The organism is Plantibacter sp. MDV22-iso1 (assembly GCF_058408345.1).
This window is the reverse complement of record NZ_JBZVDY010000002.1, coordinates 1-54,055: the sequence shown is the minus strand read 5'-3', so window position 1 is coordinate 54,055 and position 54,055 is coordinate 1. Positions and strand designations below refer to the sequence as shown.

Annotated in this window: 56 protein-coding genes (1 of these 56 cut by a window edge); 26 read left to right on the top strand and 30 right to left on the bottom strand. The window is 70.4% G+C overall.

Going from position 1 to position 54,055, the window contains the following annotated elements:
- Positions 1–1,226, bottom strand: partial view of an extracellular solute-binding protein gene (locus tag AC4PMY_RS11000; RefSeq protein WP_071259152.1) — the 5' portion only. The gene continues 157 nt to the left of window position 1, outside the view; the window shows 1,226 of its 1,383 coding nt (coding positions 1–1,226); the start codon lies at positions 1,224–1,226; the stop codon falls past the left edge of the window.
- A 150-nt stretch (positions 1,227–1,376) separates the two neighbouring features.
- On the opposite strand from AC4PMY_RS11000, the gene AC4PMY_RS10995 reads away from it, so the two are divergent.
- Both AC4PMY_RS10995 and AC4PMY_RS10990 read left to right on the top strand, forming a co-directional pair.
- Entirely contained in the window at positions 1,377–2,417 is a 1,041-nt protein-coding gene (locus AC4PMY_RS10995; RefSeq protein WP_064294696.1) for a LacI family DNA-binding transcriptional regulator, read from the top strand.
- Between the two features lie 37 nt (positions 2,418–2,454).
- Positions 2,455–3,372: a carbohydrate kinase family protein gene (locus AC4PMY_RS10990; RefSeq protein WP_071259155.1), complete on the top strand. Its 918-nt coding sequence runs from the start codon at positions 2,455–2,457 to the stop codon at positions 3,370–3,372.
- A gap of 26 nt (positions 3,373–3,398) precedes the next feature.
- Here AC4PMY_RS10990 and AC4PMY_RS10985 read toward each other — a convergent pair whose 3' ends face one another.
- The gene (locus AC4PMY_RS10985) at positions 3,399–4,031 is read right to left on the bottom strand and encodes a MerR family transcriptional regulator (RefSeq protein WP_491622721.1); all 633 of its coding nucleotides are present in this window, start codon (positions 4,029–4,031) and stop codon (positions 3,399–3,401) included.
- Between the two features lie 69 nt (positions 4,032–4,100).
- Between AC4PMY_RS10985 and AC4PMY_RS10980 the strand changes: the two genes are divergently transcribed.
- Positions 4,101–4,592, top strand: a complete 492-nt coding sequence (locus AC4PMY_RS10980) for a DUF4188 domain-containing protein (RefSeq protein WP_071259160.1) — start codon at positions 4,101–4,103, stop codon at positions 4,590–4,592.
- Between the two features lie 3 nt (positions 4,593–4,595).
- Here AC4PMY_RS10980 and AC4PMY_RS10975 read toward each other — a convergent pair whose 3' ends face one another.
- Together AC4PMY_RS10975 and AC4PMY_RS10970 are read right to left on the bottom strand one after the other, a co-directional pair.
- Positions 4,596–5,219, bottom strand: a complete 624-nt coding sequence (locus AC4PMY_RS10975) for a hypothetical protein (protein WP_071259162.1) — start codon at positions 5,217–5,219, stop codon at positions 4,596–4,598.
- A 46-nt stretch (positions 5,220–5,265) separates the two neighbouring features.
- Positions 5,266–6,534: an ammonium transporter gene (locus tag AC4PMY_RS10970; RefSeq protein ID WP_064294702.1), complete on the bottom strand. Its 1,269-nt coding sequence runs from the start codon at positions 6,532–6,534 to the stop codon at positions 5,266–5,268.
- A gap of 178 nt (positions 6,535–6,712) precedes the next feature.
- Between AC4PMY_RS10970 and AC4PMY_RS10965 the strand changes: the two genes are divergently transcribed.
- Complete coding sequence (locus AC4PMY_RS10965; RefSeq protein ID WP_071259164.1) at positions 6,713–7,024, top strand: GNAT family N-acetyltransferase; 312 nt, start codon at positions 6,713–6,715, stop codon at positions 7,022–7,024.
- Between the two features lie 98 nt (positions 7,025–7,122).
- Here the strand turns inward: AC4PMY_RS10965 and AC4PMY_RS10960 are convergent, their stop codons facing one another.
- Together AC4PMY_RS10960 and AC4PMY_RS10955 are read right to left on the bottom strand one after the other, a co-directional pair.
- Entirely contained in the window at positions 7,123–8,466 is a 1,344-nt protein-coding gene (locus AC4PMY_RS10960; RefSeq protein ID WP_491622720.1) for a BNR-4 repeat-containing protein, read from the bottom strand.
- A gap of 341 nt (positions 8,467–8,807) precedes the next feature.
- The gene (locus AC4PMY_RS10955; RefSeq protein ID WP_491622719.1) at positions 8,808–10,079 is read right to left on the bottom strand and encodes an HNH endonuclease signature motif containing protein; all 1,272 of its coding nucleotides are present in this window, start codon (positions 10,077–10,079) and stop codon (positions 8,808–8,810) included.
- Between the two features lie 241 nt (positions 10,080–10,320).
- Here AC4PMY_RS10955 and AC4PMY_RS10950 point away from each other — a divergent pair, with 241 nt between their 5' ends.
- Positions 10,321–10,911 (top strand): DUF805 domain-containing protein, encoded by a 591-nt coding sequence (locus AC4PMY_RS10950; protein WP_071259173.1) that lies wholly within the window; start codon positions 10,321–10,323, stop codon positions 10,909–10,911.
- 88 nt (positions 10,912–10,999) lie between these two features.
- Here AC4PMY_RS10950 and AC4PMY_RS10945 read toward each other — a convergent pair whose 3' ends face one another.
- Positions 11,000–11,458, bottom strand: a complete 459-nt coding sequence (locus AC4PMY_RS10945; protein WP_071259176.1) for a VOC family protein — start codon at positions 11,456–11,458, stop codon at positions 11,000–11,002.
- A gap of 98 nt (positions 11,459–11,556) precedes the next feature.
- Here AC4PMY_RS10945 and AC4PMY_RS10940 point away from each other — a divergent pair, with 98 nt between their 5' ends.
- Positions 11,557–12,564: a helix-turn-helix transcriptional regulator gene (locus tag AC4PMY_RS10940; RefSeq protein WP_064294707.1), complete on the top strand. Its 1,008-nt coding sequence runs from the start codon at positions 11,557–11,559 to the stop codon at positions 12,562–12,564.
- Here the strand turns inward: AC4PMY_RS10940 and AC4PMY_RS10935 are convergent.
- The 8 genes from AC4PMY_RS10935 to AC4PMY_RS10900 all read right to left on the bottom strand — a co-directional run bounded on the left by AC4PMY_RS10935 (position 12,518) and on the right by AC4PMY_RS10900 (position 22,085).
- Positions 12,518–13,105, bottom strand: coding sequence for a DUF1349 domain-containing protein (locus tag AC4PMY_RS10935; RefSeq protein ID WP_491622718.1), 588 nt, complete (start codon positions 13,103–13,105; stop codon positions 12,518–12,520). The genes AC4PMY_RS10940 and AC4PMY_RS10935 overlap by 47 nt on opposite strands.
- Before the next feature lie 35 nt (positions 13,106–13,140).
- Entirely contained in the window at positions 13,141–14,718 is a 1,578-nt protein-coding gene (locus AC4PMY_RS10930; RefSeq protein WP_491622717.1) for a glycoside hydrolase family 32 protein, read from the bottom strand.
- An 81-nt stretch (positions 14,719–14,799) separates the two neighbouring features.
- Positions 14,800–16,242 (bottom strand): glycoside hydrolase family 32 protein, encoded by a 1,443-nt coding sequence (locus AC4PMY_RS10925; protein ID WP_491622716.1) that lies wholly within the window; start codon positions 16,240–16,242, stop codon positions 14,800–14,802.
- A gap of 10 nt (positions 16,243–16,252) precedes the next feature.
- On the bottom strand, positions 16,253–17,293 hold the full coding sequence (locus AC4PMY_RS10920; RefSeq protein WP_491622715.1) for a LacI family DNA-binding transcriptional regulator: 1,041 nt from the start codon (positions 17,291–17,293) through the stop codon (positions 16,253–16,255).
- Positions 17,290–18,204 (bottom strand): carbohydrate ABC transporter permease, encoded by a 915-nt coding sequence (locus tag AC4PMY_RS10915; protein ID WP_121294010.1) that lies wholly within the window; start codon positions 18,202–18,204, stop codon positions 17,290–17,292. The genes AC4PMY_RS10920 and AC4PMY_RS10915 overlap by 4 nt, the downstream gene beginning before the upstream one ends.
- On the bottom strand, positions 18,201–19,082 hold the full coding sequence (locus tag AC4PMY_RS10910; protein WP_056013507.1) for a carbohydrate ABC transporter permease: 882 nt from the start codon (positions 19,080–19,082) through the stop codon (positions 18,201–18,203). The genes AC4PMY_RS10915 and AC4PMY_RS10910 overlap by 4 nt, the downstream gene beginning before the upstream one ends.
- Positions 19,083–19,152: 70 nt before the next feature.
- Complete coding sequence (locus AC4PMY_RS10905; RefSeq protein WP_254628360.1) at positions 19,153–20,514, bottom strand: ABC transporter substrate-binding protein; 1,362 nt, start codon at positions 20,512–20,514, stop codon at positions 19,153–19,155.
- Positions 20,515–20,594: 80 nt separating this feature from the next.
- Positions 20,595–22,085, bottom strand: a complete 1,491-nt coding sequence (locus tag AC4PMY_RS10900; RefSeq protein WP_491622714.1) for a glycoside hydrolase — start codon at positions 22,083–22,085, stop codon at positions 20,595–20,597.
- Positions 22,086–22,224: 139 nt separating this feature from the next.
- Between AC4PMY_RS10900 and AC4PMY_RS10895 the strand changes: the two genes are divergently transcribed.
- From AC4PMY_RS10895 to AC4PMY_RS10875, 5 genes are all read left to right on the top strand, one after another.
- Complete coding sequence (locus AC4PMY_RS10895; RefSeq protein ID WP_064294714.1) at positions 22,225–22,500, top strand: hypothetical protein; 276 nt, start codon at positions 22,225–22,227, stop codon at positions 22,498–22,500.
- 42 nt (positions 22,501–22,542) lie between these two features.
- Positions 22,543–23,556: a squalene cyclase gene (locus tag AC4PMY_RS10890; protein WP_491622713.1), complete on the top strand. Its 1,014-nt coding sequence runs from the start codon at positions 22,543–22,545 to the stop codon at positions 23,554–23,556.
- Between the two features lie 78 nt (positions 23,557–23,634).
- Positions 23,635–24,618 carry an intradiol ring-cleavage dioxygenase gene (locus AC4PMY_RS10885; RefSeq protein WP_064294716.1) on the top strand — a complete coding sequence of 328 codons (984 nt, stop codon included), beginning with the start codon at positions 23,635–23,637 and terminating at the stop codon, positions 24,616–24,618.
- Between the two features lie 56 nt (positions 24,619–24,674).
- Positions 24,675–24,854, top strand: coding sequence for a twin-arginine translocase TatA/TatE family subunit (locus AC4PMY_RS10880; RefSeq protein ID WP_064294717.1), 180 nt, complete (start codon positions 24,675–24,677; stop codon positions 24,852–24,854).
- Positions 24,855–24,869: 15 nt separating this feature from the next.
- Positions 24,870–25,355: a twin-arginine translocase TatA/TatE family subunit gene (locus AC4PMY_RS10875; RefSeq protein WP_064294718.1), complete on the top strand. Its 486-nt coding sequence runs from the start codon at positions 24,870–24,872 to the stop codon at positions 25,353–25,355.
- Here the strand turns inward: AC4PMY_RS10875 and AC4PMY_RS10870 are convergent.
- Complete coding sequence (locus AC4PMY_RS10870; protein ID WP_491622712.1) at positions 25,336–26,922, bottom strand: MFS transporter; 1,587 nt, start codon at positions 26,920–26,922, stop codon at positions 25,336–25,338. The two genes, AC4PMY_RS10875 and AC4PMY_RS10870, sit on opposite strands and share 20 nt — an antisense overlap.
- A gap of 237 nt (positions 26,923–27,159) precedes the next feature.
- Here AC4PMY_RS10870 and mmuM point away from each other — a divergent pair, with 237 nt between their 5' ends.
- Positions 27,160–28,059, top strand: a complete 900-nt coding sequence (gene mmuM / locus AC4PMY_RS10865; protein ID WP_491622711.1) for a homocysteine S-methyltransferase — start codon at positions 27,160–27,162, stop codon at positions 28,057–28,059.
- On the opposite strand, the gene AC4PMY_RS10860 is transcribed toward mmuM, so the two are convergent.
- The gene (locus AC4PMY_RS10860) at positions 28,056–28,847 is read right to left on the bottom strand and encodes an SDR family oxidoreductase (RefSeq protein WP_314140030.1); all 792 of its coding nucleotides are present in this window, start codon (positions 28,845–28,847) and stop codon (positions 28,056–28,058) included. The two genes, mmuM and AC4PMY_RS10860, sit on opposite strands and share 4 nt — an antisense overlap.
- Positions 28,848–28,901: 54 nt before the next feature.
- Complete coding sequence (locus AC4PMY_RS10855) at positions 28,902–29,489, bottom strand: TetR/AcrR family transcriptional regulator (RefSeq protein WP_064294721.1); 588 nt, start codon at positions 29,487–29,489, stop codon at positions 28,902–28,904.
- Between the two features lie 32 nt (positions 29,490–29,521).
- Here AC4PMY_RS10855 and AC4PMY_RS10850 point away from each other — a divergent pair, with 32 nt between their 5' ends.
- On the top strand, positions 29,522–30,532 hold the full coding sequence (locus tag AC4PMY_RS10850) for a DMT family transporter (protein ID WP_491622710.1): 1,011 nt from the start codon (positions 29,522–29,524) through the stop codon (positions 30,530–30,532).
- On the opposite strand, the gene AC4PMY_RS10845 is transcribed toward AC4PMY_RS10850, so the two are convergent.
- Complete coding sequence (locus AC4PMY_RS10845; protein WP_491622709.1) at positions 30,450–31,067, bottom strand: FMN-binding negative transcriptional regulator; 618 nt, start codon at positions 31,065–31,067, stop codon at positions 30,450–30,452. The genes AC4PMY_RS10850 and AC4PMY_RS10845 overlap by 83 nt on opposite strands.
- Before the next feature lie 7 nt (positions 31,068–31,074).
- Positions 31,075–31,989: a DMT family transporter gene (locus tag AC4PMY_RS10840; protein ID WP_491622708.1), complete on the bottom strand. Its 915-nt coding sequence runs from the start codon at positions 31,987–31,989 to the stop codon at positions 31,075–31,077.
- Here AC4PMY_RS10840 and AC4PMY_RS10835 point away from each other — a divergent pair.
- A complete protein-coding gene (locus AC4PMY_RS10835; protein WP_491622707.1) occupies positions 31,988–33,400 on the top strand; it encodes an aminotransferase-like domain-containing protein in 1,413 nt (470 codons plus the stop codon). The genes AC4PMY_RS10840 and AC4PMY_RS10835 overlap by 2 nt on opposite strands.
- Positions 33,401–33,421: 21 nt before the next feature.
- Here AC4PMY_RS10835 and AC4PMY_RS10830 read toward each other — a convergent pair whose 3' ends face one another.
- Positions 33,422–33,907 (bottom strand): pyridoxamine 5'-phosphate oxidase family protein, encoded by a 486-nt coding sequence (locus AC4PMY_RS10830; protein WP_064294726.1) that lies wholly within the window; start codon positions 33,905–33,907, stop codon positions 33,422–33,424.
- 269 nt (positions 33,908–34,176) lie between these two features.
- Between AC4PMY_RS10830 and AC4PMY_RS10825 the strand changes: the two genes are divergently transcribed.
- From AC4PMY_RS10825 to AC4PMY_RS10810, 4 genes are all read left to right on the top strand, one after another.
- A complete protein-coding gene (locus AC4PMY_RS10825; RefSeq protein WP_491622706.1) occupies positions 34,177–34,485 on the top strand; it encodes a hypothetical protein in 309 nt (102 codons plus the stop codon).
- A gap of 81 nt (positions 34,486–34,566) precedes the next feature.
- A complete protein-coding gene (locus tag AC4PMY_RS10820) occupies positions 34,567–34,899 on the top strand; it encodes a hypothetical protein (RefSeq protein WP_064294728.1) in 333 nt (110 codons plus the stop codon).
- Positions 34,900–34,999: 100 nt separating this feature from the next.
- The gene (locus AC4PMY_RS10815; protein ID WP_491622705.1) at positions 35,000–35,650 is read left to right on the top strand and encodes a DUF2975 domain-containing protein; all 651 of its coding nucleotides are present in this window, start codon (positions 35,000–35,002) and stop codon (positions 35,648–35,650) included.
- Positions 35,650–35,889 carry a helix-turn-helix domain-containing protein gene (locus AC4PMY_RS10810; protein ID WP_491622704.1) on the top strand — a complete coding sequence of 80 codons (240 nt, stop codon included), beginning with the start codon at positions 35,650–35,652 and terminating at the stop codon, positions 35,887–35,889. The genes AC4PMY_RS10815 and AC4PMY_RS10810 overlap by 1 nt, the downstream gene beginning before the upstream one ends.
- Positions 35,890–35,907: 18 nt before the next feature.
- On the opposite strand, the gene AC4PMY_RS10805 is transcribed toward AC4PMY_RS10810, so the two are convergent.
- Genes AC4PMY_RS10805 through AC4PMY_RS10785 form a run of 5 tightly spaced genes read right to left on the bottom strand, consistent with a single transcriptional unit; the run spans position 35,908 to position 41,075 of the window.
- The gene (locus AC4PMY_RS10805) at positions 35,908–36,936 is read right to left on the bottom strand and encodes a FecCD family ABC transporter permease (protein ID WP_071259211.1); all 1,029 of its coding nucleotides are present in this window, start codon (positions 36,934–36,936) and stop codon (positions 35,908–35,910) included.
- Complete coding sequence (locus AC4PMY_RS10800; protein WP_491622703.1) at positions 36,933–37,988, bottom strand: FecCD family ABC transporter permease; 1,056 nt, start codon at positions 37,986–37,988, stop codon at positions 36,933–36,935. Before AC4PMY_RS10800 ends, AC4PMY_RS10805 begins: the two co-directional genes overlap by 4 nt.
- Complete coding sequence (locus AC4PMY_RS10795) at positions 37,985–38,920, bottom strand: ABC transporter substrate-binding protein (protein WP_491622702.1); 936 nt, start codon at positions 38,918–38,920, stop codon at positions 37,985–37,987. The genes AC4PMY_RS10800 and AC4PMY_RS10795 overlap by 4 nt, the downstream gene beginning before the upstream one ends.
- Before the next feature lie 56 nt (positions 38,921–38,976).
- Positions 38,977–39,828: a siderophore-interacting protein gene (locus AC4PMY_RS10790; protein ID WP_491622701.1), complete on the bottom strand. Its 852-nt coding sequence runs from the start codon at positions 39,826–39,828 to the stop codon at positions 38,977–38,979.
- Between the two features lie 50 nt (positions 39,829–39,878).
- Complete coding sequence (locus AC4PMY_RS10785; RefSeq protein WP_491622700.1) at positions 39,879–41,075, bottom strand: MFS transporter; 1,197 nt, start codon at positions 41,073–41,075, stop codon at positions 39,879–39,881.
- Between the two features lie 121 nt (positions 41,076–41,196).
- Between AC4PMY_RS10785 and AC4PMY_RS10780 the strand changes: the two genes are divergently transcribed.
- From AC4PMY_RS10780 to AC4PMY_RS10770, 3 genes are all read left to right on the top strand, one after another.
- Complete coding sequence (locus AC4PMY_RS10780) at positions 41,197–41,562, top strand: MerR family transcriptional regulator (protein ID WP_491622699.1); 366 nt, start codon at positions 41,197–41,199, stop codon at positions 41,560–41,562.
- 40 nt (positions 41,563–41,602) lie between these two features.
- Positions 41,603–42,556 (top strand): alpha/beta hydrolase fold domain-containing protein, encoded by a 954-nt coding sequence (locus AC4PMY_RS10775; RefSeq protein WP_491622698.1) that lies wholly within the window; start codon positions 41,603–41,605, stop codon positions 42,554–42,556.
- A gap of 136 nt (positions 42,557–42,692) precedes the next feature.
- Complete coding sequence (locus AC4PMY_RS10770; protein WP_491622697.1) at positions 42,693–44,465, top strand: glycoside hydrolase family 3 protein; 1,773 nt, start codon at positions 42,693–42,695, stop codon at positions 44,463–44,465.
- A gap of 57 nt (positions 44,466–44,522) precedes the next feature.
- On the opposite strand, the gene AC4PMY_RS10765 is transcribed toward AC4PMY_RS10770, so the two are convergent.
- Together AC4PMY_RS10765 and AC4PMY_RS10760 are read right to left on the bottom strand one after the other, a co-directional pair.
- Positions 44,523–45,545 carry a LacI family DNA-binding transcriptional regulator gene (locus tag AC4PMY_RS10765; protein ID WP_491622696.1) on the bottom strand — a complete coding sequence of 341 codons (1,023 nt, stop codon included), beginning with the start codon at positions 45,543–45,545 and terminating at the stop codon, positions 44,523–44,525.
- A gap of 25 nt (positions 45,546–45,570) precedes the next feature.
- A complete protein-coding gene (locus tag AC4PMY_RS10760) occupies positions 45,571–46,647 on the bottom strand; it encodes a carbohydrate kinase family protein (protein ID WP_491622695.1) in 1,077 nt (358 codons plus the stop codon).
- Between the two features lie 124 nt (positions 46,648–46,771).
- Here AC4PMY_RS10760 and AC4PMY_RS10755 point away from each other — a divergent pair, with 124 nt between their 5' ends.
- The 3 genes from AC4PMY_RS10755 (at position 46,772) to AC4PMY_RS10745 (ending at position 49,453) form a co-directional block, all read left to right on the top strand.
- Positions 46,772–47,614, top strand: coding sequence for a class I fructose-bisphosphate aldolase (locus AC4PMY_RS10755; protein WP_064294740.1), 843 nt, complete (start codon positions 46,772–46,774; stop codon positions 47,612–47,614).
- Entirely contained in the window at positions 47,611–48,789 is a 1,179-nt protein-coding gene (locus tag AC4PMY_RS10750; protein ID WP_491622694.1) for a Gfo/Idh/MocA family protein, read from the top strand. Before AC4PMY_RS10755 ends, AC4PMY_RS10750 begins: the two co-directional genes overlap by 4 nt.
- A gap of 112 nt (positions 48,790–48,901) precedes the next feature.
- On the top strand, positions 48,902–49,453 hold the full coding sequence (locus AC4PMY_RS10745; protein ID WP_491622693.1) for a GIY-YIG nuclease family protein: 552 nt from the start codon (positions 48,902–48,904) through the stop codon (positions 49,451–49,453).
- An 88-nt stretch (positions 49,454–49,541) separates the two neighbouring features.
- Here the strand turns inward: AC4PMY_RS10745 and AC4PMY_RS10740 are convergent, their stop codons facing one another.
- Together AC4PMY_RS10740 and AC4PMY_RS10735 are read right to left on the bottom strand one after the other, a co-directional pair.
- Entirely contained in the window at positions 49,542–50,525 is a 984-nt protein-coding gene (locus AC4PMY_RS10740; RefSeq protein WP_491622692.1) for a LacI family DNA-binding transcriptional regulator, read from the bottom strand.
- Between the two features lie 35 nt (positions 50,526–50,560).
- The gene (locus tag AC4PMY_RS10735; protein WP_064296395.1) at positions 50,561–51,289 is read right to left on the bottom strand and encodes an SDR family oxidoreductase; all 729 of its coding nucleotides are present in this window, start codon (positions 51,287–51,289) and stop codon (positions 50,561–50,563) included.
- A gap of 221 nt (positions 51,290–51,510) precedes the next feature.
- Between AC4PMY_RS10735 and AC4PMY_RS10730 the strand changes: the two genes are divergently transcribed.
- Together AC4PMY_RS10730 and AC4PMY_RS10725 are read left to right on the top strand one after the other, a co-directional pair.
- The gene (locus tag AC4PMY_RS10730) at positions 51,511–52,227 is read left to right on the top strand and encodes a nucleoside/nucleotide kinase family protein (RefSeq protein WP_064296393.1); all 717 of its coding nucleotides are present in this window, start codon (positions 51,511–51,513) and stop codon (positions 52,225–52,227) included.
- Between the two features lie 69 nt (positions 52,228–52,296).
- Positions 52,297–53,790, top strand: coding sequence for a mannitol dehydrogenase family protein (locus tag AC4PMY_RS10725; RefSeq protein WP_064296392.1), 1,494 nt, complete (start codon positions 52,297–52,299; stop codon positions 53,788–53,790).
- Positions 53,791–54,055: the final 265 nt, after the last annotated feature.

Below are 54,055 nucleotides of genomic sequence, written 5' to 3'. Positions count from 1 at the left end.
GGGAACCGGTCGAGGGTGTCGTAGAAGACCTCCCAGTGCTTCGGGCCGATGTCACCGCCGTACAGCTCGGCGTTGAGCGACCTCCGGGGCAGTGACGAGTCGGGCTGGCTGTGTGCGATCGACATGCCCTCGACGGAGATGCAGTACTTCATCCACTCCCACGCCTCGTCCTTCCGTTCGGAGGTCTGCATCATCGCGTAGCCGCCGGCTCCGAACTGGTGGCGCTGGCCGCGCATCTTCGGGAAGTAGGTGACGTCGTACTCGTCGTCGCCCAGGCCGGCGTCGTTGAGGCCCTTGACCCAGAACCCGCCGGCCGGCGTCATGCCGACCGAGCCGCGGGAGAAGAGCGAGACGAGCTCGTTGCCGCCGCCTTGGGCGGGGTTCGCGGCGATGCCCTCGGAGACCATGCGCTGCAGGACCTCGAAGCTCTCGACGGTGCGGTCGCTGAGTGCGTCGGCGTTCTCCCACAGGTATCCGCCACCACGCGGGGTCTCGTCCGGGTAGAACTTCGACCACATCCAGTCGCCGCCGGGTGCCTTCTCCTCAGTGAGGAAGCTCGTGTCGTTGATGTACAACCAGGGCACGACGCCGCCCCAGAGACGGTTGTTCCAGAAGTACGGCAGGAACGAGCCGGGGGCACTGGCCTGCATGGTGCGGCCGACGGTGAAGAAGTCCTCGACCGACCAGTCGTCGCGCGGGCGCTCGAGGCCGGCCCGCTCGAACGCGGAGGTGTTGTAGTACATGTTCGCCGCGTTGAAGTTGTCGGGCAGTTGGAACAGGTTGCCCTTGTACATGAACGACTCGATGAGCGAGGGGTTCACGTCGTCGAAGTACTCCTGCAGCTCGGCGGCGTCGCGCTGCACGTACTCGTCGATCGGGTGGGCGAGTCGCTCGGCGAACAGCTGCGTGCCCTCCGTGGCGACCGACACGATGTCCGGCGGGGTGCCGGCCGCGACCATCGTGAGGATCTTGGCGAAGAAGTTGCCCCAGTCCTGGCCCTGGATCGCGATGATCCGGACGGGGATGTCGGGGTGCAGCTTCTGGAAGCCGTCCACGAGCGACTGCCGGGCAGCGGCGTCCTGGGCGGTGCCGAAGAGGGCGACGGTGAGGGCGTCGTCACCTCGGCCGGGGATGTCTCCGCCGGTGAGGCGCGGCCAGGAGATGGCCGTGCCCGCCAGACCGAGACCGAGCAGGGCGAGTGCCGCCCTGCGACTCAGATCAACCACGTTGTTGCTCCTGCGAAATCGGGGCCGACCGTTCGCAGGGCGCGGACGATGAGCCGTGAATGGAGGTGCTGAACGGATTCAGCAGACGAAACATAACACAGCTCCGCGCGATATGCTGAACTGATTCAGCAAACCGCACGAGGGAGTGTCATGTCCACGCAACGCCGCCGCACGACCCTCGCGGACGTCGCGGAGCGCGCGGGCATGTCCAAGGCCGCGGTGAGCATGATCATGAACGACCGCCCCGGTTCCCGGCTGTCCGCGGACGCCGTCGAACGGGTACGCGCCGCCGCAGCGGAGCTCGACTACCGCCCGAACCCCGCGGCCCAGGTGCTGCGCCGCGGGAAGACCAGGACGATCGGGTTCATCTCCGACGAGGTCACGCTCACCCGGCACGCCTCGGGGCTCATCGGCGGTGCGCTCGAGGTGTCGAAGGCCCACGACCACACGATGCTCATCGCGGAGACCGAGGGGATCGAAGGTGGTCTCGCCCGCGCCTTCGAGACGATGATCGACCACCGGGTCGACGGCATCCTCATCGGCCTCCTCGGCGCCCGCCTCATCGACCTCCCCGCCACCTCGACCGGTGTCCCCGTCGTCGTGCTCAACGGAGCGTCCTCCTCGGGACACGCGAACGTCCTGCCCGACGAACGTGCGGCCGGGTACGCGGTCGCGAAACGGCTCGTCGACGCGGGCCACAGACGGATCGGCGTGGTCGGCGACCTGCCGCAGGACGTCATCAACGATCCGCGACAGACGGCCACGGTGGCACTCCGCTTCGCAGGCATCGCCGCGGCGTTCGCGGAGGCCGGGATCGAACCTGCTCGGGTCGACATCGTCGAGTGGCAGCCGGAACCCGGTTACGAGGCGACGGCCACGCTCCTCGAGCGCCACCCGGATGTCACGGCCATCCTCGCGGCGAACGACGGCGTCGCCTTCGGTGCCTACCAGGTGCTGCTCGAACAGGGACGTCGGATTCCGCAGGACGTCTCCGTCGTCTCCTTCGACGACGAGATCCTCGCCGGCTACCTGCGCCCGGGCCTCACCACCGCACGGCTGCCCTACCAGGAGATCGGCGCGCTCGGAGCCTCGATGCTCCTCGGTCAGCACGCCCTCGGACACGAGCTGGTCACCATGCCGATCATCGAGCGCGACTCGCTCATCGCCGCGGTGTCGACCGACGCCGGTTGACGCCACCCGAACCCAGGACCCAGCAGAGAGAGATGCCATGCACGCAGCCCCCACGACCGACGTCCTCATCGCCGGCGAGACCCTCATCGACATCGTCCGGCGGCTCGACGGGACGCAGGCGGAGAGTCCCGGCGGCAGCCCGGCGAACGTCGGGATCACCCTCGGTCGGCTGGGCCGCGTCCCGGCCCTGGTGACCCATGTGGGCGACGACGAGCGAGGCGCGGCGATCCGCTCCTGGCTCGACGCGTCCGCGGTGACCCTCGTGTCGGCTCCGACCGGCCGGACCTCCACGGCGCAGGCGACCCTCGACGCCGAAGGCGCGGCCACCTACGAGTTCGACCTCTCGCTCGATCTGGAGGCCTCGGGTGCGCCGGACGCCGCCGTCGTCCACACCGGCTCGATCGCCTCGGTCCTCGAGCCGAGTGCCGACCGCCTCCGCGAGTTGGTCGAGGCGCGTCGTCCCTCGGCGCTCATCACCTACGACCCGAACATCCGGCCGTCGCTCATCGACGACGCGGCCCGCGTCCGTCAGGCGGCGCTCGACTGCATCGCGCGCGCACACGTCGTGAAGGCGAGTGACGAGGACGTCGCGTTCCTGCTGCCCGGTGTGGCGCCGGTCGACGCCGCTCGGGAGTGGGTCGCGGCCGGGCCGGGACTCGTGGTCGTGACGATGGGTGGTGACGGGGCGGTCGCGGTCAGAGGCGGCTCCGTGCTCGAGATCGAGACGCCGCGGGTGCAGGTGGCCGACACCGTCGGTGCCGGCGACACGTTCATGGGTGCGCTGATCGACGGACTGCTGACCGCCGGTATCGCAGGGCCCGGGGCCGAGGAGCAACTTCGTGGGGTGTCCGACGAGGTGCTGCAGCAGCTGCTCGACCGCGCCGCGCGGGCTGCGAGCATCACGGTGTCGCGGCCGGGGGCGAACCCGCCCACCTCGGCGGAACTCGACGCCTGAGGCGCTGGGCGCTGGGCGCCTGAGCCTCAGGACGGCTGGGATGCCGGCGCTCCCGTCCCCGCGAACCGCTCCGACGACACCACCTGCTGGGCCGCCCGACGGAGGGCGAGGATGAGCGGTTCGGTGAGCACGGTGCCGAGCACGATGTACTGCACCGCGAGCTCGGGTGAGTCCGCCGGGATGCCGTCGATCTCGGCTTCGGCGATGCTGCGCGCTGCGTCGACGTAGCGGTCGAGGACTGCGGGTGGCACGGTGAAGCCGGCTCGTTCCAGGGTGTCCAAGGCCCCGGCCAGGCCGGCGAGGAGTCCGGGATCGCACTGCGCCTCGATCCCGCCGAGTCGTTCGTAGAGCTCGAGTGCGCGGGTCGTGTCGACCGGACCGCTCGGGCGTGGGGTGACGGCGGTGTGGGCGACGCCGAGGAGGTCGTAGGGCCCCGCCGGCGGTGAGTCGAGCGCGGCGACGACGTTGCGGGTCTCCGCGATGCTCACGCCGGCGGTGAGCAGCGCGCGGATCACGCGGAGCCGGGACACGTGTGCGTCGCCGTAACTCGCCTGGGTCGCCGAGGTGCGCTCGCCCTCGGGGAGGAGTTGCTCGCGCAGGTAGTACTTGATGGTCGCCACCGGCACCTCGGACACCGCCGCGAGTTCCGAGATCCTCATCCTGTCCTCCTCGTCTGGATAGTGCTACTATCCAACTTGGATAGCGTCACTATCGAACAGGAGCAGTCTATGTCACGCGTCGTCGTCGGCCGAATCACCCATCGTCACGAGGGTGAGCTCGTCGTGTTCCACATCGGAATGACCATCAACCAGTGGTGGCGGGTGGACAAGTGGCTCCCGATCTTCGGTGACATGCCGCGCATGCTGCAGGAGCTCGTGTCCGATCCGGAGTCCGGGCTCCTCGGCTCGCACGTCCTGCTCGGTTCCAGTGGCCCGTACCTCGTCCAGTACTGGTCGTCGATCGACAAGCTCTACGCCTACGCGTCGGCTCCGGCCTCCGCCCATCGGCCCGCCTGGTCGCGCTTCAACAAGCGTGCCCGGTCCGCGCCGAAGGCCGTCGGCGTCTGGCACGAGACGTTCCTCGTCGATCGCGCCGAGAGCATCTACGTGTCGACCCCGTCCATGGGGCTCCCGGCGGCGACCGAGGCGGTGCCCGTCGGGTCGCGGCAGCAGCACGCGCGACAGCGGTTCGCCGACGGCCGGACCTCCGGTCAGCGTTAGCGATCAGCGGTAGCGCGGCGGAACGGCGAACGGCGCGGAGACGAGGGCGGCACCCTGTGGGACCTCGCCCTCGCCGCGCCGGATCGGACCGCGCAGGGCGAGGGTGATCCGCAGGCCGTCGGCGGGATCGTGCGCGGCGTCCGGCTGCTCGAAGCTCAGCGTCGGCGGGTCCTCCGAGGTGCTGTAGCTCAGCAGGATCATGGAGCTCGACCCCGAGGCCCGGAGCCGTGGTCTCGAGAGGCGCACCGAGGCTTCGCGGACCGTCAGGACCTCGTCGCGGTGCAGGATGCGTCCGGGGCCGTTCAGCTCGTTCCCGCCCGCGCGGACCGCGACTTGTGGGCCGGCGAAGCCGACGATCGCGTGATTCATGTCGTCGGGAGCGGCGATGAGTCCGGCGGCGTCACGGAGCTCGACGACCTGCAGTCGCCAGCGGATGCGGCGGTCGACGTCGGTGCTCGTCCAGACGTCTCGCACGCTGCCACGGCCACGGTCGAGTGGTTGCCGGACGAGGTCGGCGAACCGGACGAGCCGGGGCGGGCCCGGGTCGGCCGGTGGTCGTGACGCGACGTCGACGAGGACGAGATGAGCGGGGGTGGCAGCCGGTTCGGGTCCAGCTGCTCCGCGCATCTCGTCCTCGTCGGGTCGGGTCGGGCAGGTCGTTCAGGCCGGTGGATCAGGCCTTGGTGTCGACCAGGACGTACCCCTCTTCACCGTGGACCACGGTGTCGATGCCGGCGATCTCGTCCTCGTTCTTCACGCGGAAGCCGATCGTCTTCTCGATCGCGAAGCCGATGATGAAGGCGAGCACGAAGGAGTAGATGAGGACGGCGAACGCGGCGATCGCCTGGACGAGCAGCTGCGAAGCGTCACCACCCATGAAGAGGCCGGTGCCGTTGGCGAAGAAGCCGAGGTACAGGGTTCCGATGAGGCCACCGACGAGGTGGATACCCACGACGTCGAGCGAGTCGTCGAAGCCGAGCTTGAACTTCAGTTCGATGGCGAGGGCGCACACGACACCGGCCACGAGGCCGAGGACGATGGCCCAGATCGGGTGCAGCGAACCACACGCCGGGGTGATCGCGACGAGACCGGCGACGGCACCCGATGCGGCACCGACCGAGGTCGGCTTGCCGTCCTTGATCTTCTCGACGATGAGCCAGGCGAGCAGGGCTGCTGCCGGCGCCGCGATGGTGTTGACGAACACGAGTGCAGCGGTGCCGTCGGCCGCCAGTTCCGAACCGGCGTTGAAGCCGAACCAGCCGAACCAGAGCAGACCGGCGCCGAGGAGCACGAACGGCGGGTTGTGGGGGACGTGGACGCCCTTCTTGAACCCGACGCGGCGGCCGAGGACGAGCGCGAGGGCGAGGGCTGCAGCACCGGCGTTGATGTGGACCGCGGTGCCACCGGCGAAGTCGATGACGCCGACGCCGAAGACGTCCTGCAGGCCGTGCGTGATCCAACCGCCGTAGGCGAAGCTGCCGTCGTCGGCGAGGCCGAAGTTGAACACCCAGCTCGCGACGGGGAAGTAGACGACGGTCGCCCAGATGCCGGCGAAGATCATCCAGGAGCCGAACTTCGCGCGGTCGGCGATGGCGCCGGAGACGAGGGCGACGGTGATGATCGCGAAGGTGGCCTGGAAGGCGACGAAGGCGAGTGGCGGGTAGGCCGCTCCCTCAGGTGTCTCGAGGGCGGCGGTCAGGCCGATGTTCCCCGTGTCGATCGCCCAGGGGGCGACGGTGCCTTCGGAGCCGGGGAACGCGATCGCGTACCCGTAGAGCACCCAGAGGACGCCGATGAGGCCGAGTGCGCCGAAGCTCATCATCATCATGCTGATGACGCTCTTCGCCTTGACCAGGCCGCCGTAGAAGAACGCGAGCCCTGGTGTCATGAGCAGCACGAGTGCCGCTGATATCAGGATGAACGCTGTGTTTCCTTGATCCATTCGAGGTGCCTCTCCGCAGGGACGCGGCTGGAGCGCGTCGGGTGCGCCCAGCGTGACACCGGCGTGTTTCCGATGGCCTGTGCGCGTGTTTCCGGCACGTTGCGGAATCGGCCGCTGCGTAAACAGCACATGACGGATCGCTCGACGTACAGTGGGGAACGAACGGAAGGGAGCCCTGATGTCGACATCGAGCACACCCGAGGACGGCCCGCAGGTCGTCCGCAACGATGACAGCCACGAGTACGAGATCCGGGTGGGGGAGCGCGTCGCCGGGATCGCCGGGTACCGGGAGGAGCCCGGTCGCATCCTCTTCACCCACACCGAGATCGATCCGGACTTCGGCGGACAGGGGCTCGGCAGCGTCCTCGCCGCTGCGGCACTCGACGATGCGGTCGAGCGAGGACTGACGATCGTCCCGTGCTGCCCCTTCATCCAGGCGTATCTCCGGAAGCATCCCGACTTCAGGGGCGAGGTGTCCTGGCCGGAGTGACCGGTCGTCATCCGGCGTGAGGTGGCCGTTCATCCGGACCGAGCTCCGGAAGCATCCGGACTTCAGTGGCGGGGTGTCCTGGCCCGAGCGACCGGTCGTCACTCGGTGCGTGGCAGCCTGAGCAGGACGGCCTCGCACCGGTGGTCCTGCGAGCTCGCCATGTCCCCGCGGAACCAGAGGAGCGAGACCGTCGAGGGGCCACCGGGTGCGACGATCGGACGCAGGTTGTCGACGTCCGAGTCCTCCGTGAGCGGTGTCCACGTCCAGGTCGCTCCGCCGTCGCCGGTGCGACCGTGGAAGATCTCGTGGTGGGCGAGCGGTTGGTCGTTCCGCGGATCGATCGGCGTCGAGACGTAGAGCGAGTCGAGGTCGTCCGGGTCGATGGCGGCGAGTCCGGTGTAGTCCTGTTCGTGCGGGAGGAGGCCGGGGCCGGCGAGGGCGAGCGGGTGCACCTGCCAGGAGCCGCCGGGTGCGAGGCGGGCGAACAGGAACCGGTGGTCCAGGACAGGCCGGAGGCGTTCGGTCGCCTCGTCCGGATGCGCTGGTCCGTCGTCGGCGCGGGCGGAGACGACGGCGGCCACGGTGCCGTCGGGGGCTCGTCGCACGTCGACGGTCCAGCAGTGGGAGAGTCGGTCGCCGGCCCAGGTGCCGCCGTCGGGCATTCGTGAGCCGGCGGCGACGAGGGTGGTGAGCTCGACCTGCGAGGGTGCGTCGCCACGCAACGGATGCGGGTCGACGACGGCGCCGTCGGTCCGGTGGAGCCCGTCGGCGTCGAGGAAGCCGTGGTAGACGCTGTTGTCGTAGTCGCGCGGGTGGTGGTCGGTGGTGATGAGGTCGATGCGACCGGGGGAGGAGACGTAGCGCGTGTAGCCGTTGACGTAACCGACCTTCGGTCGGGTGAGAAGCTTGCCGGCGTAGGTCCAGGTGTCGCCGTCGTCGTCCGACACGAGCGCGCACTGGTCGTCGTTGACAGCGCGGGCGAAGCAGTACAGGCGGCCGTCGAGTTCGTGGAGGTTCGAGTACGTCACGCCGAGTCCACCGGTGTGGGCGCTCCAGTCGAACGTGTGCTCGGGCCCCCAGTGGCGCGGGTCGTGCGGTTCACTGATGCGCCAGCGGGTGAGGTCGTCGGTCTTGTGGCGGGTGTACATCGCGAGCCAGCGCCCGTCGCGCCGCCGCCAGAGAGCCGGGACGTCGTGATCGTCGGACTCGAGGCGTTCGTGCAGGACGACGATGTCGGCGGTGCCGGTGCTGAGGTCGACGACGGTGACCTCGACGTTGCCGCCGCGCTGCTCGCCGTCGACGCCGCCCGTTGACGCGATCGAGCCGACGACGAGGAGGTTCGATGTGGGATCGACGAGCGCGCGCTCGTCCTGGAACCAACACCAGGCGGCGTTGTCGTTGACGACCATCGGCGTGGTGGAGGTGTCGTTTCGGCGCAGCATCGCGACCTTCCGGGTGGGGTTCCGGACGAGGTTACCGGTGCGAGCGTGCGCCCGGCAAGCGCTTTCCGGGCGGCGGTTCGGCTCGGTGTGCGCTCTGGCCGGCAGCGGGACCGGAAGTGCCCCGCGTGGACCGCTTCCGCTCGCCGAGATGTCCCTACCCGACTGCCCTTCGACAGGCTCAGGGACCGAGTGTGTCTGAACACACTTTTTCCGGTCACCGAGCTTGTCGAAGTGCCCGCGAGAAACCCTTCGACAGGCTCAGGGACCGAAACATCCCGGGTGAACCTCCTCCGGTCACTGAGCTTGTCGAAGTGCCCACGAAGGAGCCTTCGTCGGCGGGGTCAGAATGGTGCGGGATCTGGCTCGGTTCGGTGGTGCTTGCCGTCGGGTGTCGTCCATTCGAGGACTCCGCCCGGTTTGTGGTCGAGGTTCCACCCAGGGAGGTGCTTCATCCGGTGGTGATGTCGACACAGGCAGGCGAGATTCGCGACATCCGTGGTGCCGCCGTCTTCCCACGCGATCGAATGATCGAGATCGCACGCTCTGGCGCGTCTGCCGCAGCCTGGTGCGCGACAGCTGCCGTCCCTCAACCGCACCGCGCGTTGCAGGTCGGCCGGAACGCGGTACTGGTTCCGGCCGACGGAGAGAACCGCACCGGTCTCGGGTTGGACCAGGATCCGGGTGAAGCTGGGCGCGTTCACCGCGATACGCGCTGCGGTCTCGGGGTCGATCGGGCCGTAGCCGTCGAGGGTAGCCGGGGCATCGGAGACGCCGGCCATGCTGAGTGCCGGGACGGTGATCTGCACGGTCGGTGTGATGTGTTCCTGGACCTCGATCGGGTGCGGGAGCACCGGGTTCGATGCGACGTCTTCCGGGGTCACACCGGTCAGGGCGAGGGCCGCGAGCGCGTCGGCCTGGAGTTGTCCGCAGGTGCGGGTGTCACCGGCCTTGCGCGATTCGGCGGCGGTCGCTTCGACTCGCTCGATGATGCCCTGCGCGATCGGCGCGGTGGTGAACAGGTGCACCCAGGCCATGCCGTCGGCGGCCGGCTCGAACTCAACCCGACGGTCGGCCTCAGAGCGGACCGCTCGGGCGGTGATCGATTCCGGATGGAGGCGCTCGCGCAGGACGCGGGCGCGTTGCCGGAGGTACGAGACGGTCGCGCCTTCGGCGACCGGCAGCACCTGCTCGAGGAATACCGCCCGGCCAGCGGCAGGGACGTCGCAGAGCTGGTCCGTGATCACCTGTGCATGCCTCGCCGAGATACGGCCCGCCTCGAGCGACGCCAGCACCGCCGGTGCGTCGTTCACGAGGCGCTCGGCGTCGTTGGTCGCACGCTGGATCGTCCGCTCCGGGATCCGGGTCGCCATCGCGAGGGCCGCACACGTCGACCGGCGAGACAGGGCCTGGCGTTCGGCCGGCGGGAAGATCGCCGGGACCGTGGCGTCCGCGAAGGCATCGGCATAGGCGGCGGAGCGGGCGAGGAGGCGCGCCTTGCGTGCGTCGAGGACGGCCTGCTGCCGGTGGAGGTCCGCCCATTCATCCGAGAACTCCGCGAGACGCGCGGCGTATTCGTCGCTTGCGCGGATCGCGCTGAGCGTGGTCTCGGTCATGGGACGAGTCCACCATGGACCACTGACATTCCAGATGACGAGTCGGGTCGGACGTGGAAGGGTCCTCGTGTGCCCTTCGACAGGCTCAGGGACCGGAGGCCGGAGCGGGTGCTCGGGGCTGGCCGAGGATCACCGAAATGCCGCGGAGCATGCCCGAAGTCGGTCGGTCGCGCAAGTTGTTCTGAGGTGGACATGTGTTATGCCAGGGTCTCATTACCGAGTACCTCGATCGAAAGACACCATGAGTTCCAACGCCACCCCTGACTACCCCGCGACGCCGACGTACAAGCAGCCGTACGCGCCCGCTCCGATCCACGGCGCCGCCTCCCCGGATGACCTGACGCTCCCGCTCTACGGAGCGACGTTCCCGCAGGCGGTCAAGCGCTACCTCCGCAAGTACGCGACCTTCACCGGCCGTGCTTCTCGGAGTGAGTACTGGTGGGTCACGCTGTTCGTCTTCCTTGTCACGCTCATCCCGAGCATCCTGTTCTTCACCGGCGTCCTGATCGGCGCGACATCCGCTGCCGCGCAGCGCGAGGCCGTCGTGTTCGACAGCAGTACCGGCTCTCGGACCTACTACACCCAGCCCGGCATCCTCGAGATCCCCGGGGCTGCTCCGCTGATCCTGACGGGCGTCGTCCTCCTGGGCCTCATCTGGCTGGCGACCATCGTCCCGAACCTGGCCCTCGCTTGGCGCCGTCTCCACGACGCCAACTTCCCCGGCCCGTTCTACTTCTTCTCGCTCATCCCGTCGGTCGGCGGCATCATCCTGCTCGTCCTCTTCCTCCTGCCCTCGAAGCCCGAGGGTCAGCGGTTCGACACCGTGCGCTGAGTCGCAACCCGACGACCGGAACGGGCCGGTGCGGACACGATCGTCCGCACCGGCCCGTTCCCTGTCTCGCCGGACGGGCGTGGACGCCTCAGCCGGCCGCCGCCACGTCGAGCACCCACGTGACGCCGAACCGGTCGGTCACCATGCCGAAGCCGGGGCTCCAGGCGGACGCCGCGAGCTCTTCGACGACCGAACCTCCCACAACGAGTCGGTTCCAGAACACCTCGACCTCCGCGAGCGTCTCGCCACGCACCGCGACGAAGCAGGACTGTCCGGTGACGGTCGCCCCGTGCTCACGGCGGGTCGTTCCGGTGCCGATCAGGGACGCCGCCGGAGCTCCGGGGCTGTCGTACGCCATCACCCGGAAGCCGTCCTCGGATTCGACCTGACCGAAGACGACCAGGTCGGCGCCCGGAGCGTCCTTCGGCATCCCGACGTCGCTGTAGCTCGCGATCGTCGTCCGCCCGCCGAAGACGGACTGGTAGAACTCCAGCGCAGCGCGGGCGTCGCCCTGGAAGTTGAGGTGGGTCGTGGTCGTGATGCTCATGTGTGCTCCTCGAGTCGTGCCGGGCTCCTCCCGGTCGAGCACCACTGTCTCAGGCGTCTAGGACAGATCATGTCCTGCACTCGGACTACGCTCGCACCATGGCCTCACCGACCTCCAGACTCCTGCAGTTGCTCTCGCTCCTGCAGGCACGGCGCGACTGGCCGGGTGCCCTGCTCGCCGACCGGCTGGACGTCAGTCACCGCACGATCCGCCGCGACGTCGACCGGCTCCGCGAGATGGGGTATCGCATCGAGGCCACGATGGGGCCGGACGGCGGGTACCACCTCGACGCCGGGAGCGAACTCCCGCCACTGCTCTTCGACGACGAGCAGATCGTCGCGCTCACCATCGCCCTCCAGACCGCAGCCGTCGCGGGATCCGGGTTCGAGGAGCCGGCGCTCCGAGCACTGACGACCGTGAGACAGGTCCTGCCGTCACGGCTGCGGCATCGACTCGACGCCCTCGAGGTCACCTCGGTGCCCCGCTCAGGCGACGGACCGACCCCGCAGGTGGCCGTGCCGATCCTCCTCGCGCTGTCCGCGGCCATCCGCGCGCGGGAGGTGCTCCGGTTCGGGCGATCCGACGACGACCCGGAACCGCCTCGGCGCGTCGAGCCGCACCACCTGGTCACCTCCCAGGGGCACTGGTACCTCGTGGCCTGGGACCTCGACCGCGACGACTGGCGGATCTTCCGCGCCGACCGCATCGTGCCGAGGACGCCGACCGGACCGCGGTTCCGTCCGCGTGAGGTGCCGGGTGGAGACGTGCAGGCGTTCGTGGCGGCGAGGTTCAAGGGATCCGAGCAGACCGACGCCTGGCCCTGTGTCGGCACCGTCGTGCTCCACCTGCCGTTCGAGGCGGTCCGACCGTTCGTCGGCGACGGCATCGCCGAGCCCCTCGGCCCGGACCGCACGCGCTACACCGCCGGCGCATGGTCGTGGGTGGCGCTCGCCGCCTCCCTGAACCGCTTCGACACCGACATCGACGTCGTCGAGCCGCCCGAGCTCGTCGCCGCGTTCGCGCAGCTCGCGGAGCGCAATGCCGCGACCGCACAGACGGTCAGCCGTGGAGCGCGTCGTCCGGCTGACCGAGACGCACCGCGGTGAACCGGACCGTGAGGCCGGCGCGCGTCGGGGCTGCACAGAACAGCCCCGCCTCGACGTCGGTCTCCGGGTCGAGGTGGGCGACGCGGACCAGTCGCCAGTCCTCGTCGTCCACCCGTGCGCGTACGGTCACGGCGTCACCGTCGCGGCTCGCGCGCACGGTGACCGTTCGTCCGAGCCAGTCGGGGACCGGCGCCACCGACCAGTCGGAGGTCCCGTGCGTCACGACCGCACCGAGCTGGGCGACCCCGTCGGACACCTCGACCCCGGCCTTGATCCACGTCGACTCGGAGGCGCGGAGGAACACGCCGGCTTGATCGAACTGCTCGGAGCCGTCGAGGACGAACGACACCTCGATTGCCGCCCGTCGCTGCATCGGCGCGATCAGCGCGTGCTCCGTGTCGTGGACGAAACCGTACGAGGTGTGCCGCCAGGCGTCACTGCCCTCGACGGCGGTGACGTGCAGGGAACCGTCCGGCTCCGTCGTCACCGCCGCAGGGGCCGTCGTCCAATGTCCGTGTTCGACCAGGTTCTGCAGATCCATCCGTCCATCCTGACGTATGGATGCGCGCGCTCGCCTCAGATCGCCGTGCCGAACTCGCGGATCGTGATCGCCGAGGCGATCAGTGGCCCGCCATCGGTGTAGAGCGAGATCCCCGTGTCGCCCTCGGCGAAGTGCACCTGCTGCGAGACGACGGTGTGACCGGCGTTGACGAAGACCTCGACGCTCTGCGTGTCGACGAAGACCCGCAGATGGACCGAGCGTGCAGCCGCGTCGATCGGTGCCGCGGCCCGGGTGTACGGCTGCAGCGAGAAGCCGGCCAGGTCGGACGGTGCGCGGTCGACGTAGAGCTCGCCCCCGGCCTTCCCGATGTTGGTGTGGCGGGAGCCGTCCGCCGAACGACCGACGGAGAGACCGACATTGTTCGCGGTGTCCCAGGTGAGGTCGAGTTCGATCTCGTACGCCCGGCCGCTCCAGGGCAGGACGGCGCTCCCGGTGACCGTCTGGTCCGGGAGGGAGACGGTGGAGGTCGCATACCCGGCCAAAGCGTCCACGGGTGAACTGAGCAGGCTGTACCGACCACCGGACTGCGCCTCGAGTCGCAGCTCCCGGACGACGGAGTTCTGGCCGTTGTAGCCGTCCGAGGCGTCGGTGGGGACGTCGCGGGCCGCGTACTTCCAGTTGTTCATCCACGCGATCGCGAGCCGGCGGTCGTCGGGCGACTCCGCCTTCGGCCAGGTGACGGCGGCATACCAATCCCAGCCCCAGTCCAGCCACTGCGGGGTGAGGTCGTCGGCGGTGAACCGCGTCCCGTCCCACGTGCCCGTCCAGTAGGCGTAGGTCATCGGCAGGCCGATCGAGTAGGCGTCCATGCTGGCGCCCAAGACCCAGTGCCAGCTGCCGTCGCCCGCTCGCATCTGGAACAGGTCCGGGCACTCGATGCCACCGAGGTCGTGGTTCGGGAAGTCGAAGTTGTGCTGCAACTGCCACGTCGTGAGGTCGGGCGAGGTGTAGAAGGCCGCGTAGCGCGCCCGGCCGATGACGCACACCCATTCGTTCCTGGCCGCGTCCCAGTGGACCTTCGGGTCCCGGAACCACTCGGCGTTCTCGATCTCCGCCGGGGTCTGGGCCGCACGTCCGTCGGTGTTCACGATCACCGGGTCGGGGAGCATCGTGAACGTGAAGCCGCCGTCCGTCGACCAGTACAGGTACTGCTCCTGGTACTTCCGGACGCCGTCCGTGGGCTGCGTCGCGAGTGCGATGACCGCACCCGCCCCGAAGCCGGCGGTGTTCGCGGTGTCGACGACGGCGGAACCCGACCACACCGGGAAGTCCGGCTGCAGCGGCATGACGGTCCCGTGGTGGGTGAAGGCGACGCCGTCAGTCGTCGTCGCGTGATCCCAACCGCCCGGACCGTTGTTCTGGCCGGAGTGCAGGTAGTACAGCTGGTATGCGCCGTTCGTGAACACCGGTCGTTGCGGGTCGCAGAGCCACCCCGACGGCGGCGTCATGTGGAACACCGATCTGAGGGAGGCCTGCGCCTGGGCGGTGGTCGCCGCCTGGGCGGCGAGGGGCGTGCCGGTACTCGCGAACAGGGCGAGCGCCCCGAGGCCGGCGCCCTGGAGGACGGTCCGGCGGGAGAGGTCGTGCGTCATTGCTGTTCCTTTCGTCGGTGCCGCGGGCGCGCCGAAGGCACCCGTGGCGGGATGGTGCTGGATCGTGCGGTGGAGGACTGCTCAGGCGAGCGCGTGCACCTGGTCGGTGGCGGGCGCCCGGTCGAGGACGGCGACGGCCACCGAGACGGGACTGGCGCGTTCGCTCGCGAGGCTCAGCGTCGGTCGTCCGCTCCCGAGGATGACGAGGTCGGAGACGGTGGCGAGACCGCCGTCGACGAACAGCTCGAGCAGCGGGCCGTCGAGGCTCAGGAGGAGTCGAGCCGGCCGGTCGCCGACGAGCGGAACGATGCTCGTGGAGGCGAAGTCGGGGTGCACCGTGTCCATGGCACCGCCCGACCGGGTGACGGAGAGTGACGCCGTCGCCGGGTCGTGGACGATGAGGACCGCACCGTCGGTGTCGGCCGTCAGCCGGAGCCGCAACTCACCCGTGACCGACGGATCCCAGCGCAACTCGACCACGCCGTCACCCTCGAGCCCCAGGTCGACGGCGTCCGAGGACACGGCGACGGTCGTCGGGTCGATCGCGGCCAGTCGTTCCCTGACGAAGGCCGGTGGCTCCTGCACGAGTCGCTGCTCGCCGTCGACCGTGGTCAAGGACAGGCGTCTCGGGAGCGACATCGCGCCCCGCCACGGCGAGGCGGGGAGATCGGCGGCGTAGCGCCAGTTGCCCATCCATCCGAGGATCACCGCTTCACCGTCCGGAGCGCGGTCGAACCCGACCGCCGCGTAGAAGTCCCGACCGTGGTCGAGCCGCCGCAGCTCGGCCCGCTCAGGCGTGAACACCGAGCCGTCGAAGTCGCCGACGAGATAGCTCATCGACGACCCGTCCGGGTCCTGCACGTCGCCGATCGGGTTGGTGCTGAGGAGCAGGACCCACCGGACCTCGTCCGGGCGTCCGTCGACCGCGAGCGGGATGAGGTCGGGGCACTCCCACACGACGCCGGTGGGACCGACTGGACCGACGGTGCTGAGGTGCTCCCAGGTGCGGAGGTCGGTGGAGGAGTACACGAGGACCTGGCGCTCCACGGCCTCCACCGTGAGCATGATCCAGCGGAAACCCGCGGCGTCCTCGTACCGGATGATCTTCGGGTCGCGGAAGGCGTGCGAGCCGCGGTCGAGGATCGGGTTCTCCGGGTCGCGCTGCCAGGTGAGCCCGTCGTCGTCACTGGTCGCCCGGGACTGCGCCTGCCGACCGTCGGTGGACACGCTCGTGTAGTACGCCGTGAGGCGCCCGTCGGGACCCGCGGCGACCACGGATCCCGAGTACACCTGCTCCTCGGCGGTGTACCGCAGGGCTACCGGATGCTCGTCCCAGTGCTGCAGGTCGACGCTCGAGGCGTGACCCCAGCTCATGTTGCCCCAGTCGCCACCCTCCGGGTTGTACTGGAAGAACGCGTGCCACCGCCCGCGATGGAAGACCAAGCCGTTCGGGTCGTTCATCCAGTTCCGCTGTGGCGTCAGGTGGAAGCCGGGCCGTGGAAGGGCGTGCTGCTCGTCGTGCACGGTCGCGCCCTCAGACGGAGTGCCGCGGGACGGCCGGGCAGGCGATGAGCTGCGGCCCGGCGGGCAGCGCGGCGTCGAGACCGAGCAGCCGACGGACGCCGGCCGCTCCGAGCTCGTAGTGGGGGAGGGCGACCGTCGACAGCGGCGGCCGGAGGTGGGCGGCGATGACGTCCTGGTTGTCGAACCCCATGACGGCCATGTCGTCGGGGATCCGCAGTCCGCGCTCGCGCAGCCCGTCGTAGAGTCCCATCGCCACGCGGTCGTTGTGGCAGAAGACCGCGGTGGCGCCTGAGTCGACGACCTCAGCGGTCGCCGCGTACCCACCCTCCTGCTCCGGTGAGGCCGGGAACACGAGGGCGTCGTCGAACGCCACTCCCGCCGCCTGCAGCGCCGAGCGGTACCCGGCGAGCCGGCCGGTCTGCGCCGGTGAGGGGGTCGTCGTGTTGACGAACGCGATCCGTCGGTGGCCGGCCGCGAGCAGCGCCTCGGTCGCGGTCCGCCCGCCCTGCTCCTCATCCGGCACGACGGCCGGGAGCCCGCTGCCCGCGGCGTAGCAGTCCACGAGCACGGTGTCGGTCTGGAGGAGTGCCTCGGGCACGGTGATCTCGTGGTGGAACCAGGTGGAGTAGAGGATCCCGCGGACCTGGTGCTCGAGCATCATCGCGATCGCCTCCTCCTCGGCGGCCGTGTTGCCGTCGGTGTTGGCGACGAGCAGGACGTAGCCGTGGCGCCACGCCTCGTCCTGGGCGCCGTGGATGATCTGGCCGGCGAACGGGGTGGTCGCGATCGCGTCGGCGACGAGGCCGATGAACCGGGAGTGCCCCTGGGACAGCGTCTTCGCGAGGGCGTTCGGCCGGTAGCCGAGCTCCGCCACCGCCTCGTGCACCCGACGTTTGGCGTCCTCGCCGATCCGCGACCCCGGCTTGTCGTTGACGACGTGCGAGACGGTCGCCACGGAGACGCCTGCGGCCTTCGCGACGTCGCGCATCGTGATGCCCGAGGTGTTCTTCGGGTGGTCTGAGCCGGGCTTCGACTGGTCGGTGCTGCTCATCCCTTGGTCGCTCCGCTCTCGAGGCCGCTGATCATCGCTTTGTTCAACACGAGGAACACCAACAGCAGCGGTGTGACCGTGACGCAGACGGCGGCGAACGTCGCCGTCCAATCAGTGTTCCCCATCGCCCCGATGTAGTTCTGCAGGCCGAGCGGGATGGTCTTCAATCCGTCGGAGAGCACGAAGGTGTTCGCGAAGATGAAGTCGTTCCAGATGAAGATGCTGTTGACGAGCACGACGGTGATGATCGTGTTGACCGAGAGCGGGAACGTGATCTGGCCGAAGATCCGGTACGGACCCGCCCCGTCGAGCGACGCGGCCTCGTACATCTCCCTCGGGATGTACTCGTAGAACGACGAGAACAGGTACACGGCCATCGGCAGGGCGAACGCCGCCAGCGGGATGATCATCGACAGGTGGGTGTCGAGCAGGCCGACCTGCGAGTAGTCGATGAACAAGGGGACGAGCGCGATCTGCACGGGCACGATGATGCCGAGGAGGAACAGACCGCGGACGAGCCCGCTGAACCGGAACCCGAGGACCTGGAGCGCGTACGCCGCCATCATGCCGGCGATGACGATCAGGGCACTCGACCCGAGGGTGACGATCAGGCTGTTGACGATGTTGAGCCCGAGGTTGCCGGTCGAGAACGCCCTTGCGTAGTTGTCGAGCGTCCACTCGGATGGCAGCGCGAAGGGGTTGCCACCGGCGAAGTCGGCCGCCGTCCGAAAGCTCGTGACCAGCAACCAGACGAGCGGGTAGACCTGGACGAGCACGATCGCGACGACGGTCACGGTGAGGATCGTCCGCTGCACCCGCACGCGCGGGGTGTGCCGGGGCTTCCGCTTCGGTGTCGACGCCGCCGGGGGCGCGACGTGTTCGGTCGGCCGGGCGGGGAGGGTGGCGGTCATGACTTGTCCTTCCGTCGGAGCAGCAGGAAGATGAGGCCGACGGCGACGAGACACTCGACGACGATGAACATGGAGATCGCGCTGGCGTAGCCGTAATCCGTGTGGACGAACGCCGTCTTGTACATGTAGGTGGTCAGCAGCTCGGACGACTGACCGGGCCCGCCGTTCGTCAGCAGGTACGGGATGTCGAAGCCGCGGAGGGCGAAGGTGGTCGCCATGACCGTCGTCGTGATCCACACCGGCCGGATGTACGGGAAGCGGATCCGCCAGAAGATCTGCCACCAGGAGGCGCCGTCCAGTCGGGCGGCCTCCTCGAGGTCGCGGGGCACGGCCATGAGGGCGGCGTAGATGATGAGCATGTACAGGCCGGTGAACCGCCAGCCCTCCGGGATCGACACCGCGGCGAGGACGGTCTGCACGTTCGACAGCCAGGCCGTCTGGAGGTCGCCGAGTCCGACCCACGCGAGCAGCTGGTTGATCAGCCCGACCGGTTCGAGGGCGTACAGCCGCTGGAACAGGATGGCGATCGCGACCGTCGAGATGACGGCGGGCAGGAGGTAGAGCGTCTTGACGAGCTCGCGGGCTCGGGGGAGGGCGGTGAGCAGTCCGGCGACGAGGAGCGCGCCGCCGAGCTGGAGCACCAGGCAGATCGCGAGGTAGCCGAGGGCGTTGCCGAAGGAGGTCCAGAAGACGTCGTCCCGGGTGAGCATCTTGACGTAGTTGTCGAGTCCGACGAACGCCATGTCCGTGATGCCGTCCCACGAGAAGAGGCTGAGGAACAGCGACTGCACGATCGGCAGGAGCACCGCGACACCGTAGAGGACGAGCGGCGGCACGAGGAACACGAGCACCGACAGCGTCGACCGGCGGGGCAGCATCGAGGTGGACATCGGCTTCCGCCGCCGTGGTGGGCGGGCCGGTGCCGCGCCCACCGCGGTCTGGGTGAGCTCAGTCATCGACGTTCTCCGTGAGGGCCGCGTCCATCGTCGCGATGAACTCGTCCGGCGTGATGTCGCCCTGCACGAGCAGGGTCAGCTCCTGCTGGAGTCGGGTGTTCGTGGCCGGGTCGAGCTGGGTGTCCCAGGGCATCGCGATCGCCGGTCCGACGCCGTCGGCCTGCGCCACGGAGCTGGCGTACAGCTCGGTCGCGTTCGCGGGGACGGTGGTCTGCGCGGAGGTCGTCGGCGACAGCGCGCCAGTCGCCGCGTAGAGCTCCGGGTAGCGCTCGAGGGCGAACGCGAGGAAGTCGCGGACGAGCGGGTCGTACGTCTTCGCGTTCACCGCCATGCCGATGCCGGACGGGGTGACGTACTCGTTGTCGGCGGTGACGGCGCCGTCGATGGTCGGCAGCGTGAAGGTGCCGACCGCGTCACGGACGCCGGGGTCGAGCGCATCCGTCGCGAGGTTCGAGAGCTCCCACGTGCCGATGTTGTAGACCGCGGCCTTGCCCGAGGTGAAGAGCGCCTGCGCGTCCGCGTAACCGGTCGAGGAGAAGCCCTCCTGGAAGCAGCCGGCCTGCCCGAGGTCGTACAGCCACTCGGCCGCGGCCTTCCCGGCCGGGTCGGAGAAGGAGGCCTTCCCGGCCTTCAGGTCCTGGATGTACTCGGGACCCGCCATCCGGAACGGGTAGTAGGCCATGTAGCGTTCGAGCGGCCACTGGTCCTGGCCGTCGAGCGCGATCGGGGTGACGCCCTTGGCGCGGAGCGCCTTGCACATGGCGGGGAAGTCGTCGAGCGTGGCCGGGACGGTGACACCGGCGTCCTCGAGCAGGGAGCGGTTGTACCAGAAGAACTCCAGCTGGAACTCGAACGGCACCATGTAGAGCGAGCCGTCGTCGAACCGTTGGTAGTTGAGCGCAGCCTCGCGGTAGGAGTCGGCGAGACCGAGGTCCTCGAGGAGCAGGTCGACGTCGACCATGCGGCCCTGCTTCGCGAGCTTCTGCGCGAACGGCGTCGCGTCGGTGTCGAAGAGCTCGGGGAGCTTGTTCGCGGCCGCCAGAGTCTCGTACTTCTGGATGTAGGACGGACGGTCGGGGGTCGTGATGAGGTTCAGCGAGAAGCCGGGGTGGTCCTTCGCGTACTCGTCGGCGATCTGCTCCATCGCGGTGATCACCCCGCCGTCGGCCGGGCGGGAGAGCAGCCACGAGATCTCGCGGGGGACGATATCGCCCTTCGGGTCGACGTCGGTCGGGTCCGTGGCGCTCGATCCGCCGGCGCAGCCGGAGAGGGCGAGTGCTGCAGCGGCGACGAGGGCCACGAAGGCGGTGCTGCGGGTGGGGCGCATGGTGCGGGGGCGTGCGGTGGTTGGCATGGTCGGAATCTCCGTTGATCGATCACAGGTGGGTGCGGGTGTGCGGGTGGTGGTGCAGGCGGCGGAGCGTGGTGTCGGGATCAGGACGTGGTGCTGGTGAGCAGTCGGTGTGAGGTGGGGTCGTCGTCGGAGCCGCCGCCGTCGCGCTCGAGGAGCGTGCACGCCTCGACGGTGACGGTCCCCTCGCCGACGAAGACGCCGACGCGACCGGCCGGTCGGTCGTAGAGGCGCGTGCTGAGGACGACCGCGTCGTCGACGGTCGCGACGCAGAGGTCGCCGTCGACGATCACCTCGAGCTCGTGCAAGCCGGGGGCGAGGTGGCAGGGGCGTTCGAGTTCGACGACGAACGGGACGTCACCCGAGATCTGCCACTGCTCCGTGCCGGTGCTGGAGCGGGGCCAGCGGTCGAACACGAGGCGGTCGCGCTTCGGCTCCAGGCGCAGGACGTAGCCCTCGTCGCCGTCATCGCTCGCCCGGAGGACGACACCGCACTCGGTCGTGCCGGGGGCGATGTCGAACCGGGCGACCAGCCGGAAGGAACTCGGTGCGTCCACGGCCGACAGGGCGTCGGCATACCCGTCGGGGGCGCTCAGGACCGTGCCCGAGGTGACGACGGTGTCCGTCGGCTCGTCGGCGGGCGCGAAGGTGTCGCGGAGTTCGGTGGGCGGATGGAAGGCCAGGGTGCCGTCCGCACGCTGCTCCGCTTCGAGGACCGACATGGTGCCGGCCCACTGCCAGGCGCCCGCGTCGTGGGCTCCCTTACGCGAGGCGATCCAGCCGAAGAAGAACCGGCGTCCGTCGCGGGAGGCGGACTTCGCCGCGTAGTAGGCGCGTCCGTCGAGCGTGTCGTGCTCGGGGACGAGCCAGGGGCCGTGCAGGGTGCGCGACATCCGGTAGCGCGTTGTGAACGACTCGCTGAACTCGGAGGACACGAGGTACCACCAGTCGCCCCACTGGAAGACCTCGGGGCACTCGTGGGCGATGTAGCGGCGCGGGTCCCAGAACGGCTCGACGGGTTCCCAGGTCGAGAGGTCGGTGGAGGTGCACTGGGCGATGACGCCGCGACGCCGTTCCGGGCCGTGTGCGTGTCGGGCGGTGATGAGCATCCGCCAGACGGCCGCGTCCTCGTCCCAGAAGACGAAGGGATCCCGCCAGTCGGCGGTCTCGTACCCTGCGGTGGCGCCGAAGGTGTCGGCCTCCCGGCGCTCCCAGGTGCGCATGCCGTCGGTGCTGACGGCGTGCATGACGAGTTGCAGCGCCAGACCGTCGGCACCGCGGCGCTCCGGGTGCTGTCCCGTGTAGAAGACGTGGTGGATCCCATCGGGGTCCAGGATGACGCTGCCCGTGTAGACGTTGAAGTCCGGCGCGGACGGTCCGCCCGACGGCAGTGCCTCACCGAGCTCGTCGAAGTCGACGAGGTTCCGGGTGGTCACGCGATGCCACGGCATGCCGATCTTGGGAACGCGACGCGATTCGTGCAGGTAGAAGAGGTGGAAGACACCGTCCTCCTGCCAGGGGATGACGTCTCCGACCCATGCGCCGTTCGGCTGGTGGAACCCTCGTTGGTTCATGACGTCCTCTGCAGTGAGTGGTTAATCGGTTACGCAGTTACCGTAGCGAGGTACCGTGAAGATGGTCAAGCGGTTAAGCAAAGTTAAGCAACTCCACTGTCGACTTGCTTCACGCAACATTCGAACGTATGTTCGATCCATGACCCGCCCGCGTCCGATCCGGCTCGACCACGACACGTGGCTCGTGATGCGGAACGACCCGGTGATCCCGAAGGCGGTCATCGAACGGCGCCGTGATCGGGGTGGTGCCGACGCGTACTTCGTCATCGCCTGGGACATCGATCCGCTCAAACGGGTGTTGATGAGCGTGCAACCGAGCCTGGAACGCGCCGACGCCCTCGTGCGGTACGACGTGCCGCGCACCGCGTCCGACCGCGACGGGCCGCCCAACGGGCTCAAGGCCACCCCGCGCTGATCCGCCCTGTCGGAGCGCGCCACCGGGGAGTAGCGTTCCCGCATGGCGATCGATCCGAAGCTGCTCGACTGGTTGCTCGACGCCGACCCGGCCATCCGGTGGCAGGTCGAACGAGACCTGGCGGGAGCGCCACCCGAGGTCTGGGAGGCGACGCGGAGCACCGTGGCGACGACCGGGTTCGGTGCCGAGCTGCTCGCGCATCAGGACCCTGACGGACAGTGGGCGGGCGGCGCCTACTTCCCGGCCGGGTTCTTCGGCAGTGCCGAGCAGGAGGAGCCCGGGCAGCCCTGGGTCGGGACCACCTGGGCGCTCAAGGACCTCCGCGAATGGGGTGTCGATGCCGGGGCCCTGACCGACACTGCCGAGCGCCTGACCGCCAACAGTCGCTGGGAGTACGACGATCTGCCGTACTGGGGCGGTGAGGTCGACGTCTGCATCAACTCCTTCACGCTCGCCAACGGCGCCTGGCTCGACGTCGACGTCACCCCGCTCGCCGCCTGGTTCTCCACGCATCGCCTCGCCGACGGCGGCTGGAACTGCGAGGCGGAGGAGGGCGACTCGGTGCGGTCCTCCTTCCACTCGACCCTCAACGCGGTGCGGGGTCTCCTGGCGTATGAGTCGTACACGGGGGACTCGAGTGTTCGTGAGGCCCGGCAAGGTGGTGAGGAGTACCTCTTGACGCGACGACTCCTCAACCGGGCCACGACGGGTGAGCGGGTCGGCCCGTTCGTGGACCACTTCGTCTACCCGAACCGCCACCGCTACAGCGCCCTCGCCGCCCTCGACCATTTCCGGGACGCGTCTCTCGCCGGCGGCACACCCCCGGATCCGCGCCTCGCCGACGCCGTCGAGCTCGTCCGCGCGGCACGGCGGTCGGACGGGATCTGGCTGCAGGGACGGGTCCTCCCCGGACGCGTCTGGTTCGACACCGACGTGCCGGAGGGTGAGCCGTCGAAGTGGCTCACGCTCATCGGTTCCCGGGTCCTCGCCTGGTGGGACGATGCGGACTCGGCAACCGCCCAGCAGACCCATCGACGACGTATGGACGGCTCATAGGAAGCCCATAGCCGCCACGCCGATGCTCGTCTCACGACCGATCGAGACCACCGATCGCAGACGAAGGCGAGGCGCACCATGAGCAGGATCCCAGCACCCGAGACCACCCCGGACGGCCCGGCCTACGAGGGCCGTCTGCTCGACCGGGCCGACGAGGAGGTCGTCGACCAGGGCGTCGCGTTCGACCTCGGAACCCTCGTCAGCCGGCGCACGGTGCTGAGCCTCGTGGGTGCCGGGGTCGGGGCCGTCGCGCTCGCCGCCTGCTCCACCGGGGCGTCCGGCAGCAGCAGCACGAGCTCCGGCGCCGCGAGTACCGACACGGGCACCGCGACCGCGACCGGCGGCCTCCCATCGGGCGAGATCCCCGACGAGACCGCAGGCCCCTACCCGGGCGACGGCTCCAACGGAGCCGACGTGCTCGAGGAGTCCGGCATCGTCCGCAGCGACATCCGGTCGAGCATCGGGTCGGGCACCACCGCGAGCGGAGTCCCCATGGCCCTCTCGCTCACCATCCTCGACATGGCGAACGGTGACGCCCCGTTCGCCGACGTCGCCGTGTACGTCTGGCACTGCGACGCGTCGGGCGGCTACTCGATGTACTCCGACGGGATCGAGGACGAGACCTACCTCCGCGGCGTCCAGGTCGCCGACAGCTCGGGGACCGTCTCGTACACCTCGATCTTCCCGGCCTGCTATTCGGGCCGGTGGCCGCACATCCACTTCGAGGTGTACCCCACGGTCGCGGACATCTCCGACTCCGCGAACGCCATCGCGACCTCGCAGGTCGCCCTCCCGCAGGCGGCGTGCGACACCGTCTACGCCCTGTCGGGCTACGACGGTTCGAGCGCGAACCTCGCCCAGGTGAGTCTCGACGACGACAACGTCTTCGGCGACGACGGCGGTGCCCTGCAACTCGCGACGGTGACGGGTGACGCGACCTCCGGGTATCAGGTGGCGCTCACCGTCCGGGTGGACACCACGACCACGCCGACCGCCGGTGCTGCCCCGTCCGGCGGTGGCGGGGCTGGCGGCGGCGGAGGAACGCCGCCGAGCGGACGCTGACCGCGGCGCCACCACACCCTCCCGTCCCGACCCGCATCGACCCGAAAGGACTCCTCATGGGATTCCTCCAGAACCTCACCGGCTGGCACGCCCTCATCGTCCTCGCCGTCATCCTGCTGTTCTTCGGCGCCGCGAAGCTCCCGAGCCTCGCGCGCAGCGTCGGGCAGTCGGCACGCATCCTGAAGGACGAGGTGTCGGCCGACACCGACCCCCGCGCCGACACCCCTGCCCCCTGATCATCGGAGCGCATCGTGTTCGGACTCACCATGGACAAGCTGATCGTCATCGGCATCCTCGCGGCCGTGCTCATCGGTCCGAAACAATTGCCGGTGTACGCCAAGCGACTCGGAGTGCTCGTCCGCACCGTCCGCGACCTCGTCGCCTCGACCAAGGCGCGAGCAGCCGAGGAGCTCGGACCGGAGTTCGACCCGACCGAGTGGAAACGCCTCGACCCTCGACAGTTCGATCCCCGGCGGATCATCCAGGAGGCGCTCGGCGAGGAGCGGGGGCCGGTAGCGCAGCTCGAGCACTCGACGACGTCGGAGGTGCAGGTGGACCCGACCGTGCCGTCCGCCCCGGCGAAGCCGGTCGCGAGCGGTGGCTGGCAGGCCGCGCTGCTCGAACGGGTCGGACGCGACGGGGCGGATGCGCACCGCGCACCCGCCCCGATCGTGATCACCGAACGCGTCGTCCTCGACGAACGCGTCGAAGAACCCGCTAGCCGGCGGGCGTCGTGACGCGTCCGTCCCGGCCGTCCGCCGCGGCGCCGGTGGTCGACGCGGGCGGCAGGATGTCGAGCGGCATCGTGTGGGTGTCGATGAGCGGGTTGTCATCCTGCCCCTTGACGAGTTCCACCGCCTCGGCCTTCGTCTCGACCGTCGGCACCGAGCCGATGAGCGGACGACGAGCCGTCTCCCGCATCGTGAGCACGCCGACGCCCGCCACCGCCGCGAAGAACATGATGTAGAACGCGGGCATGAAGGTGTTCCCGGTGACCTGGATGAGGAACTCGCTGAACAGCGGCGTCGTGCCACCGAAGAGCGAGACCGACAGGTTGTAGGCGATCGCCATCGCGCCGAAGCGGGACGCCGTCGGGAAGAACGCCGGCAGCGAGGCCGCAGACGGTCCCGCCCACAGGGCGACCGGGGCGGCGACCATGAACAGGGCGATGAAGATGGCCCAGATCTCACCGATCTGCATGACCGCGAACGCCGGCACCATGAGGGCGAGGGTCGCACCGACGGCCATGAGGTAGACGGGCTTGCGACCGAGCTTGTCGGACATCCGGCCGACGAGCGGCAGGCAGGCGGACATGATCAGCAGGACCGGGATGGTCGCGACCGCGGCCGTCAGGTTGGAGACCCCGACGTCCTTCTCGAGGTAGGTCGGCATGTAGCTCGTGAGCGCGTAGCCGGCGGTGTTCGTCGCGGCGACGATCGCCATCGCGATGAGGATCTGGCGCCAGAAGTGACGGAAGATCCCGAAGATCCCCTGGCGGGCCATGGGGTCCTCGTGCTCCGCCTCGATGCCGCTGGCGGTCTCGGCGACCTCGTAGGCCGGGGTCTCGGGGATCTTGAGGCGGAACCACACCGCCACCGCACCGAGCGGCAGAGCGATGAGGAACGGGATGCGCCACCCGAACTCGGTCATGGCGTCGGGGCCGGCGAGGCCCTCCGCGATCAGCGTGGTGAGGGCGACGGTCCCGGCGCCTGCCGCGAAACCGACGTAGGACCCGACATCGAGCCAGGACGCCCAGAACCCGCGTCGGCGGTCGGGCGAGAACTCGGCGACGTAGGTGGACGCGCCGGCGTACTCGCCGCCGGTCGAGAAGCCCTGGATCATCTTGAGGAGGTACAGCGGGGCGATCGCCCACAGCCCGATCTGGGCGGCGGTCGGCAGCACGCCGATGAGGGCGGTCGCCGCCGCCATCATCGACATCGTGAGGAAGAGGATCTTCTTCCGGCCGATCTTGTCGCCGAGCGGTCCGAGCACGAGCCCGCCGAGCGGACGCACGAGGAACGACACGGCGAAACCGAACAGGGTGACGAGGATGCCGGCCTCAGGAGGGAGGCCCTCGGTGAAGACGACGGTCATCGTGACCGCGAGGTAGCCGTAGATACCGAAGTCGAACCACTCCATGAAGTTGCCGACGACGGTGCCCGAGATGGCGGTGCGGACCTTGGACGTCTTGACGACGAGGACGTCGTCGACGCGGAGGCGCCTGGTCTTGCGGGCCGGCTTCCGGCCGGTTCTGGGGGAGGGGGATGCGGGGGACGATGATGCCGCGTTGTCGCTGGAGTTCACAAGCAGTACTCGTTTCCTGACAGTCGTGTTGAATCGTTCGGCACTCGCGTAATCGCTCAGTGCCCGAGAAATGCCGGAGGATCGCCATGCTGCACTGGCACGGAGCTCGGGGGAGCTGCACGTCGGGTGGCGGGTCGTTCTCGGGGAGAACGCGTCCTCTCGGCTCTGGACGGGTATAGACGATACCAGGTGTCCAGTGGCGCCTCATCGGGTTGCGACGCGAGCACAATGGGACGTATGGACCTGAGGCGCGGCATCTGGACGGTCGACGGCGGTCTCGGGACGCTGCTCGAAGCGCGCGGCCGAGACGTGTCCACCGTGCTCTGGAGCGCCGCGCTGCTCGCGCACGATCCTGGGGCGATTCAGGATGCTCATCAGGAGTTCTTCGCCGCGGGTGCGCAGATCGCGATCACGGCGTCGTACCAGGTCGGCTTCGAGGCGTTCGATCGGATCGGCATCTCGGTTCCGGAGACCGAACGGCTCCTGCGGTCGAGCGTCGAGCTGGCGCGTGGGGCGCGCGACACGCGGGCCGAATCGGACCCCGACGGCCCGCTCCTCGTCGCCGCGTCGGTCGGTCCGTACGGCGCGACGCTCGGCGACGGCTCGGAGTACGAGGGTGCCTCCGGTCTCAGCCGGACCGAGCTCCGGCGGTGGCACGAGCGGCGTCTGGCCGTACTGGTCGACGCGGCCCCCGACCTCCTCGCCCTCGAGACCATTCCGACGCTCGACGAGGCGACGGCGCTCGCCGAGCTCGTGCGGGGTTCGGGAGTGCCTGCGTGGTTGTCGTTCACGGTGGAGGGTGGTCGTCTCCGCTCGGGCGAGCCGATGGCGGAGGGCTTCCGACTGGTCGACGGGATCGACGAGTTCCAGGCGGTGGGTGTCAACTGCTCGCACCCGGACGAGGTCCTCCCGGCCATCGCCGCTGCGCGGTCCGTGACGGACAAGGCGGTGGTGGTCTACCCGAACTCGGGCGAGCGCTGGGACGCCGACGCCCGCTGTTGGCGTGGAGCCGCCGGGGTCGGCGAGGTGGAGGCCTGGCTGGAGGCCGGGGCGACGGTCGTCGGCGGCTGTTGTCGCGTCATGCCGGCCGACATCGCCGGTGTCCGCGCGCAGGTCGACGGGTGGACGCGTTCCTAACCGACGTTGAATCCGCCGTTGCTCGAGAGCACCTGGCCGTTGATCCAGGAGCCTGCAGGCGAGAACAGGAAGCGCACGAGGTCGGCGGTGTCGGACGGCGTGCCGAGTCGGCCGGCGGGCGTCGCCTCGGCTCCCCAGCGGCGGATGTCGTCGGTCATCCAGCCCGTGTCGATCGGACCCGGGTTGATGACGTTCGCCCGCACCCCGCGGTCGCCCAGCTCCACCGCCGCGGCCGTCACGATGCGGTCGAGCGCACCCTTGCTGGCCCCGTAGGGCAGGTTGTGCACGGTGTGGTCGCTCGTGAGCGCGACGATGCGACCGGCCACCCGGGGCGGCGTCTCCTGCACCGGGAGCTGTTCGGCGAAGGCTTTGATGAGGAGCCACGTCGCCCGCGCGTTCACGGCGAAGTGGCGGTCCCAGCTGTCGAGGTCCGTCGTGAGGATCGAGCTGTCGACCGACTCGCAGTGCGACATGACGAGCCCCGACACGGGACCCAGCTGCGCCGCGCGCTCGACGAGTTCGGCCGGGAACGCCGGGTCTGCGAGGTCACCGAGCACGAGCTCGACGGTCACACCGAGCGCACGGCACTCGTCGGCGATCGACTCGGGGTCGTCGGGGGTCCGCTCGTAGCCCACGCGGTCGTCGTAGGGTCGCCAGGCGTTGAGGACGAGGTTCCAGCCGTCCGCGGCGAGACCGGTGGCGAGTCCCGCGCCGATCGAGCGGCGGCGCCCGACCCCGGTGACGATGGCGATGCGGTCGGTGGCGGTGGCGTCGTCGGTGAAGTCCATCCCGAGACCCTACGCGATGTCGAGTGGTCGCCGACAGGCCGCGCCCGGCTCCGGTCAGGCGGCCAGGAGTCGACCGGCGATCGCGCGGGCGGTCTCGAACGGTTCGCGGAAGGTGCGCATCCCGACCGTCACGATCGCGCCCTCGTAGAGCAACATGAGTTCGCGGGCGCGCGCTCCGGCGTCCGACAGGCCGGCTTCGGTGATGAGCTCGGCGAAGCGTTCGAGCAGCCACTGTTTCTGCCGGGTGACCTCGGGGAGCACGAGGCCGCTCGTCGCGTGGTCGGGGATCTCCGCGCGTGCGTTGACGGCACTGCACCCCTTGGGGCTGTTGTCGTCCGACCAGCCGATCGCCGCGTCGAAGATCGCGAGGACCCGGTCGATCCCGGGTTCCGGATGCCGGGCGAGGAACTCGTCGACCCAGATGCGCCAGCGCGCGTCGCGATGCTGCAGGTAGGAGAGCACGAGGGCCTCCTTGCTGCCGAAACGGTCGTAGAGCGTCTTCTTCGTGACCCCGGCCGCCTCCGCGATGGTGTCGACGCCGACCGCGTGGATGCCGTTCTCGTAGAAGAGCACGGAGGCGGCATCGAGCACGCGTCGGGCGCCCGGCGTGAGGGGTGCGAGCTCTGGAGTGTCGACCGTCATGCGAAAACTATACCAGTCTGTATACTGCGGGGATGAGTAGACAGATCGGTATACCTGTGGCGCGGATGATTCGTGCCGTCATCGTCCCCCTCGCGGTGATCGGGTTCGTCCTCGCGTGGAGCTCCGGGTTCATCGTCGCGAAGATCGGAACCGAGGACGTGCCGGTGCTCACCGTGCTCCTCTGGCGGTTCGTCCCGCTCGCCGTGGGGCTCGCGATCGTGCTGGTGCTGAGCGGGCAGTGGCGGAACGCCACCCGGGCTCAGCTGCGCTCGCAGCTCGTCATCGGCCTGTTCGCGCAGTTCGGCTACGTCGTGTTCGTCTACGCCTCGGTCGCCGTGGGCATCTCGACCGGGACGACCGCGCTCATCGACGCCGTCCAGCCGCTCGTCATCGCGGCGCTCGCCGGACCGCTGCTGCACGTGCGGGTGCCGGGTGCCCAGTGGCTGGGACTCGGGATCGGCGCGGTCGGAGTGTTCCTCATCGTGCAGTCCCAGTTCGGCGCCTCGGACGCGCCGCCGATCGCCTACGCCCTGCCCGCACTCGCCATGGCCAGCCTCATCACCGCGACGATCCTCGAACGGCGCTCGCCGCACCGATCCCCGGTCCTCCTCGCGCTGACCGTCCACGCGACGGCGACCATGGTGCTCCTCGCGGTGCTCGCCCTCGCGACGGGTGAGGCGGTGCCGCCAGGCGGCGCGACCTTCTGGCTGACGACGCTCTTCCTCGCGCTCGTCCCGACGCTCTCGGCCTACGGGCTCTACTGGTGGCTGCTGCGTCGCATCGGGGTCACGGTCCTCAACGCGCTCCTGTTCCTCGTCGCGCCGACGACCGCCGTCGTGGGTGCGCTCCTGTTCCGGGAGCCGTTCACGCTCCTGACGGCCGGCGGGTTCCTGCTCAGTGCGGCGGGCGTCGCCCTCGTGCTCGTGAGCGACGCCCGCGGTCGCATCGGTGCCCGTCGGGTCAGTGCCCCGCCGGCGGCCGATCCTGTTGACGGCGCATCTCCTCGGCCAGTGCCGGATTCCGCTCCGCAAGGTGCGCGGTGATGTCGTCGACCACCTCGGGCGCCTTGTTCTGACTGAGCTTCGCGCGGGCGTCGAACCGCCTGACACGCATGCGCAGGCCGACCGTGCCCTTCGCGGCCCGCCGGGTGCCGGCCTCGTCCTGGGACAGGTGGCGGCCGTCCGGTCGATGGTCCTCGAAGTGGTCGGTGAGTCGCGAGAGCATCTCGTAGTTCTCGTCCTCGCTCAGGACCTCGGGCGTGCCGTACAGGTGCGCGGTGACGTGGTTCCAGGTCGGGATCAGCTGGCCCTCCGGGTACCAGCTCGGCGAGACGTAGTCGTGCGGTCCCTGGATGATGACGAGGATCTCGTGCTCGCCGAGCTCGTGCGAGCGCTCGTCCGGTCGGCCGAAGTGGCTGACGATCGACAGCTCGTCCCGGTCCTCCTCGAGGATCGCCGGGTAGTGGGAGGCGACGAGACCGGTGCTCGCAGGCGAGACGAACGTCGCCCACGGGTGGTTGCGGATGAGGCGCTTGACCTCGTCGACGTCGGTCATCAGGTAGGTGGGGGTGTGGCGCATGGTGGGGTCACTTCCGGTCGAGACGGGTGCGGACGGCGAGGCCGGCGCACAGGATGACCACGAGCCCGCCGAGCACGGTGGCCCAGTCGAGTCGCTCGCGGAGGATGAGGGCCGCCCAGACGATGCTCAGCACCGGCTGGACGAGTTGGATCTGGCTGACCCGGGCGATCGGGCCGATCGCGAGTCCGCGATACCAGGCGAAGAAGCCGAGGAACATGCTCACGACGCCGAGGTAGCCGAACGCCAGCCAGCTGCCGATGGCTGCGGTCGGCGGCTGCTGGACGACCGCGAGTGCCGTGAGGGCGACCATGAGCGGTGATGCCACGACGAGCGCCCAGGAGATGGTCTGCCAGGAGCCCAGCTCCCGTGCGAGCAGTCCGCCCTCCGCGTAGCCGATCGCGGCTGCGACGACGGCGCCGAGCAGGAGGAGGTCCGACCAGGCCATCGGGGCCAGGCCGCCGTGCTGCACCGAGGCGAAGACCATCGCCGCGACCGCGCCCGAGCCGGCGAAGATCCAGAAGCGACGCGTCGGGCGCTCGCCGCCCCGGAGGACGGCGGCGACCGCCGTCGCCGCCGGGAGGAGGCCGATCACCACGGCGCTGTGACCGGCGGGAGCGGTGGTCAGCGCGAAGGAGGTCAGGAGCGGGAACCCGGCGACGACGCCGCCGGCGACGATCGCGACGCGCGCCCACTGCACACCGGTCGGTCGCCGCGCTCGCATGGTGGCGAGGGTGATCGCGGCGAGCAGGGCTGCGACGACCGCGCGCCCGGAACCGATGAAGAGCGGCGAGAGGCCGACGAGGGCGACCTTCGTGACGGGGACCGTGAGGGAGAACGCCAGGACGCCGAGGGCGCCCCAGCCGAGCCCGCTGCGGGATAACACTCGCGTCGGTGTCGCGATAACGCTACTCTGTAGACTCATGGACGACGATAGCACCGGGCGGATCGTCGCCGCCATGACCGCTTGGATCGCAGCGGCTCCTCCGGGTGCACGCGTGCCCTCCAACCGGGCGTTGACCGCCGAGTTCGCAGCGAGCCCCGTCACCGTCCAGAACGCGATGCGCCAGCTCGCCGGGCGAGGGCTCATCGAGAGTCGGCCGGGCGTCGGCACCTTCGTGCGGGCGGCTCGTCCGGCGCGGTCGGTGGACTACGGCTGGCAGACCGCTGCGCTCGGCGCGCTCCCGTGGCGCTCTGGCGCGCTGTCCTCGGCGCAACGGTCGGTCGCACCCGCCGCGATCGCGATGCACTCCGGATACCCCGCCCGAGAACTGTTGCCTGAACGGCTGGTCCGCGCCGCGCTCGCGCGCGCCGCCCGCACCGACGTGGCGATGACCCGATCGCCGGCGGCCGGCTCGCCGGAGCTCCAGGCGTGGTTCGCAGCCGACCTCGCGGCAGCCGCACCGCCCGGGGTCGCGCCGCCGACCGCCCGGGACGTCATCGTGATCTCCGGCAGTCAGAGTGGACTCAGCTCGATCTTCCGGGCACTCGTCGGCCCTGGGCAGCCGATGCTCATCGAGTCGCCGAGCTACTGGGGCGCGATCCTCGCGGCCGAGCAGGCGGGCGTGACGCTGGTCCCGGTGGCGACCGGTCCCGACGGACCGGACCCGGACGTCGTGGAGCGCGCGTTCCAGGACACCGGTGCGCGGGCGTTCTACGCACAGCCGACCTTCGCGAATCCGACCGGAGGTCGTTGGTCGCCGGAGACGGGGGTCGCGATCATCGAGATCGTCCGGCGACACGGCGCGTTCCTCGTCGAGGACGACTGGGCCCACGATCTCGCGATCGACGTCGATGCCCGGCCGCTCGCCGCGCTCGATGACGACGGCCACGTCATCTACCTGCGGTCGCTGACCAAGAGCGTCTCGCCCGCGTTGCGCGTCGCCGCCGTCATCGCCCGGGGCCCGGCCCACGACCGGATCCTGGCCGACCTGGCCGCCGAGTCGATGTACATCAGCGGGGTCCTGCAGGCCGCCGCCCTCGACGTCGTCACCCAGCCCGGGTGGCGGTCGCACCTCCGCGGTCTGCGACCGCTCCTCCGTGCCCGACGGGACCTGCTCGTCGCGAGTCTGCGCGAGCACGCCCCGGCGGCGCACCTCGAGCGGCTGCCGCTCGGTGGACTGAACCTGTGGCTGCGGCTCCCGGAGGGCACCGATGTGCCGCGCGTGGTCCGCGCATGCGAGAGCCGTGGGCTCATTGTCTCGGACGGCACCGAGTGGTTCCCTGCGGAACCCGCGGGGCCCTACGTGAGAGTCAACTACTCCGGCGAGGACGCGGGCCGCTTCGATGAAGCGGCCCGCATCCTCGGCGGTGTCCTGGCGGACGAACGTGCCTGAAGGTGTTCAGGCGACCGCTCGTTACAGGTCGAGCTTCGCGTTGTCGCCGCCGTCGTAGGTCTCGCCGGTGACCTTGGACTTCACGAACGCGACGGCGGTCGCGATCTTGCCGCCGGGGCTGTCCCAGTACTCGGCGCTGTCGGCCGAGAACTTGAGCAGACCGACGCGCGGGTCGGAGGGGCCGTCCGGGAACCATGCCTCGACGACGCTGTTCCACAACTCTTCCAGCTTGGCGTGGTCCTCGACGAGTTCGGCGGTGCCGGCGAGCGACACCCACGAACTGTCCGAGCTCAGCGTGACGCCGGCGTTCGGGTTGACGTCGAGCTGCTGCACGGCGGAGGCGTCCTTGCCGACGATGAACCACAGGTCGCCGTCGAACTCGCGCTCCTGGACGGTGAGCGGGTGGGCGACGAGCTTGCCGTCGAGGTCCACCGTGGTGAGCATCGCGAAGCGGAAGTCCGCGAGCAGCTTGTTGAGGGTCGTGTAGGGGTCGGTGTCTCCGGCCATGGGGTCTCCTTCGTCTCGTCGACCGGCCCGTCGGTGTCGGGGTGCCGGTCTGCGTGGCTCGCAGCCTACGACTCGTGGCTCCGACCGCACCTGGATGGCGCCGACCGTTGACGTGAGGCGGATCTTCTGCTCCTGTGGCGAGTCCGGCCGACGTGTCCTGTCGCCGTCTCCGGTCGCCCCATCGCACATCTCGTGCACGAGCGCCATGCTCCCGCCGTTCCCGGGTCCGCTCACTAGCCTGGACTCTTCATCACCGTAGGGAGAGACACATGAACACCTCATCGCTCACGAACCAGATCAACGAGGCGCTCGCGGCACTTGGCGGCGGTCCGTTCCTCACGACGAAGACCACCGAGCAGGACGCCACGACCACGGTCACCGGCACCCTCGGTGACAGCGAGATCCAAATCGACTTCATCGAGGAGGGCAACGGCACCGAGGCCGAGAAGGACCACACGGTCGTCGTCCGCGACGCCTCGGGCAAGCAGATCGGCGAGGGGCGCGGTGACTCGACCTTCGCCGACGCCATCTCCGCCTTCGGCTGGGCGGGCGTGCTCGACGCCGTCAAGAACGGCTGATCGCGCCATCATGACCTCGAGGGTCCGGTCTCGTCCGCGTTCGCGGTGGGCCGGGCCCTGTGTCGTCTCCAGGAGGCACCCGTGACGCCACGATCGGACGACGGGCCGGAGGAGGACGACCACTGGTTCGTCGTGAACGGTAGACGCTGGCGCCGGACGGATCCGAGTCTGCCGTCGGAACTCGTCGCGTCCCTCCAGTCCCACCTCGGCCGCGGGCGCTCCGGCGTCGGCGTCGCGAAGCGGGCAGGCGATGACGACGCGGTCGCTGCTGCCCGCCGCCGGGTCGGCCTCGCCAAGCACGGGCTCGGTGAACGCGGCCCGAAATGGTGGGAGGAGCCGGAGGCCGATCGACTCGGGCGCGCCGAGGCGGCGCTGCGGGAGCTCGACGCGCTCGACGAGGCATCAGCAGGGTGATCCGGCCGGGTGGACCTGCTCTCCGCCCGCTCTTGCGTTCTGATCGATCTCGGCATATCGTTTATCGATACCAACGACAATCGATATGGATGTGATGATCATGACCGAGTCCACCGATCGCCCGACGCCGTCCGGCTTCGACCACGCGGCCTGGCAGGCTGCGAAGACCCAGCGCTCCACCCGCAACGACCTCGTGTCCGTGCTCGGTGCCGCCGTCGTCGCGGCGGGGGCCGTCGTCGTCATGCTCGTCCTCCGGCTGCTCGACGTCTTCGGCACCGACGGGACCCGGGTGCCCGTGTTCTTCGACGCCGTCGACACGGTCCTGCCGGGTGCGGCAGGAACCGGCGCCTTCACGATCGACCAGGGCTCGGTCGTCGTCGCCGACCTCCCGGTGGCGACCTTCGTGTGTGTGCTGCTCGCCGCGATCCTGCCGGCGATCGCGAACCTCGTGGTCATCGTCTGCGGGTTCCGCTTCTTCCGCCGTCTGCTGCGTGGCGATGCCTTCGCACCCGGGAACGCACGGCTGCTCTCGATCGCCTCGATCGCCATCCTCTGCGGGTGGATCGCGGACACCTGGTTCGGCACGATGGCCTCGAACGGCGCGCTCGCTGTCGCGACCGACGGGGCCGTCGAGGGGACCCCGTATCCGCTCACCTGGATCCCGTTCTTCGTCGCCATGGCGGTCGGTGGCCTCGCGATCGCCTTCCGCGCCGGTGAGCGCCTGCGCGCCGACACCGAGGGACTCGTCTGATGGTGCCGACGCCCGAGGAGGACGTCGCGACCGGTGTGCACTGCAACCTCGACCGGTTGCTCGCCGACCGTGGGCTCACCCTCGCCCGGCTCAGCGAGCTCGTCGGGGTGAGTGTGGTGAACCTCTCGGTGCTGAAGAACGACCGCGCGAAGGCGATCCGGTTCTCGACCCTGACGGCGATCTGCCGGGTGCTCGACTGCACGGTCGGCGACCTGCTGGAGCTCGACGACGCCCGCTGAGTGGTTCGGACCCGACCTTCAGTGCCGCCGCTCGCGGAGCAGCAACTGCGTGAGGTACAGCCCGCCGACGACCACGGTGACGACGCCGACCGGGACCGTCAGCGGGATCAGATGCTGGGCCACGAGGTCGGACGCGAGGAGCAGGACGCCGCCGACGAGCCCCGTCGCGACCAGCGGGATCCCCGGCGAGCGGGTCAGTCGGCGTGCGATCTGCGGAGCGGCCAGGGCGATGAAGGCGATCGGGCCGGCGACGGCGGTCACCGCGCTCACCAGCGCGACCGCGAGGCCGATGAGGATGGCGCGTTCGCGGGTGAGGCGCACCCCGGTCGCGGCGGCCACATCGTCACCGAGTTCGAGCTGGCGGAGCGGACGGGCGGCGAACGGCATGACCGCGAAGAGCGCCACGAGGCATGCGAGTGCCGGCCACACGACGGTCGCGGTCGCGGTGTTGAGCGTCCCCGCGCCCCAGGCCGCCGCGAAGAGCGCGACATCGAGGTCGGCCCGGAGCAACAGCCAGCTGTTGCATGCCGCGAGCATGGCCGAGACGCCGATGCCCACGACGATGAACCGGAACCCCGACAAGCCCTGGCGGAGTGCCAGCAGGAAGATCGCGACCGCGGCAGCCAGACCGCCGAGCAACGACCCGGCCATCAACGCCGGCCAGCTACCGCCGAGGAGGAGGAGCGCGACGAGCATCCCGGTGAACGAACCGTTCGCGAGGCCGATGATGTCGGGGCTCGCGAGTGGATTCCGGGTGAGGGTCTGGAAGATCGCTCCCGAGACACCGAGCGCTGCACCGAAGCCGATCGCCGCGAGGACCCGGGGCAGGCGCCAGTCCAGCACGACCGTGCGGGCCAGGCCGTCGACGCGTCCGGTGAGGACGCCGATCACCTCCTCGGTGGTCAGCGGGTAGTCGCCGAGCGCGAGACCGGCGATCGCCGCGACGACGATCGCCAGGAGTGCGGTGGCGCAGACGACAAGGGTCCGTCGTGCCGGTCGGCGCCCGGTGATCGGACGTGCGGTCTCCCGTTCCCGCGTCGTGCTCACAGGCCCGAGGCCGTTCTGCGTCGGGCGAGCGCGATGAGGACGGGCGCCCCGACGAACGCGGTCACGAGCCCGACGGGCATCTCGCCCGGGAGCACCGCGATCCGTCCGACGACGTCGGAGCACAGCACGAGGACGCAGCCGACGAGGACCGAACCCCCGAGGATTCGTCGCTGATCACTGCCGACCGACCAGCGCACGAGGTGGGGTACGACGAGGCCGACGAAGGCGATCGGCCCGGCGATCGCGGTGGCGCCGCCGGCGAGCAGCGTCACCGCGGCGAGCACCAGGATGCGACTGCGCGTGACGCTGACGCCCTGTGCTCTGGCGACGTCCGGGCCGAGGGCGATCGCGTTGAGGCTCCGCGCGCTCGCCGCGGCCAGGACGAGGCCCACGGCGAGGAAGGGGAGGACCGGCACGACGACACCGAGGTCGCGTTCGAGCAGGCTGCCGGCGTTCCAGCCGCGCATCCGGTCGAACGCGTCGGGGTGCGTGATCGCGATCCCCGTCGTCAGCCCGGCGAGCACGGCGCCGAAGGCGACACCCGTGACGGTGAGGCGAGCGGTGGAGGACTGCTCGCGCCCGCCCGAACCGATCGCGTACACGACGAGGGTGACGACGAGCGCCCCGCCGCACGCGAGCCAGGTGATGTCGCCCGGCGCCCGGACGCCGAGGAACGCCAGGCCGACGGCGACCGCGAAGCCTGCCCCGGCGTTGACCCCGAGGATGCCGGGGTCGGCGAGCGGGTTCCGGGTGAACGCCTGCATGAGCGCGCCAGCGACGCCCAGGGCCGCGCCGACGGCCAGCGCCGCGACCGTGCGCGGCACCCGCTGATCCCACACGACGAAGTCCGCCTCGTCCGAGCCCGTGCCGAGGAGCGCGGCACGGACGTCATCCGGTGCGATCGGGTTCGCGCCGACGAACAGCGACAGGAGGACGGCGACCGCGAGCGCCGCGACGCCCGCGAGCAGTCCGACGAGCAAACGGTGTCGCTGCGGCGCCCGCCCGCTCACCGAGGTGTCGCGGGCGGTCAGGATCGCGGTCGGCTTCGTCACGACCCGTCGGAGAGCAGCCGGTCGAGGTCGTCGAGGACGGCCATGCCGCCGAGGGGGCCGACGCCGGTGATCCAGAAGGACTGGTCGACGAGGTGCAGCTCGGGGAAGGCGTCCGAGTTCGCGGTGAGGGAGGCCGGCAGTGTCGAGGTGTCGTCGGGGTCGACGCTCGTCACGAAGACCTGGTCGGCCTTCGCCTCGAGTACGCGCTCGGGGGAGAGGTCGAGGGAGATGTCCTCCCAGGCGTGTTCGGGCGTCGTGAACCCGGCGCACTCGAGGGTGCTGCCGGCGAAGGAGGTGGGGCCGTAGAGCGTGAGGACGCCGTCGCGCGGGCGGATCAGCTGTGCCGTCTTGCCGGCGGTGTCGTGCTCCTTCGCGATCTCCGCGCAGCGTGCGTCGTAGGCGTCGAGGAGTTCGTCCGCGCCGTCCGGGTCACCGAGTGCCTCGGCGACGAACTGCACGTTGTCGCGCCAGGGGTCGGTCTGCGTCGCCATGAACACGGTCGGCGCGATCTCGGACAACTGGTCGTACAGGGCGGAGTGCCGTGACTCGGTGCCGATGATGAGGTCGGGCTTCGCGGCGGCGATCAGCTGCACGTTCGGCTCCGCCACGGTCCCGACGGTGGGGATGTCGGCGGCCTGCTCGCCGAGGTAGGCGGGGACGCCGGCGGTCTCGTTCAGCACCGCTGCGCCCACCGGGGTGATGCCGAGCGCGACGGTCGTGTCGAGCTGCACCGGTTCGAGGACGACGACCCGCTTGGGTGCGTCGGGGATGCTGGTCTCGCCGTGGGCGTGCTCCATGACGTGGGTCGCGCTCGTCGCGGTGTCCGAGGGGGTCGAGGCGCTCGAGCTGCTGCAGGCGGAGAGGCCGAGGGCGGCGATGGAGAGGGCGGCGACGGCGACGAGACGTCGACGATGGGCGGGGGGGAGGGGCACGGATCACCTTTCGAACGGGCCGCGACGGACGCGACCAAGTAAGGCAAGCATAACCTTCATTCGGGCGTGGTTCTGGGGCGAGCGTTCCAGTAGCCCTGCCCGTGCACGCGCTCGGGATCGATCCCGTGGTCGGTCGTCGCAGCGCGCAGGAGAGGGATCCGGGTGCTCTCGGTCACCAGCCAGGCGGCGAAGTCCGTGCCCAGTGTCGCCGCCGACGACCCGTGCAGTTGGAGCCACTGCTCGATGCCGGCGACGAGCGCGTCACCGGCAGGCCGCCCGGCCCGTTCATGGACCTCGACCGTGTGACGCTCGAGCAGTGGCCCGAGCAGGGCGGTGTCGGCGGAATCGCCGAGCTCGAGGAGGACGTGGGCGCGGACGTCCTCGTCGAGGGAGCGCAGGATCCCGTGGACGGCGGGGAAGGCCGTCTCGTCGGCGGCGATGAGCACGGTCGTCGCGGTACCGGGCGCCCACTGGACACCGTGCGTCGGGTCGCCGCGACGGACGTCCGGCCCCGAGACGAGCAACCGGTCGCCCGGCCGCGCCCCGAGCGCCCAACGACTCGCCGGACCGGCCGGCTCGTGGATGAACACGTCGAGGTCGACCTCCTGCTGCGCCGGCCTGACGCGGTGGGCGGTGTAGCTGCGCATCACCGGGCGGTCCGCCGGTGGGAGCGCTCGCCAGGCGCGCCGCCACGCGTGCTCCGGCAGGCCGCCGTGGAGTCCGTCCGGGTACGCGCCGTCGTCTCCCGGCAGCAGGATCTTGATCCGCTGGTCCCGCTCGTACGGGGCGAAGTCGACGAGCGAGGCACCGGCGAGGGTGAGGCGGACGAAGCCGGGGGACAGCCGTTCCGTGCGGTCCACGACCGTGTCGAACAGGATGTTCGGCGAGTGCAGGAACGGAACGGGCATCCTGTCGAGTCTAGGAGGACCCGGCTGCGGCGTGCCGGGTCCTCCGTCGTTCACCCGCGGCGGACGGCGCGTGCGATCACGGCGCAGAGGGGGATGGCGACGATGGTCAGCGCGGCCGCAGCCGGGAGGAGCAGGGACGCACCCCAGGTTCCGAGGATGATCCCACCGACCGCCCCGCCGGTGGCGATCGAGCAGTTCCACACCGTGACGAGCGCCGACTGGGCCGCGTCCGCGGCGTTCCCGGCGATCCGCGCGATCGCCACCTGGAAGAGCACGGAGTAGGCGCCGAAGGCGAGCCCCCAGCCTGCCGCTGCGATGAGGAGGACGACGACCGGGGGATCCCAGGCCACAACGGCGAGGCCGACGGTCCCGAGGAGGGCGGCCGTGAGGATGGTCGTCCCGAGGCGCAGGTTCGCCAGCCGTCCGGCGCCGAGGGTCCCGACGACCGACGCCACACCGAAGGTGGCGAGGAGCACCCCGAGCGGCACGGGCGTGCCGCGGGCGGACAGGACCGGTGCGAGGTAGGTGTACGCGATGTTCTGGCCGATGATGCAGACGGCGAGGGCCACGAGGATCGTGACGACCGCGGGGATGCGGAGCGCCGCACCCATGCGTGTCGAACGCCCGGGGGCGCTGCCTGCCACGCGGGGAGCGACGACGACCGCGATGGCGCCGAGGAGCGCGGTGGCGGCGGCGACGATCCCGAACACCGTGCGCCAACCGAACCCCTCACCGAGGACCGCGCCGGCCGGGACGCCGAGCGCGAAGCCGAGCGTGGCACCGGACAGCACGATGCCGAGTGTGGAGCCGAACCGCTCCGGGGTGGTGAACCCGCGCGTGTACCCCGGGAGCATCGCCCAGACGACGCCGGCCACGAGCCCCGCGACGAACCGGGTCGCGAGATGCGTGAGCAGGTCGGGCGCGACGGCCGTGCCGGCGTTCGCGAGCGCCGAGACGATCAGGGCGAGCAGCACGACCGTCCGGCGGTCGAGTCTCGCGAGCGCACGGCTGATCGGGATCGCGGCGACGATACAGCCGAGTGCGAAGACGGCGACGCTCTGGCCCGCGATCGGCTCCGACACGCCCAGGTCGGCGGCCATCGCGGGGAGGACCCCGGCCGGGAGCACCTCGGTGAGGAGCGTCACGAATCCGACGGCGGCGAGGAGCAGCGCGGTCGGGAGGGGAGAGCGGGTTCGGGTGGCAGGAGGAGTCGTGGATCGTGTCGTGCGCACGCTGTCGGTGGTCATGTCGGTGAGTCTCCCGGCCTGCCACTGGTGGCAGGGTCAAGCCGACGAGGATGCCCCGGGAATATCCGCCCGGCACCGACGGCTGCTCCAAGAGGACACAACTCGGTCGAAGGGGTCTTGCATGCGCATCGGCGAACTGGCGGCGGCCACCGGGAGCACACCGCGGCTGCTCCGGTACTACGAGGAACAGGGGTTGCTGCGCCCGACCCGCTGCCCGAACGGGTACCGCGAGTACGGGAACCACCTCGTCGCGAAGGTGCAGCGCATCCGCGAGCTGATCGCCGTCGGCATGCCGACCGCGCTCATCCTCCAGGTCCTGCCCTGCTTCGAGGACGACGACACGATCTACCAGGTGACGCCCTCGGCGGAGGTGCTGGAGCGGTTGCTCGAGCATCGCGAGCGACTGGATGCGAAGCTCGGCTGCATCCAGGAGAGCCGGGACGCCATCGACCTCTACCTCCAGCGCGTCGGCGGCGTCGTGGTCTGAGTCGACCGGGTCGACCGAGTCGGCTGGGTAGGCTCGGCGCATGTCACTCGATCCGTACTACCGCGACCGCCTGAGCCTCTTCGACGGGTTCTCCAACGCCGATCGCGCCGCCGCCGGCGGAGCGCTCGACGAGGCGTTCCAGGAACGACTCATCGCGTACGGCGACGACGGGCCGTGGAGCCCGCCGAGTGATGTGGTGATCACCGACGAGGTCGTCGACGGTCCGCACGGTGCGGTCCCGATCCGACGCTACGTCCCGGCCGATCCCAGTGGCGTCGCGCTCCTCTGGGTGCACGGCGGCGGCTTCGCGTCGGGGACGCTCGACTGGCCGGAGGCGCACGTCGTGAGCGCCGAACTGGCGGCGCGATCGGCTGCCGAGGTCGTCTCCGTGGACTATCGACTGGCGGACGGCACGACGCGATACCCGGTGCCGCTCGACGACGTGCTCGCGGTCTGGGAGCAGCTCGACGACGAGCGGTCGACCGTTCCCGGTTCGCGGACGGCCATCGGTGGGGCCAGCGCCGGAGCGGCCCTCGCGCTCGCCGCGTCACTCCGCAGCGATCGTCGTGCGGACGCCGTGCTGCTGGCCTACCCGTTCCTGCACGCGGTCGTGCCCGCCTTGCCGTCGGACGTCCTGGCCGAGATGGCGGTCCTCCCGGACTTCATGCGGTTCCCGACCGAGTCGATCGACTGGATGGTCGAGAACTACGTCGGTCGACTCGACGACGTGCCCGAGCTCGCCCTGCCGGGAATCGTCCCCGTGACCCCGGACCGCCCGCCGCTGTCGGTCCTGCTCTCGGAGTTCGACGACCTCCGGCCGTCGGGGGAGCTGCTCGTCGCGGCGTCGGAGGCCGCCGGTGCACCCGTCCGTAGTCGGCTCGAGCCGGGCGTCCTCCATGGTCACCTCAATCGCCATCCGGTCGCGCCAGGCGTCTCCCCGTCGCTCGACTGGCTGGCCGACGGGCTGCGCGCCGTGGGGAACCACGCCGGCTGAGTCTTGCGTGATCCCCGTCAGCGGGCATACTGGAGTCACACTCCGTTCCCGAACGGAGTTCGGTTTTCGCTTCCGGCTCGCCTGAGCCCGGGTGATCCCGACGCCGCCCCACTCACCGACGAGAAACGGACCACCCATGAGCGAGCATGAACCGGCGCTGCCCTACCGCGACGCGAGCCTGCCGGTGGAGGACCGGGTGGAGGACCTCCTCGGACGGATGACCGTCGCCGAGAAGGCCGGCATGCTCTTCCAGACGATGATCGCCCCGGGCCCCATCGACGAGGCGAACCCGCACATGGGACTCGCGAGCGGCGAGCACATGATCGGCGAGCAGCTCATGTCCCACTTCAACGTCCTCGGCACCGCGCCCGACACGACGGCCCTCGCCGAGTGGACCAACGCCCTGCAGGAGCGCGCCTCGCGCACGCGACTCGGCATCCCCGTCACCCTGTCGACCGACCCGCGCAACCACTTCACCGACAACGTGGGGACGGCGGCCCGTGCCGGCGCGTTCTCGCAGTGGCCCGAGACGCTCGGCCTCGCGGCGATCGGATCGGCCGACCTCGTCGAGGCGTTCGCCGACACCGCGAGGCAGGAGTATCTCGCCGTCGGGATCCGGCTGGCGCTCCACCCGCAGGTCGACCTCGCGACCGAACCGCGCTGGTCGCGCATCGGCGGCACGTTCGGTGAGGACGCCGAGCTCAGTGCCGAACTCGTCGCGGGCTACATCCGAGGCTTCCAGGGCGCCGAACTCGGGCCGCAGTCGGTCTCCACGATGACGAAGCACTTCCCCGGCGGTGGGCCACAGCTCGACGGGGAGGACCCGCACTTCGCCTACGGGCGCGAACAGGTGTACCCCGGCGACAACTTCGACTACCACCTCATCCCGTTCCGCGCCGCGATCGCCGCCGGTGCCGCGCAGATGATGCCGTACTACGGGATGCCCGTCGGGACCGAGCACGAGGAGGTCGCGTTCGCCTTCAACCACGGGATCATCACCGGGCTCCTCCGCGAGGAGCTCGGGTTCGCAGGCGTCGTCTGCACCGACTGGGGACTCGTCACCGACACGTCGATCATGGGGCAGGACATGCCAGCGCGGGCGTGGGGCCTGGAGCACCTCGACGAGCTGTCCCGGGTCGAGCGCATCCTGCAGGCCGGTTGCGACCAGTTCGGTGGCGAGGCCCGACCCGAGCTCATGGTCGAACTCGTCGAACAGGGGCGCATCACCGAGGATCGCATCGACGCCTCGGTGCGTCGACTGCTGCGCGAGAAGTTCGTGCTCGGGCTCTTCGAGCAGCCGTACGTCGACGCGGGCGCCGCGAGCGGCATCGTCGGGCGCGCGGACTTCGTCGCCGCCGGCGAGGCCGCACAGCGCCGCGCCTTCACCGTCCTGACGAACGTGGAGGAGACGCTGCCGGTGCGCTCGCCGCGTCCGCGGTTGTACGTGGAGGGCGTCGATCCCGAGGTCGCCGCCGCGTACGGCGAGGTCGTCGCGGATCCGGCTTCGGCGGACGTCGCCCTCGTGCGCATGCAGACGCCGTACGAACCGCGGCCCGGCGGCTTCGAGGCCATGTTCCACGCCGGATCGCTCGACATCCCGGCCGACGAGGTCGAGCGGTTGCGGGCGCTCGCGCTGGCGGTGCCGACGGTGCTCGACATGCACCTCGACCGACCGGCGATCCTCACCGGGGTGGCGGTCGCGGTCGCGGCGCTCGTCGCGAGCTTCGGCGGCAGCGACGCGGCGTTCCTCGACGTCGTGTTCGGTCGGGCGCTGCCGGAGGGCCTGTTGCCGTTCGACCTGCCGCGCTCGATGGCGGCCGTCGAGGCGAGTCGGTCCGACGTGCCCTACGACACCGAGGACCCGCTCTTCCGTTTCGGCCACGGCCTCACCTACCCCGCCGGTCCCTGAGCACCCCTCCCGGTCCCTGAGAGCACCCCTCCCGGTCCCTGAGCCTGTCGAAGGGCGTCAGCGCTCGGACCCGCGCAGCTCCAGACGCACGTCCAGTGTGTGGGTCACGGGCGGGCCCGCCTCGCCGGCGATCAGTGCCAGGAGGGTCTCCGCCGCCACGCGGCCCATGAGCGCCACGTCTTGCGCCACCACGGACACCGGCGGCGACACGAGCGGTGCCGCCTCGAAGTCGTCGAACCCGACGAGCGGAAGCCGTCGCCCGGCCGTCGCGAACGCCTGCACCGCCCCGATCGCGGCCCGGTTGTTCGCGGCGAACACGGCGTCCACCTCGCCCGACGCCAGGAACCCCGCCACGACCACCGCAGCGTCCTCGACGGAGTGGGCGCCGTCGGAGACGATCGGCTCGATCGGACCCGTCCCCGCCGCGCCGCCGAGGTCGGCCTCAGCCAGCGCCCGGTGGTAGCCGGCCAGTCGCTCGCGCATCGTGTACAACTCGAGTGAGTCGCCGAGGAACGCGACCCGTCGTGCGCCCGCGGCGAGCATGGCCGCGGTCGCCCGGGTCGCTCCGCCCGCGTTGTCGGCGAGCACCGTGTGCGCCTCGACCGACTCGAGTGGCCCGGTCGGTCGGTCGACGAGCACCATCGGGACGTGCACGATCGTGCTCGTGGCCCAGGCCGTCGTCGCTTGGCGTGGCGGCACGACGACGAGGCCGTCCACGCGCTGCGCGACGAGCCGGTCGACGAGGAGGCGGTGCCGGTCGGCGTCCTCCTCGGAGCTCGCCGACATCAGCAGGTAGCCGTGTTCCGTGCACACGCGCTCCACCGAGCGTGCCAGCACCGAGTAATAGGGGTTCGCCAGGTCGCTGATGATGAGCCCGATGACCTTGCTCGACCGCCCGGGCCGGATGCTCGCGGCCGCCAGGTTGTGCCGGTAGCCGAGGGCCTCGATCGCCGCGCCGATCCGTTCCGACAGCTCCTGGTTGATGTTCGTCGCGCCGTTCACATACCGTGACACCGTCTTCAGCCCGACCCCGGCCGCCGCGGCGACGTCGTTCATGGTCGGGGGTCGGGAGCTGCGCATGCTCACCATCCTGGCGTATGGGGGGTCACACGACCGGCTCGCCCGCGCCCGCGGCAGCGAAGAGGCCGTTGAGTCCGGGGCGCAGTCGGGTGATCTCAGCCGCCGTCGGCCGGCGTCCCGCGATCGTCGCAGCGGCACTCGCGCCCGCGAGCTCGGCCGCTTCCGCCGGTGCTGCACCGCGTGACATCGCGAACAGCAGGCCGGCGGTCGACGCGTCCCCGGCGCCGTTGGTCGACACGAACGCGGGTGCGGCGACGGGCGGCGCGACGAGGTCGACGTCGGCCCAGGCCTCGGCGAGCGGTGCGAGCATCCGTCCGCTCAGTCGCAGGCGGTCGACGCCGGCCGCCCGCAGGAGCAGACCGTCCTCGCCGGCCGAGATCGCCACGACGCCGGCGCCCCAGGCGAGCAGGAGGTCCGCGAACGCCGCGGCTTGGGCCAGCGGTGATGCGCTGGTCCCGGCCGGGAGGCGGAGCGTGCCGAGCGCCGAACGCAGGTCGTCGACGCTCGGACTCACGACGTCGGTCAGCGGCAGGGTGCGCCGGAGGATCGCCTCCCAGTCGAGATGGCCGACGGCGCTCGTGGGGTCGACGACGGCGAGGTCCATGGACGTGGTGGCGCCGTGTCGGTGGATCCGTTCGAGCAGCCTCGCGAGGGGCGCCGCGTCGTCGGCGACGATCCCGGGGAGCAGCGGGGGATAGCCGAGGTGGACCAGGTCCGCGTCGCCGACGGCCAGGTGCTCGCCGGTGAACACCTCGTTCGCGCCCGTGTGGTGCCAGAAGGTCCGGTCGAGGCCGGCGGGCTCGACGACGACGCTGTAGGAGGTCGCGGCCCGGTCGGTGACCTCGAGCGCCGGGTGGAGCCGGTTGTGCGCCGCGATGCGTGAGGCGACGATCGCGCCGAGCTCGTCGTCGCCGACGGTCGCGTGCAGGCGGACCGTACTCCCGAGATCGGCGAGGGCGAGGCCGGTGTTCGCGACGCAGCCACCGAGGGAGATGCGGAGCGGGCCGGTGTCGATGAGGGCGCCCGGATCGATGCGTGCGCTCGCGCTCAGCCCCGGCGACAGGTCGACGCAGATGTGACCGGCGACGACGATCTCGCCCATGGACCCTCCGTTCTTCGCCCCGGGCTGACCCGGGCCAAGCTAGACAACGTTGTCTCAGGCCACTACTGTGACACACCGAGGGACGATTCGGAAACCCTCCCCGTCACGATCAGGAGCCGCCGCAATGTCGCTGTACCGCCTCAATCGTCTCTTCAACGCCCGATCCGGTCGCGCGCTCGACGTCGCCGTCGACCACGGGTTCTTCGGCGAGCGTTCGTTCATCACCGGCATCGAGGACATGGGCGAGGTCGTCCGCACGCTCGTCGCCGCGGGCCCGGACGCCGTCCAGCTGACCCTCGGGCAGGCCCGTCTCCTGCAGCAGGTCCCCGGTAAGGACAAGCCGGCGCTCGTCCTCCGGACGGACGTCGCGAACGTCTACGGCAACCCCCTCGACTCGATCCTCTACAGCCACCACGTGCCGCACGCGATCGAGGAGGCCGTCCGGCTGGACGCCGTCGCCGTGTGCGTCAACCTCATGCAGATCCCGGAGCACCCCGAGGTCCGTGAGGCGAACATCCGCTCGATCATGGCCCTGCGCCGCGAGGCGACCCGGTACGGGATGCCGCTCATGATCGAACCCCTCGTCATGCAGGACAACACGACGGCCGGCGGGTACCAGGTCGACGGCGACATCGAGAAGATCGTCACCCTCGTGCGCCAGGCGGTCGAACTCGGCGCCGACCTCATCAAGGCCGATCCGAGTAGCGACATCACCGAGTACGCGCGCGTCGTGCAGGTCGCCGGAGACGTCCCCGTCCTCGTCCGTGGCGGCGGTCGCGTCGACGATCGGACCCTGCTGGAGCGCACGGTCGCCGTCCTCGACGCCGGGGTCAGCGGCATCGTCTACGGCCGCAACATCATCCAGCACGAGCACCCGGCGGCCATCACCGCGGCACTCATGGCGGTGCTGCACGACGGCGCCGACGCCGATGCCGGCCTCGCGATCCTCGAGGCGGCTCGCGCATGAGCGCCGACCAGGTGACGGCCGACCGGCCGACGGCGGAGCGCGTCAACGTCGCGATCATCGGCGGCGGACTCATGGGGCGCGAGATCGCAGCCGCCATTCAGCGCTGGCCGGCGCTCATCGACCACCCGGTGCGACCCCGACTGACGGCCGTCTGCGACATCAACCCGGCGGCGCTCGACTGGTTCGACGAGATCGACACGGTCGTCACGAAGACCACGGACTACCACGAGCTGCTCGCCGACCCGTCAGTCGACGTCGTCTACGTGGCCGTGCGTCACGACCTTCATGAGCAGATCTACACCGACGTCATCCGCGCCGGGAAGGGCCTGCTGGCGGAGAAGCCCTTCGGGATCGACGCGGCGGCCGCGCAGTCCGTCCTCGCGGCGATGGCCGAGCACCCGGAGAGTTTCGTCCGGTGTTCGAGTGAGATGCCGTTCTTCCCGGGAGCGCAGCTGGCGATCGACTATGTGCGGTCCGGGGCGCTCGGCACGATCGTCGAGGCGCGCAACAGCTTCCTGCACTCGAGCGACATCGATCGGGGCAAGCAGATCAACTGGAAGCGCCAGACGCGGTTCTGCGGTGAGGCCGGCGTGATGAACGACCTCGGGATGCACACCTGGCACGTGCCGCTGCGGCTCGGCTGGGCACCCGAGAGCGTGTACGGGGTGCTGCAGAACATCGTCACCGAGCGTCCGGGCCCCGACGGTTCGCTGGTGCCGTGCGACACCTGGGACAACGCGGTGCTGCACAGCTGGGCGACCCACGACGGTGTCCGTTTCCCGCTGACGACCGAGACGAAGCGCATCGATCCCGGGCAGAAGAACACGTGGGAGTTCGAGGCGATCGGTCTCGACGGCGGGGTCCGGTTCAGCACGAAGAACCCGAAGCTCGTCGAGGTGTTCGCGGTGCGGGACATCCCGGGTGGCGGTCGGGAGCAGGTGTGGCAGCAGCTGGACGCGGGCAGCCAGTCGGTGTGGCCGACGGTGACCGGCCCGAACTTCGAGTCCGGGTTCTCCGACACGATCCTCCAGATGTGGGCCGTGTTCCTCGCCGAGCGGCACGGCTCGCTCGGTGACCGGTTCGGGGCGGCGCGCCCCGAGGAGGCGGCGCTCACCCACGACATCTATCGCGCGGCGATCCGCTCCCACGAGGAAAGTCGCGCGATCGCGCTGTGACGTGCGCATCGGCTGGGAGGCCACCCGACCGTCTCCCAGCCGGGAGCGCGTGGGCCCCGCGTTCCGTCCGTGAGCGGAAGCCGGTGTCGGCGGGGTGGGGGACACTCGGGAGATGCCCCACAGAGGATGCGTACAACCCGGGTGTGACGCCGCGGCATCGGTCGACGCGCCCGTCGCGCTCTGCGAGGATCACCTGGCCCTCGCCGCCGACTGGGCGGAGCGCCGATGGGGCGTGGTCGACGCCCTGCCCTCACCGTGCATCATGTGCGGCTCGCGGCTCGGCCGGCACTACCCGTCCGCCTGGTTGTGCGCCGCGTGCGAGTGGCGGCACGGGGACGTGCCCGACGACGACCTCGCCCGGCCGCGGATCGACGTCGTCTACTACCTGCGCCACGGCGACCGCGTGAAGATCGGCACCACGACGAACCCACGCCAGCGGTTCGCCGCGATCTGGCACGACGAACTACTCGCCCTCGAACGCGGCGACCGGCACGTCGAGCGTGCGCGTCACGAACAGTTCGCCCGCGAGCGCCTCGAACGCTCCGAATGGTTCACGGGGTCGCCCCGACTGCTCGCCCACATCGCCTCGGTCGCCCGCGACGTCGACCCCTGGGACCTCTACAGCCGATGGCTCAGCGAGGCCGCGGCACTGCGTGGGCGATAGTCTGCCGCTCCCGAGCCCGTCGAGGGGTGGGAAGCGCTCGCGGGCACGTGTGCGGGCCGGGGGACCCGGATCGTCCAGCGGGGAGGGCTCAGCGCACCGCGGACGCGGTGCGGCATGAGTCGCGCTCGACGAGGTGCACCGGGAGGACCGTGCTCCGGCGGTACCGCCCGTCGGGGCGGTCGAGGCGATCGATGATCCGTTCCGCCGCGAGTCGGCCGAGGGCCTCCGGGTCCTGCGTGATCACGGACACCGACGGTCGCAGGAGCTCGGCCAGGGGGAAGTCGCCGAACGCGACGAGTGGGAGCGGTTGCTCGGCGAGTGCGGGCAGCAACGCCATCGTGCAGACGGCGTTCGACGAGAACAGGGCCGTCGCCCGCGAGTCGATGGCCGCCAGCGCGCGCGCCGCCCCTTCGCGGGTCGCCGCGCCGAGGGCGACGAGCTCCTCGTCGGCGGCCAGCCCGGCTTCGGTGAGTGAGGCCCGATACCCGCGCAGCCGCTCGGCGGTCGTCGGTAGGGCCAGCTGGTCGCCGACGAAGGCGATCCGGCGGTGGCCGTGCTCGACGAGGTGGGTCGTCGCCGCGAACGCTCCACCGAAGTCGTCCTGCGTGAACGCGTCGGCAGCGAGCCCGCCTGGCGCGCGGTCGACGAACACGAACGGCGTCCGCGACGCCCACGCTGCCAGTGAGCTCTGGTCGTCGCTGATCGGCGCGAGCACCACTCCGGCCAGCTGACGCCGGAGCATCGGCTCGAGGACCGCGCGCTCGCGGCCCGGGTCGTCGCCGAGGCTCGTGACGAGCGTCGACATGTCGTGATCGCGCGCCGTCCGCTCCACCGCACGCGCGATCTCGGCGAAGAACGGGTCGACGATGTCGGGGACGGCGACCCCGATGACCGACGGGCGGCCCGAGCGGAACGCCGTCGCCAGGGAGTTCGGCACGTAGTCGAGCTCCCGCATGATCGACTCGACCCGTTCTCGGGTCGCCGGGAGGACGTGCGGGTCGTCGTTGAAGACCCGCGAGACCGTCTTCGCGCTCACGCCGGCGGCTGCGGCGATCTGGCGCATCGTGGCCATGCTCGGGTCCCCCCGTTCGGTCCTGCCGGTTCGGGTCAGCGCGCGGTGTAGCCGCCGTCGATCGGCAGCGAGACGCCCGAGATCATGCCGGCGGCGTCGCTCAGCAGGAAGGTGATCGGGCCGGCGATGTCGTCCTCGGTGGCCCACTTGCCGAGCGGCATCGCCTCGAGGAAGGGGCCTTCGATGTCGGGCCGACCCCAGTACCAGGCGGACATCGGCGTCATCACGACCGTCGGGTTGACGGCGTTCACCCGGATGCCGTACTTCCCGAGTTCCAGGGCGGAGACCCGCGTGATGTTGTCGAGCGCGGCCTTCGACGAGCCGTAGGAGATGTGGCCGGAAAGCGCGACGAGGCTCGCCTGGCTGGAGACGTTCACGATCGCGCCGCCGCGTTCCTGGCGGATCATCTCGCGGGACGCGTACTTGGTGACGAGCAGTGACCCGCGTGCGTTGATGCTGATGACCTTGTCGAACACGTCGATGTCGGTCTCCTGAGGGGAGGCGATCTCGCCGCCCCAACCGCCGGAGTTGACGACGCCCCAGATGTCGCGTCCCTCGATCGCGTCGCGGATGCTGTCCTCCGAGGTGAGGTCGAAGGGCAGCGGTTCGGCGCCCGTCTCAGCGGCGATGGCGTCGAGGTGCTCGACGTTGCGACCGGAGGCGATCACCTGCGCGCCCGCTGCGACGAGGTGGCGGACGGTCGCGCCGCCGATGCCGCCGCTCGCTCCCGTGACGAGGATGGTGCGGCCGTTGAAGTCAGTCATGAGGTGGTCCGATCGACGTGATGAGGCCCGTGCGTCGGTGCACCGGGTCGGGAGCATCATAACCACGGAATGACGGTCATGTCACCCGTGACATGGATTTCTGTCGCAGATGATGACACCGGTGACATCTGGTGTTGACACACGCATCCCCTGGACTTACCGTGAGTCGGGCGACGGCGCGACCGCGACCGGTCGGCTCCCAGGAGAGGTCAGGCATCACGATGAGCGGCACGACGACCACCGCCGGGACCGGCCTCGATGGCTTCGTCGACCTCGACGGCCTCATCGATCACGCCCGCTCGCTCGCCGCCACCGGGTCCCGCCGGATCCTCGGGATCGTCGGGGCACCCGGTGCGGGCAAGTCCACCGTGAGCGACGCGATCGCCGCGGCGCTCGGCGACCAGGCCGTGATCGTCGGGATGGACGGCTTCCACCTCGACAACGCCGAGCTCGTCCGCCTCGGGCGACGCGACCGCAAGGGCGCGCCCGACACCTTCGACGTCGACGGTTACGTCGCACTGCTGTCCCGCCTCGCCCGTGCCGGACGCACCGCCGATTCGCCGGGCACACCCATCTACGCACCCCGGTTCGACCGCTCGCTCGAGGCGTCGATCGGCAGTGCCGTCCTCGTCCGACCTGAGGTGCCGCTCGTGATCACGGAGGGCAACTACCTCCTGTTCGACGACCACGGCTGGCAGGGTGTCGCCGCGCATCTCGACGAGTCCTGGTACGTCGACGTGGACGACGAGGTCCGCCGCGACCGACTCATCGCCCGACGCCTCGGTCACGGACACCCGCGCGACGAGGCTGAAGCCTGGGTGCTCGGCGTCGACGAGCCGAACGCCCGCCTGGTCGACGCGACCAAGCAACGTGCCACCCGGATCGTCACGCTCGACGCATCGACGCCGGTGGAGACCGAATCCACCCACGGCGCCTGACCCACCCTGCAGCCCCAGCACGCTCGACCTGCACCACCCGGAACCCGCTCACCGACGAGAAGGCACCACATGACCCAGCTCTCCGACGCCACCCTCACCGCTCTCGACGAGCGGGTGGCCGTCCCCGCCTATGACCGCTCGGCCATCCGACCCGGCATCGTCCACTTCGGGGTCGGCGCCTTCCATCGTGCGCACGGGGCGATGTTCGTCGACCGCGTGCTCGGGCTCCCCGGCGACGAACACGCGTCCTGGGGGCTCGTCGGCGTCGGCACACTGGCCGGTGACGCCGCCATGCGGGACGCGCTCGGCGCTCAGGACCGGCTCTACACGCTCGTGACGACGAGTCCGGACGGCGAGGTCGAGGCACGCGTCGTCGGGTCGATCGTCGAGTACCTGTTCGCTCCCGACGACCCGGAAGCGGTCCTCGCCCGCGTGAGCGATCCGTCGACGCGGATCGTGTCGCTCACGATCACCGAGGGCGGCTACGGGGTGAACGATGCGACCGGGGCTTTCGAGCCGAGCGACGGTGCGACGCTCGCGGACCTCGACGGACTGCCGTCGGGGGCGCTGCCGCAGAGCCCGCTCGGGTTCATCACGGCGGCCCTCCGTGCCCGACGCGACGCCGGCGCGGTCCCGTTCACGGTCATGTCCTGCGACAACATCCAGGGCAACGGGCACGTCGCCCGGACCGCGATCCTCGCCTTCGCCGAGCGCATCGACCCGGCGCTCGCCGCCTGGATCGGTGCCGAGGCGCGGTTCCCGAACTCGATGGTGGACCGCATCACGCCGGCGACGACGGACGAGCAGCGTGCGTTCGTGTCCGAGCGGTTCGGGATCGACGACCGCTGGCCGGTGCTCTCGGAATCGTTCGAGCAGTGGGTGCTCGAGGACGACTTCTCCGACGGTCGTCCGCCATACGAGCAGGTGGGCGTGCAGCTCGTGGAGGACGTCGAGCCGTATGAGCTGATGAAGCTCCGGTTGTTGAACGCCTCCCACCAGGCGATGAGCTACCTCGGGTTGCTGGCGGGGGAGACGTACGTGCACGACGTCTGCCGCGACGAGCTGTTCTCGCGGTTCCTCCTCGGGTACATGCACGAGGAGGCGAGGCCGACGCTCGCGCCGGTCCCGGGCATCGACATCGACGCGTACTGTGCGGAGCTGATGCGCCGATTCGGCAGTGAGGCGATCAAGGACACGTTGGCGCGGCAGATCGTCGACGGGTCGGAGCGCATCCCCAAGTTCCTGCTCCCGGTCGTCCGTGAGCAGTTGCGGACCGGCGGCGGGATCGCGCGTTCGGCGCTCGTCCTCGCAGCGTGGAGTCGGTTCATCGAGGGTGTCGGTGACGACGGGCGGGAGCTTGCCCCGGTCGATCGGCGGTTGGCCGAGTTGCAGGCGGCCGTCGCGCAGGAGGCGGAGCGCCCTGGGGCGTTCCTGGACCTGGAGGTCGTGTTCGGCGACCTCGGATCGGACGCGCGACTGCGCGAGGCGTTCATCGCGGCGCGCGCGCGGCTGGCGGACGTCGGTGCGCGGGTGACGGTGGAAGAGGTCGTCGCCGCGGGGTGAGTCTGCGGAGGACGGGGCGCGCCCCGTGTGCCCTTCGACAGGCTCAGGGACCGGGGTGGCCGGGTTGTCGAGGACGGCGTCGTCCGCCTGGCTTGTCGACGCGTGGTGGTTCCCCGGTTCGGTCCCGGAGCTTGTCGAGGGGGGGTCCGTCTCGGTCCCTGAGCTCGTCGAAGGGCAGGCGGGTGCGGAGGCAGACGGGTGCCTTGGTTCAGGCGGCGAGGTGGATGCGTCCGCCTCGGATGGGGGTTTGGTGGCGGTCGATGTG

What these genes read in the sequence shown, in the direction of transcription:
- AC4PMY_RS10940 (WP_064294707.1), top strand. Translation starts at nt 11,557, where the DNA reads ATGGCCTCACCGACCTCCAGACTCCTGCAGTTGCTCTCGCTCCTGCAG.
- AC4PMY_RS10835 (WP_491622707.1), top strand. Translation starts at nt 31,988, where the DNA reads ATGGACGACGATAGCACCGGGCGGATCGTCGCCGCCATGACCGCTTGG.
- AC4PMY_RS10990 (WP_071259155.1), top strand. Translation starts at nt 2,455, where the DNA reads ATGCACGCAGCCCCCACGACCGACGTCCTCATCGCCGGCGAGACCCTC.
- mmuM (WP_491622711.1), top strand. Translation starts at nt 27,160, where the DNA reads ATGGACCTGAGGCGCGGCATCTGGACGGTCGACGGCGGTCTCGGGACG.
- AC4PMY_RS10735 (WP_064296395.1), bottom strand. Translation starts at nt 51,289, where the DNA reads ATGACTGACTTCAACGGCCGCACCATCCTCGTCACGGGAGCGAGCGGC.
- AC4PMY_RS10935 (WP_491622718.1), bottom strand. Translation starts at nt 13,105, where the DNA reads ATGGATCTGCAGAACCTGGTCGAACACGGACATTGGACGACGGCCCCT.
- AC4PMY_RS10955 (WP_491622719.1), bottom strand. Translation starts at nt 10,079, where the DNA reads ATGACCGAGACCACGCTCAGCGCGATCCGCGCAAGCGACGAATACGCC.
- AC4PMY_RS10895 (WP_064294714.1), top strand. Translation starts at nt 22,225, where the DNA reads ATGACCCGCCCGCGTCCGATCCGGCTCGACCACGACACGTGGCTCGTG.
- AC4PMY_RS10810 (WP_491622704.1), top strand. Translation starts at nt 35,650, where the DNA reads ATGGTGCCGACGCCCGAGGAGGACGTCGCGACCGGTGTGCACTGCAAC.
- AC4PMY_RS10855 (WP_064294721.1), bottom strand. Translation starts at nt 29,489, where the DNA reads ATGACGGTCGACACTCCAGAGCTCGCACCCCTCACGCCGGGCGCCCGA.
- AC4PMY_RS10730 (WP_064296393.1), top strand. Translation starts at nt 51,511, where the DNA reads ATGAGCGGCACGACGACCACCGCCGGGACCGGCCTCGATGGCTTCGTC.
- AC4PMY_RS10995 (WP_064294696.1), top strand. Translation starts at nt 1,377, where the DNA reads ATGTCCACGCAACGCCGCCGCACGACCCTCGCGGACGTCGCGGAGCGC.
- AC4PMY_RS10950 (WP_071259173.1), top strand. Translation starts at nt 10,321, where the DNA reads ATGAGTTCCAACGCCACCCCTGACTACCCCGCGACGCCGACGTACAAG.
- AC4PMY_RS10915 (WP_121294010.1), bottom strand. Translation starts at nt 18,204, where the DNA reads ATGACCGCCACCCTCCCCGCCCGGCCGACCGAACACGTCGCGCCCCCG.
- AC4PMY_RS10815 (WP_491622705.1), top strand. Translation starts at nt 35,000, where the DNA reads ATGACCGAGTCCACCGATCGCCCGACGCCGTCCGGCTTCGACCACGCG.
- AC4PMY_RS10930 (WP_491622717.1), bottom strand. Translation starts at nt 14,718, where the DNA reads ATGACGCACGACCTCTCCCGCCGGACCGTCCTCCAGGGCGCCGGCCTC.
- AC4PMY_RS10760 (WP_491622695.1), bottom strand. Translation starts at nt 46,647, where the DNA reads ATGGGCGAGATCGTCGTCGCCGGTCACATCTGCGTCGACCTGTCGCCG.
- AC4PMY_RS10750 (WP_491622694.1), top strand. Translation starts at nt 47,611, where the DNA reads ATGAGCGCCGACCAGGTGACGGCCGACCGGCCGACGGCGGAGCGCGTC.
- AC4PMY_RS10840 (WP_491622708.1), bottom strand. Translation starts at nt 31,989, where the DNA reads ATGAGTCTACAGAGTAGCGTTATCGCGACACCGACGCGAGTGTTATCC.
- AC4PMY_RS10785 (WP_491622700.1), bottom strand. Translation starts at nt 41,075, where the DNA reads ATGACCACCGACAGCGTGCGCACGACACGATCCACGACTCCTCCTGCC.
- AC4PMY_RS10775 (WP_491622698.1), top strand. Translation starts at nt 41,603, where the DNA reads ATGTCACTCGATCCGTACTACCGCGACCGCCTGAGCCTCTTCGACGGG.
- AC4PMY_RS10830 (WP_064294726.1), bottom strand. Translation starts at nt 33,907, where the DNA reads ATGGCCGGAGACACCGACCCCTACACGACCCTCAACAAGCTGCTCGCG.
- AC4PMY_RS10985 (WP_491622721.1), bottom strand. Translation starts at nt 4,031, where the DNA reads ATGAGGATCTCGGAACTCGCGGCGGTGTCCGAGGTGCCGGTGGCGACC.
- AC4PMY_RS10770 (WP_491622697.1), top strand. Translation starts at nt 42,693, where the DNA reads ATGAGCGAGCATGAACCGGCGCTGCCCTACCGCGACGCGAGCCTGCCG.
- AC4PMY_RS10845 (WP_491622709.1), bottom strand. Translation starts at nt 31,067, where the DNA reads ATGCGCCACACCCCCACCTACCTGATGACCGACGTCGACGAGGTCAAG.
- AC4PMY_RS10740 (WP_491622692.1), bottom strand. Translation starts at nt 50,525, where the DNA reads ATGGCCACGATGCGCCAGATCGCCGCAGCCGCCGGCGTGAGCGCGAAG.
- AC4PMY_RS10905 (WP_254628360.1), bottom strand. Translation starts at nt 20,514, where the DNA reads ATGCCAACCACCGCACGCCCCCGCACCATGCGCCCCACCCGCAGCACC.
- AC4PMY_RS10975 (WP_071259162.1), bottom strand. Translation starts at nt 5,219, where the DNA reads ATGCGCGGAGCAGCTGGACCCGAACCGGCTGCCACCCCCGCTCATCTC.
- AC4PMY_RS10850 (WP_491622710.1), top strand. Translation starts at nt 29,522, where the DNA reads ATGAGTAGACAGATCGGTATACCTGTGGCGCGGATGATTCGTGCCGTC.
- AC4PMY_RS10920 (WP_491622715.1), bottom strand. Translation starts at nt 17,293, where the DNA reads ATGAGCAGCACCGACCAGTCGAAGCCCGGCTCAGACCACCCGAAGAAC.
- AC4PMY_RS10860 (WP_314140030.1), bottom strand. Translation starts at nt 28,847, where the DNA reads ATGGACTTCACCGACGACGCCACCGCCACCGACCGCATCGCCATCGTC.
- AC4PMY_RS10885 (WP_064294716.1), top strand. Translation starts at nt 23,635, where the DNA reads ATGAGCAGGATCCCAGCACCCGAGACCACCCCGGACGGCCCGGCCTAC.
- AC4PMY_RS10755 (WP_064294740.1), top strand. Translation starts at nt 46,772, where the DNA reads ATGTCGCTGTACCGCCTCAATCGTCTCTTCAACGCCCGATCCGGTCGC.
- AC4PMY_RS10965 (WP_071259164.1), top strand. Translation starts at nt 6,713, where the DNA reads ATGTCGACATCGAGCACACCCGAGGACGGCCCGCAGGTCGTCCGCAAC.
- AC4PMY_RS10945 (WP_071259176.1), bottom strand. Translation starts at nt 11,458, where the DNA reads ATGAGCATCACGACCACGACCCACCTCAACTTCCAGGGCGACGCCCGC.
- AC4PMY_RS10745 (WP_491622693.1), top strand. Translation starts at nt 48,902, where the DNA reads ATGCCCCACAGAGGATGCGTACAACCCGGGTGTGACGCCGCGGCATCG.
- AC4PMY_RS10890 (WP_491622713.1), top strand. Translation starts at nt 22,543, where the DNA reads ATGGCGATCGATCCGAAGCTGCTCGACTGGTTGCTCGACGCCGACCCG.
- AC4PMY_RS10725 (WP_064296392.1), top strand. Translation starts at nt 52,297, where the DNA reads ATGACCCAGCTCTCCGACGCCACCCTCACCGCTCTCGACGAGCGGGTG.
- AC4PMY_RS10765 (WP_491622696.1), bottom strand. Translation starts at nt 45,545, where the DNA reads ATGCGCAGCTCCCGACCCCCGACCATGAACGACGTCGCCGCGGCGGCC.
- AC4PMY_RS10825 (WP_491622706.1), top strand. Translation starts at nt 34,177, where the DNA reads ATGAACACCTCATCGCTCACGAACCAGATCAACGAGGCGCTCGCGGCA.
- AC4PMY_RS10780 (WP_491622699.1), top strand. Translation starts at nt 41,197, where the DNA reads ATGCGCATCGGCGAACTGGCGGCGGCCACCGGGAGCACACCGCGGCTG.
- AC4PMY_RS10980 (WP_071259160.1), top strand. Translation starts at nt 4,101, where the DNA reads ATGTCACGCGTCGTCGTCGGCCGAATCACCCATCGTCACGAGGGTGAG.
- AC4PMY_RS10900 (WP_491622714.1), bottom strand. Translation starts at nt 22,085, where the DNA reads ATGAACCAACGAGGGTTCCACCAGCCGAACGGCGCATGGGTCGGAGAC.
- AC4PMY_RS10880 (WP_064294717.1), top strand. Translation starts at nt 24,675, where the DNA reads ATGGGATTCCTCCAGAACCTCACCGGCTGGCACGCCCTCATCGTCCTC.
- AC4PMY_RS10970 (WP_064294702.1), bottom strand. Translation starts at nt 6,534, where the DNA reads ATGGATCAAGGAAACACAGCGTTCATCCTGATATCAGCGGCACTCGTG.
- AC4PMY_RS10910 (WP_056013507.1), bottom strand. Translation starts at nt 19,082, where the DNA reads ATGCTGCCCCGCCGGTCGACGCTGTCGGTGCTCGTGTTCCTCGTGCCG.
- AC4PMY_RS10960 (WP_491622720.1), bottom strand. Translation starts at nt 8,466, where the DNA reads ATGCTGCGCCGAAACGACACCTCCACCACGCCGATGGTCGTCAACGAC.
- AC4PMY_RS10790 (WP_491622701.1), bottom strand. Translation starts at nt 39,828, where the DNA reads ATGCCCGTTCCGTTCCTGCACTCGCCGAACATCCTGTTCGACACGGTC.